This is a genomic window from Ruegeria sp. AB7 (assembly GCF_056542625.1).
Map to the genome: position 1 here is coordinate 227,613 of NZ_JBQGAC010000003.1, position 56,731 is coordinate 284,343.

The window sequence follows — 56,731 nt, forward strand, 5'->3', positions numbered from 1 at the left end:
GATCGCGCATAGCGAGGGATAACTCAGAAAGTTAGCACCCGGCTTTCAGTAATCACCATATCGAGTGGTTGATCAGTCGGCTCCAGCGGCAGATGTTCGGCTTCCTGCGCATCAAAGGCAAATCCTATGGCCAGCGTCGGGCGCTTGGCGCGCAACCCTTCAAGCGTGCGATCATAGAAGCCGCCGCCATACCCCAAGCGGCCACCCTTCGCATCAAACGCAACCAGTGGCACGATCAGGATCTCCGGGTCGAAATAGTCATCGATCTCGGGCACTTTCGCGCCGAAGGGTCCATCTTTCAGCATGCCCTCAGGCGTCCATCGAGAGAAGCGCAAGGCCTGCCCTGCGGCCTGAATGACAGGCACGCCCACTGGGCCATATGCAGAAGCCTCGGCCATTGCAGGCAGCGGGTCGATTTCGGTGCGGATCGGCATGTAGCCGGACATGGGAACACCGCGATGACCCGCCAAAACCTCGGACAAGCGCCCGGCCGCGCCCGGGATGCGCATATCAAACGCTACCTTGCGTCGCGCGAATGCCGCCTTGCGCGCTGCGGCCTTGATTTCGGTCAGATCGGTTGTCTCGGTCAAAGTAGCACCACGCTGGCAAGCCCCAGAAAGATGAAGAACCCCATGACATCCGTTGTCGTGGTCACAAAGGTTCCTGACGCCAGCGCCGGGTCAACACCCAGACGGTCCAGCACGACCGGTACTACCGTACCAGCAAAGCCCGCGATGATCATGTTCACGACCAGCGCAGATCCGATCACGACACCCAGCAGCGGGGAGTCGAACCACATCATCCCGACGGTTCCCAACACGATAGCGAAACACAGCCCGTTGAGCATTCCCACCAGCAGTTCTCGCCGGATCACGCGCCCTACGTTCGAGCCGGTCAAGTCGCGTGTTGCCAACGCCCGCACTGCAACGGTAAGTGATTGGGTCCCGGCATTGCCCCCCATCGAGGCGACGATCGGCATCAGGATCGCGAGCGCCACCAGTTGATCAATCGCGGCCTCAAACTGAGAAATCACCAGCGATCCGCAAATCGCCGTAACCAGATTGACACCAAGCCAAGGCAAGCGGCGCCTACTGGTTGCCGCTACACTATCGGACAGAGAGCTTTCGTCCGAGACGCCCGCAAGACGCAGCATATCCTCTTCGTATTCTTCGTCCAGGACCACCATCGCATCGTCGATGGTGATGACACCGACCAAACGACCGTCGCCATCCACGACGGGAGCCGAAATCAGGTGATACTGATTGAACGCATAGGCCACGTCCTCTTCATCCTGTTCGACGGGGATGGTGTGGAATTCATCTTCGGCAATGTCCTGCAGCGGCACCTCGCGCCGGGTTGCCATCAACTTGCCCAGCGTGACCTGAGCAACCGGTTTCAATCGCGGGTCAACAAGTATGACGTGATAGAACTGTTCCGGCAAATCGTCGTTGGCACGCATGAAATCGATGGCCTGCCCCACGGTCCAGTGATCGGGCGCCATGACCACCTCGCGCTGCATAAGGCGGCCAGCAGAGTTTTCTGGATAAGATAGGGCTTGCTCTGCCGCGACGCGTTCGGAGTCTTCAAGCGCGCCCAGGATGGTTTCTTGCTGCGGCTCTTCAAGGTCTTCCAGAAGGTCAACAACGTCATCACTTTCCATATCCCGAACGGCTTCGGCCAGAACGTCCGGTTTCAGGACATTGATTACTTCTTCCCGAACTGACTCGTCGAGCTCCGACAGGATATCGCCGTCGAACTCTTTGTCATACAGCCGGATCAGGCGCGCACGGTCGTAAGGATTGATCTGTTCCAGAAGGTCAGCGATATCGGCCGCGTGTAGCGGCTCCATCAGCTCAACCAGCTTGGCACGATCTTCGACATCAACCGCATAAAGGATGGCCGCAACGGTTCGCGGGTCCAGCGCATAGGCGTCTTCGTCACGGGGCTGATCGGGTCTGGCTTCGTCGTTGCCTGTCGTCATGCGCTGCCCCTCTTTCTTGTCGATTGCCCCTAGATAGAAGAAGCAGCTACCGGAAAACAATGACAATGGTCCAATTTACCCGCATCTTTCGCGCCCCTATGCTGGTTGGCGGTCCAAAACAGGCGGAGAACAGAACAAATGGCGCAAAAGACGCTTCTGAAGGGACGTGTGCTTAGCTTCAACGGATCACCGTTCGAAGGTGAGCCCACCGATGCGACCAAAATTCACCAAGCCGTCCTGATCGAAGATGGCCGCATCGCGGCACTGGGCCAGGCGTCCGACCTGTCTGACGCGCATCCCGAAGCCAACATTAAGGATTATGGCGATCAGCTGATCATGGCGGGATTTGTGGATTCTCATGTCCACTATCCGCAGACGGCAATGATCGCGAGTTGGGGAAAGCGGCTGATCGATTGGCTGAACAGCTACACGTTCCCTGAAGAGATGAAGTTTGACGACCCCGCCTATGCCGCTGAAATTGCAAACAGATATCTAGACCTAACCGCAGCCCATGGCACCACAACCATGTGCAGCTTTTGCACCATTCATCCAGAGAGTGTTGATGCCTTCTTTACCGCCGCGCAGGCGCGTGGGCAGCGGGTTGTCGCGGGTAAAACCTGCATGGATCGCAATGCGCCTGAGGGGCTGCGAGATACTGCACAAACCGGGTACGACCAGTCCAAAGCTCTGCTTGAAAAGTGGCATGGGGTTGATCGCATATCTTACGCCATCACTCCACGATTTTCGCCGACATCGACGCCAGAACAGCTGGAGGCGATGGGCGCGCTTTGGGCCGAGCATCCCGACTGCCTGATGCAAACCCATCTGAGCGAACAGACCGATGAGATCGAATGGGTCGGATCCCTGTTCCCCGACACGCGCGACTATCTGGATACGTACGAGCAGTTTGGTTTGCTGAGCGGAAATGGCCTTTATGGGCACGCGATCCATCTGGAAAACCGAGAGCGGGATCGTCTGCGCGAGGTAGATGCAGCTCTGATCCACTGCCCCACATCAAACACGTTTATCGGCTCTGGCCTGTTTGACATGAATGGTCTGATCCACTCAGGGCACCGCGTGGGCTTGGCCACCGACACCGGAGGCGGCTCAAGTTTTTCAATGCTGCGCACAATGGCTGCGGCCTATGAGATTGGTCAATTGCGGGGCCATCCCTTGCACCCGTCGCAATTGCTTTGGCTTGGAACGGTGGGATCGGCTCGTACCCTGCGGATGGATGACCGTATTGGAAACATCGCCGTGGGCATGGAGGCCGATCTGGCGGTGCTGAACCTCGCATCGACGCCCGCTATCGCCCAGCGCGAAGCTCATGCTGATGATCTTTGGGAAGCGGTGTTCCCGACCATCATGATGGGTGATGACCGTGCCGTAACCGATACCTGGATCGCCGGACGAGCCGTTTCTGGTTGATAGGAATGGGCCTACGGCCCATGCCTCCGGCGGAGGTATTTTTAGCCAGATGAAGAGCGGATCCGCTATTCTGCCAGCGCGCGTGCCAGACGATTCTGGGTTTCTATGACCCTTGGCAGGTCGATCGTGGCGATCTGACTGTTACGAACAATCTGGCGTCCCTCGACAAAGAGGTGTTTGACACGCGTTGGTCCGGCCAGAAGGAGCGCAGCGGGGTCCCAACTGCCTGCACTTTCAATTCCTTGCACGTCCCAAATGGCAATATCAGCTCGTTTACCGGGCATAAGCCGGCCGCAATCGGGCCGATTCAACACATCCGCCCCGCCTCGGGTGGCGATCTCAAGCGCCTCACGGGCCGACATGGCGTCAGCGCCGTTTGCGACTCGTTGCAGCAGCATGGACTGGCGCGCCTCGGCCATCAGATTGCCGCTGTCGTTGCTGGCTGATCCATCCACGCCCAACCCGACTGGCACGCCTTGATCACGCATTTTTCGGACTGGCGCGATACCTGAACCAAGACGACAATTGGAACATGGACAGTGCGCAACGCCGGTTCGGCTACGTGCAAACAGGTCAATCTCGGCGCCATCCAGCTTGACACAATGAGCGTGCCAGACATCCGAACCGGTCCAGCCTAATTCTTCGGCGTATTGGCCGGGTCTACATCCGAACTGATCTTGAGAATAGGCAATATCCTCATCGTTCTCCGCCAGATGGGTGTGCAGCATCACACCTTTGTCGCGCGCCAACAGCGCGGCATCACGCATCAAGTCTCGGCTAACCGAGAACGGCGAACATGGCGCCAAACCAACGCGACACATCGAACCCTCAGATGGGTCGTGATAGGCGTCTACGACACGGATCATATCCTCCAGAATAGCCTGCTCGGATTCGACCAAAGCATCAGGAGGCAGTCCACCATCACTTTCGCCAATGCTCATAGCCCCACGCGTGGGATGAAAACGCAGCCCCAGCTCTGACGCTGCATGGATCGTGTGTTCAAGCCGCGCGCCATTGGGATATAGGTAAAGGTGGTCAGAGCTAAGCGAGCAGCCGGACAGTGCCATCTCGGCCAATCCGATCTGGGCAGATGTAAACATCTCGTCAGGACCAAAGCGGGACCAGATGGGATAGAGCGTTCGCAACCAACCAAACAGCAAAGCGTCCTGCCCGCCGGGAACCGCGCGGGTGAGCGTTTGGTAGAGATGGTGATGGGTGTTCACCAGACCGGGGGTCACAACACACCCAGTGGCATCATGTATTTCGCCATCGCTCGCAAGGCGCTGGCCAATCTGGGCAATCTTACCATCCCGAACCAGCAGATCAGCGCCTGCAAGCTCTTGCCGATCATCATCCATAGTCAGGATCATATCGGCGTTTCGGATCAGAAATTCTGTCATTTTCGCACTCCCGCATACTGCCCGTCTCATGCATGGAGTGATGGGCTGGTGGAAAACGGGCGTAAGAACCAGCCGTGATCAGTTTAAAGTCGCAAAGAAGGGTCGGCAACCCGTTTAGTATTGCTTCAGAATTTCTAGCGCTGCCGCATGAATCTCAGTATTGGCTGCAGCGAGCGCACGCCCACCATTATGAGCGGGATTGCCCTGCCAATCCGTCACAATTCCACCCGCGGCCTCGATCACCGCGATTGGTGCCTGGATATCGTAGGAATTCAATCCAGCCTCGACCACTAGATCGGTTTGACCTGCAGCGAGCAACGCGTAGGCATAACAATCCATCCCATAGCGTGTCAGCTTCGTTTTCTGAGAAACCGCCTTGAAGGCGGCGGCCTCGACCGCGCTGCCAACCTCCGGGAAGGTGGTGAAGATGATCGCCTGGTCCAGAGATCGAGTGTCACGCGTCCCAAGTTCGGTGCGTCCCAAAGGGCCTTTGACAAAGGCGTGCTCTTTATCTCCGATAAAACGTTCGCCGATATAGGGCTGATCGATCACACCAAGCTTCGGTCCAGTCTCATCGCTTAGGGCGATCAGAACACCCCATGTGGGCGTACCACTTATGAAACCGCGCGTGCCATCAATTGGGTCCAGCACCCAAACTCGTCCGCTTGTTCCCTCGGAATGACCGAACTCTTCCCCCAGGATACCGTCCTCAGGCCGGTGATCAGCCAGCACCCTACGCATTGCTTTTTCTGCTTCGCGATCAGCGGCTGTCACCGGATCAAAACCGGCATCGAGTTTGTTGTCTGTCTTCAGGTTAGATTGGCGGAAAAACGGAAGAATGGCCGCCCGCGCAGCGTCGGCCATTTCTTCGGCAATCTCTAGATCGCTTCGTAGGGTGTTTTGCATTGCTTACCCGTGCGCCCCACACCCCGCGAAGTCAAGCGCTTGTATCAGGCGACGTCGCTCAGCACGCGTGCCAGTTCAAACAGGCGGCGACGCTGGTTTTCCGGGATCGCATAATACGAGCGAACAAGATCAAGCGCTTCTTTGTCACCCATCAAATCCGCAGGAACCGATTTCTTGTCTGCATCCGACTTCTGAGCCTCTTCAAGACCCTCGAAGAAAAAGCTGACGGGAACATCCAACGCTTCGGCAATGTCCCACAAACGCGATGCGCTTATCCGGTTGGCCCCTGTTTCGTATTTTTGGATTTGTTGAAACTTGATACCAACTTGCTGCGCCAACTGCTGCTGAGTCATGCCAATCAGCCAGCGGCGATGCCGGACGCGTTTGCCCACATGGACATCGACGTGATGGGTCATTGGTAGTCTCCTTTACACAAACACCTGTCCGGGAAACCGCGACAGCAGCCATCGCCGCTTAGTTAGCGGGTCGCTGCTTAAGAACTCCCTAATTCGGATCGTGCCCCCCGAACAGCACCATAGTTCAATATTGCCGCAATCCGTTATTTTTTCAAGCTGGTTGAATCAGAGAATTCGAACAGTGGTTTGTGGTTGTACGGCCAACATAGAGATTGATAGTTTCTAAATGGGAAACAGTTGATCCACCCTATTCAGTTTAACGCTGTGAAGATTGCGAATGGAATTGACAAACGGTCAAGCCAAACGGCCTATGGCGACAAAAGAGCGGAGACCAATGATGCAGGCATTTCGTATCGAGACCAAAGGGGCACCCGCTCAGCTATGCGAAACACGCGAAGCACCGCTGCAAGAGAACCAAGTTCGTATCGCAATCCGCGCCTGCGGCCTGAACTTTGCAGACCTTCTGATGCAGAAAGGAACGTATCAAGACACCCCCGAAGCACCGTTTACGCTGGGCATGGAGATTGCAGGGATTGTCACCGAAATTGGAAACAATGCTACGCATTTGAAGTTGGGCGATCGTGTTGCAGTCTATTCAGGTCAAGGCGGCCTGGCCGAATCAGGCGTTTTTGATGCGGACCGGGCAATTCCCCTTCCAGATTCCATGAGTTTCGAAGACGCGGCCGCGATCCAAATTGCCTATGGCACCAGCCATATTGCTCTTGCGCACCGGGCGCGACTGCAATCGGGCGAGACCCTACTGGTCACCGGTGCTGCCGGTGGCGTGGGATTGACCGCAGTTGAAATCGGAAAACTGATGGGGGCGACAGTCATCGCCCAAGCCCGCGGGCATGACAAATTGGCCGTGGCACAAAAAGCTGGTGCAGACCATTTGCTTGACGCAAGCGAAGACCTGCGCGACCGCGTTCTCGCTCTGGGTGGTGCTGACGTGGTCTACGATGCGATTGGTGGAGATGTCTTCAAGGCCGCCTTCCGCGCGACCAACCCGGAAGGCCGCTTGTTACCGATCGGATTTGCGGGAGGTGAGGTGCCCCAGATCCCGGCCAACCATCTATTGGTCAAGAACCTGACCGTGATCGGCGTATATATCGGCGGCTATCTGAATTTCAGACCCGAGATCGTGCGCGACAGCTTCAGCACCTTGTTCCGCTGGCATTCTGAGGGCCGGATAAAGCCTCATATCAGCCACGTCCTGCCCTTGCAGGATGCAGCAAAAGGTTTGGAACTGCTGCGCGATCGCAAATCCACTGGCAAGGTGGTGATCCGCATCAACTCGCCACTTTAAGCGGCTGCGCCGTTGGATGATTGAAATTTTGGCGCAGTAGGTTCGCAAGCTCTGATACGTATTCCTCACGTACCCGCTCGGCACCATAGAGGTTGATGAACTGCACAGGCAAATCCGGCAGAACCCCGGCATGGTCAATCAGTTCCTGATGGCTGGGCTGGGTGCCTTCCAGCAAAACTCCCACAGCCAGATCAGCGCTGACGGTGGCTTCAACGGTGCGGTCGGAATCGCTGTCGATGCTCATATCCCATTCGATTCCCGCATCATCCAGCGCCGCTGTCGCGACTGGGCGAAAAATGCAATTCCGGCAAAACCCCAGCCGCAAAGGCTTTTGGCGCCAGGCAGATCCGTTCAACGCGCCAACCCAACGCAAAGGCATATGGTGCAGGGTTTCGGCACCTTCGCCCGCACCCGATTCCGTAGTCACAATCAGATCGAAGCTTCCGCGTGCGAACTCTTCTTTCAAGTGCCGCGTGTTGGACGTTACCAAGTTCACGCTGACCCGGGGAAAGCTGGCATTGAAACGCTTCAACACCCGCGGGATGAACGGATGAACGACGTCATGCGGTACGCCTAGCACGACCTCGCCCTCAAACGCCTGATCCGTCAGCCGCCCGATTACCTCATCATTCAACGCAATCATCCGCCGCGCATAAGCCAGCAACTGCTCTCCGGACGCCGTTAGCGCGATGGTTCGGCCGGATCGATCCAGTAATTCCAGGCCCAAAAGCTCTTCCAGCCGCTTGAGCTGCATAGAGACCGCAGATTGCGTGAGGTGAAGAAATCCAGCGGCACGCGTCACGCCACCATGATCAGCAACAGCTACGAAAGACCGCAATGTAGTGATGTCCAAATTTCGCATGTTCAAGATTCCTTATGAGACTCGTCATAAACATTCATTTCCAAAATATGTCAGACTGCTCCATATAGATCAAGGAAATTGATTGAATCGCTAAGTTTCATCAAACAATCAGGAAAGGGCAATGATCATGACCCATATAGCCATCTCAACCCCTCGTCGCATCAAGCGTAAGGCGATTGGTGCTCGGATACTTGACCTGTTTAACCTCGCTCGTCAGCGTCGCGAACTCGCCCAGCTTGATGATGATGCACTGAATGACATCGGCGTTTCACGCAAAGACGCGCGTAACGAAGCAGAGCGCCCGTTCTGGGACGCGCCCGACTGCTGGCACAAACATCTGTATTAATTCGAAAATACCGGCGGCTTGAGGGATTTGGCGACCAAGCCGCCGGTTTTTTGGCGACAGTTGCAAAAATTGCCGACAGTTTTGCTGAGTTTCAGGCTTAAAACCCTTGAAACGAGGGCCACACTCTCCGATATTTACCGGGAAACCGGCTCGCATCCGTGGGCTGCGAACAGAATATTGAAGGGAGACCCCTATATGGCACAATTCGACACGATCCGGACGGCGTCCGGCGCGCGCGCTGCCGAGATAGACGAGGGCCTGCGCGCCCATATGAACAAAGTCTACGGCACGATGTCCGTAGGCATGCTGATCACATTTGCCGTGGCATGGGCCGTGGGCTCGAGCCCGCAACTGCTGTCGATCTTCCGTGATCCGGTCACGCTGAGCCCCAATATCCTGGGCTGGATCGTGATGTTTGCACCTTTGGCGATGGTGTTTGGCTTTGGCGCCGCCATCAACCGCCTCTCGGCGTCCGGCGCACAGCTGTTCTTTTATGCATTTGCAGCCGTGATGGGCCTGTCGCTGAGCTGGATTTTCGTAGCATTCACCGGCATCTCGATCGCGCAGGTATTCCTGGTGACTTCGATCGCGTTTGCAGGTCTTTCGCTGTACGGTTATGTGACCAAGAAAGACCTGTCCGGCATGGGTACTTTCCTGATGATGGGCGTTATCGGCCTGATCGTCGCGATGGTTATCAACATCTTCCTGCAGTCGCCTGCGATCATGTTCGCAGTGTCGATCCTGGGTGTGCTGATCTTTGCCGGCCTGACCGCCTATGACACGCAGAAGATCAAAACCACCTATCTGCAGATGGCTCATGCTGGCGATCAGGAATGGCTTGGCAAAGCGGCAATCATGGGTGCATTGAACCTGTATCTGGACTTCATCAACATGTTCATGTTCCTGCTGCAACTACTGGGCAACAGAGAATAAAACTGCTTCCAACAGAATACAGAAAGCCCCGCTTAGCACTCCGCTAAGCGGGGCTTTTTTTATGTTGCTCTTCAAAAGCCCATACCAAGCCTTGGTGAATTCGCATGATGTTCTGACTAGTTTATTTTGCCTCCACAAATTTTACACGCCCTCATAGCCGGATAGTCGCCCGTATTTACGCATAGTCCTCATGCTCAATTCACCGATTCCCATCAAAGCTCCGCGAACAATGATCAGCCTGCAGTTACTGTAGCAGTCGGCAGTCAACCATGTTGGCGCAACCCTAATTTTGCACCACTCTGAAAGCCGCGTTTGCAAGTTTGCATATGCGTTCATCAGCGCCTTTCGCCATTGGAACGTTCGTGTACTTGGTCGATCCAATCAAAGAATTTCATAATTTTGATTGCCGAAACCGGTTTCGGAGAAAACAAATAGAAGAATGATGACGAATCCAAGTCTCCAGCAACCGCAGTCTCGCCCCCGGAGTCATTCTGGCCCCGGCAGGGTAAAACTGGATCAATTGGCCGATCATCTTGGGCTTTCTAAGAGCACGGTGTCCCGCGCCCTGAATGGATATACCGACATCTCGGAATCCACGAGAAAGCGCGTTGAAACCACGGCGCGAAAGATGGGCTATCGCCCACTCAGCCATGCGCAGGCGATACGAACCGGGCGGGTGCGCGCCATCGCCATGGTCATCAACAGCGAAGAACCAGACCGGCATAATCCATTTCTTCAGGACTTTCTGGCCGGAGCATGCGAAGCGGCGAGCGCATCCGACTGGACGATGACGATTTCTACGGCGAAGTCCGAAAAAGATATGCTTGATGTATTGGGGCGGCTTGTCGAAGAGCGCAAAGCCGATGGATTCATTCTGCCCCGGACCGAGGTCGACGATGCGAGGGTGAAATACCTGCAAGAGTTGAAGGTTCCCTTCATCATGTATGGCCGCACGGGGTATGGGCAGGCGGACTGGCAGGATGAGACATCCTGGTTCGACATTTCGGGTGAATCTGCAACCCGTGATGCGGTCGGTCGACTCGTCGATTTTGGCCATACGCGTATCGGCTATGTCGGTAGCGATCCGAAATTCAACTACAGCCATCTGCGCCGTGACGGTTATCTCGAAGGTCTCAAGATCGCGAGCTTGCCTGCCGATCCCGAGTTGTTCCGGGAAGGTGCTCGTACGCGCGAGGAGGGTGCGGTTGAGGCACGCGCGCTTTTGACGCTGAATCACCCACCTACTGCAATAGTGTTTGCAACAGATCTTGCTGCGTTGGGGTGTTACTCGGTCTGTGCAGAACTGGGCCTCGAGGTCGGGCAAGATGTATCAATTTTGGGATATGACGGCATCCCTGAATGCCAATATGTCAGCCCTGGTCTAACCACGTTCAGCGTCGATTCTAAGCGGGCCGGAGAACGCCTTGCGACGATGCTGATCAGTCAGACTCGCGGTGAAGCACCGACAGATCTGCGTGAGATTAGTGAGGCCGTTCTGATCGAACGCAATTCCGACGGGCCACCAAGCGTTACAGCCGAGGAACTGGCCCGAAAAATTCAACTTTCAAAAGATCATAACCGGGGAGGAAACCGACTATGAAACTTGCACCTTTAGCATCGCGAATGATGCTTGGAACATCGCTTGCGCTAGTATTGGCGGCGATGTCCGCTCAGGCGGATACGATCCGCTTCTGGACCACCGAAGAACAGCCCGAGCGGCTGGCCAAGCAACAGGAAATGGCTGACCAGTTCAAGGCTGAAACCGGCACCACGGTCGAGGTTATCCCGGTCACCGAAAGTGATCTGGGTACACGCGCCACAGCAGCATTTGCCGCCGGAGACCTGCCAGATGTGGTCTATCATCCGCTGCAATATGCCCTGCCATGGGCTGAAGCGGGCATTTTGGACACCGAAGCCGCCACCGAAGTGATCGAAGAACTGGGCGCCGACACCTTCGCCCCCGGCGCGCTTGGTATGGCGGCGTTCAACGACGAAACCGCGTCGGTACCGGTCGATGGATGGACTCAAATGGTTGTCTACCGCAAAGACCTGTTTGATGAAGCTGGCCTTGAGGCCCCGAACTCATTCGCCAACGTCGTCGCTGCGCTGGAGCAGTTGCACAACCCGCCCGAGATGTACGGTTTCGTTGCTGCAACCAAAGTTGATGAAAACTTCATGAGTCAGGTTTTGGAGCATGTGTTCCTCGCCAATGGCGTGACCCCTGTTGGCGCGGACGGCTTCCAACCGCTGGATGAAGCCAAGACCATAGAGGTATTGGATTTCTACAAGGCGATCTCGAAAGCCTCGCCCCCGGGTGAGCTATTCTGGAAACAATCGCGCGAGCTGTATTTTGATGGCAAAGCAGCGATGATCATCTGGTCGCCCTTCATCCTTGACGAACTGGCCGGTCTGCGCGACAGCGCCCCGCCGACGATCAACGATGATCCGACCTCGCGCGATCTGGCCTCGAAGACCGGTATCGTCACTAACTTCTCGGGCCCATCGAACCCGGATGGCGCGGCTTGGGGTGACGTTCGTTACTTTGGCATCACCAACGACGCCGACACCGACGCGGCGATGGAGTTCGTGAAATTCGCCATGGACGACGGCTATACTCAAACACTGGCCATCGCACCCGAGGGCAAGTTCCCGGTCCGTCGCGGTAATGCTGACAACCCGACCGCGTTCTCGGAAGCATGGGCAGAGCTGCCTGTAGGCGTGGACCGCAAAGCCCCGTTGGGCGAGCTGTATGATCAGGCGATGATCGATGAGATCGTCGGCGGTCTGGACGTGGCGCAGCGCTGGGGCGTTGCTGAAGGCCAGCTGGCTTTGGCGTCCAAAATGATCAACAGCCAGGCAATTAACCGGGTCGTGCGCCAATATATCGACGATGAAATCGATGCCGCCGCTGCAGTGGCCGCAATGAACGACGAGCTCGCGAAGGTTCAGTAACCTTGTGACACATGCAGCGGCGATTACGCCGCTGCACCCAACCCTTCGAGGTATCCCATGTCTTCGGCCACCCCACCGACCGGAACCGGGGCGCTAGCCAAACGCGAGGCGCGTCTGGCCTGGACGCTGCTGGCTCCGACAGTGATCAGTGTATCGCTTGTGGTGATCCTGCCCTTGCTGGCGATCTTCTGGATCAGCTTCAAGCCCTTCACCCTGTCTGACCTTCGTCCGCCTGCACCTGTGGTGCGTGAAAGCCTGCGCGGATCAGGAGACGATCTGCGGATTGAATACCGCGTCCGCAACTCAAGTCAGGACATCGCCGTTGTCGGCGTCACCCTGACAGATGTTCTACCGGACGGCGTGACGGCGCGCGAAGTTGCAAGTCCCTGTGTTCTGGACGGGCAAAACCTGTTCTGCGATTTCGGCACACTGGAAGGCGGTCAACGCGAACGCATCCGTATTCCGGTCACTTTGAACGGAGATCCGGACGCTTTCGAAGAGCTGCTCGAAGGATCAGAGCCCGGCGTGACCGGGAGCGGACCCAGCGTCCTGACCAACCTTGAATTCAGTCTGGAAAACTACGCCCGTGTCTTTGATGGAGACGAGTTTTGGGGCGTGCTGTGGGTTACGTTGTTCTACACCGTGGTCGGCACCATTGGGGCTTTGGTGATGGGCCTGTTTGCAGCCTTGTTACTGAATAAAAGCTTCAAGGGACAAGGGTTCATACGCGGCCTCTATCTGTTCCCCTATGTGGCGCCGGTCATCGCTGTGGCCTTCACATGGGTCACCTTGTTCGACCCGTTCTCGGGTTCTGCCAACGCATTGTTGGTGCAGATGGGACTAAGCAGTGAACCGATCAACTTCTTCGGGGAACGCCCTTTGGCGCTTATCATGGTGACAGTGTTCGAAATCTGGCGCTATTTCCCGCTGTCGTTCCTGTTCATTCTGGCGCGGATGCAATCAATCGACTCCAGCATGTATGAAGCAGCAGATATGGATGGAGCCTCACCATTCCAGAAATTCTGGCTACTGAGCATCCCGCAACTGCTGGGCATCCTGTCGGTACTATTCCTGCTGCGCTTCATTTGGACGTTCAACAAGTTCGACGACATCTTCCTGCTGACCGGCGGCAATGCCGGCACCCGTACTCTGACCGTAAATGTCTACGAACAGGCCTTTGCGGTTTCGAACATCGGCGCAGGCGCAGCGGTGGCCGTTGTGATCCTGATGTGCCTGATCGCCTTCAGCTTCGTCTTCTTCCGCTTCATCAGCCGTGAGGAGGGTTTGTGATGCGCAAAGGGTATATAACCGCCCCGATTCTAGGCGCGCTCTGGCTGGTGGTGATCGCCACAACAGTCGCCATCACCATGTCATTCTCGACCGGGGCTGCGTTCCGGCCACAGGTCTTGCTCTGCTTGATATGGGGGGCTGTTGCCGGTCTGGTGTATGTCCGCTTCCCGGCGCAACGCGCACCGGCCCGACTGGGTGTTTCCGCCTTGTTAGGCCTGTCTTGCCAGACCGGAGTCGGGCCTGTCCTGATCGGCTCTGACACATCCCTGCAGGCAATACTGGTCACCGTGGTAGCGATGGCAGTCGTGATGCACCTATCCGTTGCCGCAATCCTGAAAGAGACACCGTTCGGCGAGCTCACCCGCCACGAGTACGAAGAGGCCGTGATCCGGTTCTGCACGGGCTTTGGCTATATCTTCTTCACGGCGATCGTGATCATCCCGTTCTATGTGATGGTGATGACCAGCCTGAAGTCGCAACAGGCCCTGTTGCAGAACCCGCTGGATTTCTCGGTAGATCTATCACAAGGCACCGCGCTGTTTCGCAGCTATACCGAACTGTTTCGCGATTTCAACTTCGGCACCTATCTTTGGACCTCGCTCTACGTCTCGGTCCTGACGGTCTTTATCACCCTGCTGTTCAGCGTCCCCGGAGCCTATGCGGTGGCGCGGTTCCGTTTCTCGGGGCAAAAGGCGTTCTCACGCTCGATCCTGCTGATCTACATGGTGCCGATGATCGTCCTGGCGCTGCCGATCTATATCGCGTTCTCGCTGACCGGCTTGCGCAACTCGATCCTTGGCATCGTCATGATCTACCCGGTCACGACGATCCCAGTCGCGCTGTACATGCTGCAAGGATATTTCCGTGGCTTGCCGACTGAGGTGGAAGAGGCCGGTCTCATGGATGGGCTGTCGCGGCTGGCAGTGATTTGGAAGATTACGCTGCCGCTTAGCCTGCCTGCGCTGGCGTCGGTCTCGCTCTACGTCTTTATGATCGCTTGGAACGAGTTCCTGCTGGCCTTCATGCTGCTGGACGACCCTTCGAAATTTACCCTGACCCGAGGCGTCACGATGCTTAACTCCTCGGAGATTCCCCGACAACACCTGATGGCGGGTGCGGTGATCGCCACCGTTCCGATCATGGCGCTGTTCCTGGGACTTGAACGTTTCATGACTAAGGGCCTGACTGCGGGGTCCGTCAAAGGATGACTGAGATGAACCAACATACAAACCCCGACCGCGAGGCGCGCAACATTCTGGTTGCCAATGATCGCGGCGGCTACACCATCCCGACCGAAGGGCTTTACCCCTATCAATGGAATTGGGACAGCGCGATTGCGGCGCTTGGCTTTGCCGAGTTCGACATTGATCGAGCCTGGGTGGAACTTGAAACACTGTTCTCGGGCCAGTGGGACGATGGAATGGTGCCGCATATCCTGTTCCACAAACAGGATGACGGATATTACCCCGGCCCGGATGTCTGGGGTGGCCACGGGCCGATCCCGTCCTCTGGCATCATTCAGCCCCCGGTGGCTGCAACTGTGGCGCGGAAGATCTGGGAAAAAGATGGCGATGCAGGCGCGGACCGCGTTCGCGCGCTTTTCCCATCTCTGCTGGCGTGGCATCGCTGGATCATGAGATGGCGACTCGACGAACACGGCGCGGTCTGCACCACGCATCCGTGGGAAGCTGGTCGCGACAATGCACCGGACTGGGACAAAGCAATGGAGGGCGTAGATCCCACAGGTGTCGGAGACTACCAGCGTCGTGACACAAGCCACGTCAACAGTGCAGACCGACCGACCAAATACGACTATGACCGCTATATCAAATTGGTTCAGATCGGCTGCCAGGCCGACTGGGATCAACAGAAGTTGCTGAGCCTGAATCCCTTCCGAGTCGCAGATCCGACGATGACATTTATCGCGCTGCGCGCCGCACGCGATCTGCAGGAGATCAGCGAAAGGCTTGGAATTGCTGCGGATGGACTAAGTAGCGACATTCAAAGGCTCGAAGCGGGCGCGCGATCTTTGTGGAACGAAACGCTGAGCTCGTTCGACTCGCGTGATGCGCTGACTGGTGATTGGGCCGGAAGCATCTCTAACGCGTCGTATCTTTGCTGGTTTGGGGGACTTGACTCACAGCACATGCTGGAGCGCCTGCGGGCGACGCTTGCAAAAGTACCCTTTCCAGTTCCCAGCTATGACCCCGCGATGCCCAACTTCGACCAACGCAGGTACTGGAGGGGTCCCACTTGGGGGTTCATGAATATGCTGATCGGGTTTGGATTGGCGGATATGGGGCACCTCGAAGAAGCCGAGGCACTGCGCCAGAAAACGTCGCAGCTGATCGCAACAAACGGCTTCGCTGAATACTACGATCCTCTGACCGGCAGCCCTGCCGGAGGGAATTCATTCACCTGGACGGCCGCGGTTTGGCTGCATTGGGCAGGGAGGAACTAATGGGCAGCATCGAACTAAAATCCGTCGAAAAGTGGTTTGGCTCGGCCCAGGTCATCAAAGGCGTTGACCTAATGATTGATGAAGGTGAATTCATCGTCTTCGTCGGTCCATCGGGCTGTGGAAAATCCACCCTGCTTCGCATGATCGGTGGGCTTGAAGATATCTCGCGCGGATCGCTATTAATAAACGACAATGATGTTACGGATCACCCGCCCTCCAAGCGGGGTCTGACGATGGTGTTCCAGTCCTATGCGCTTTATCCCCACCTGACGGTCGCCGAAAACATGGGGTTCTCACTTAAGGTCGCGGGTGTTCCGAAGGCCGAGATAGCAGAGCAGGTCAATAAAGCCGCCGAGGTTCTCAAGCTGGGACCTTTTCTGGAACGTCGCCCCAAGGACCTGTCCGGTGGACAGCGGCAGCGCGTTGCGATTGGTCGTTCTATCGTGCGCGACCCGACGGCGTTTCTGTTCGATGAACCGCTCTCGAATCTTGATGCAGCGCTTCGTGTCGAAATGCGTTACGAAATCGCGAAACTTCATCAGAACCTAAAGCGCACAATGATCTACGTGACGCACGATCAGGTTGAAGCGATGACATTGGCCGACCGCATCGTCGTGCTTGAGTACGGCAAGATCGCGCAAGTCGGCACACCCCGCGAGCTTTACGAACGCCCTGCCAACCTGTTTGTCGCACAGTTCATTGGCAGCCCCAAAATGAACATATTGCCGTGCACGACTCAGAACGATGGCTACACTTTGGAACATGGCAGAGGCGGCGACTTCGCGCGCTCGGGGGTAGCAAGCAAACTCGGCATTCGCCCCGAACACATCGATGTTGTATCATCGGGCGATGGGCAATGTGATGGCATCATCGAGGTGATTGAGTATCTGGGGGCAGATACCTTCCTGATCGTGGATTGCGGCGCCGAAGAGAAGGTTACCGTGCGCCTAAATGGGGACACCGCTCTAAAGCCTGGGGCAAAGATCGGCCTGCATTTTCCCACCGACAAACTTCATTTCTTTGACGAGAATGGGCAGGCATTGGTAGAGCAATGAACGTTGCTTCCTATCAGTTGAGGTTAAACAGTTCTGCTGATCTGGGCAGAGTTTCACCACTGATTATTCTTTGGCGGTGAGGCGGAATAGAGAACACGCATAGCGCTTGCTTGGATGCCAACGGATGGCGGGGGCCTCTGAACTCGCGTGATCATCGCCCGGTGTGTCACATGGATTGAATGACCGGTGCTGGGTTCGGGCCCTTGTTCAGTGCCTCGTAAGACTTGCAGAAACACTGAAACTAGAAAGCCCCCGCCAATGGCGGGGGCTTTTACTTAGATTGTGTAAGCTAAATTAACGGCAGTTCAGTGGCACTGCAAAACCCGAACTGCGCTCGGACGAACCTTTGCGGTATACATCACCCGCGGGCAAACATCCGGTAAAGCGTTCCGTTTGAGCGCCAAAGGCCGAGCCCACCGATGTATCAACTTTGGTGGAGTTGTTTTCCGTACGCAGGACGCCGAACAACTGACCGTTTACACTGACATTGCTCAGGTACAGATTGGTATCACTGCCAGTGAGCTGAACTGAATTCGCATCTGAGCGACCGCCATTATCGATTGCGACACCCGCGATCTTTTCAAGCTCGGCTTTGTCCGATGTAACCTGGACCGTTGGCAGCTTGGCCAGTTCCGCCGGGATGTTGGTTTCTGGCGGCAAAAAGGCTACGGCGCCTTTTACATCCGACACTGTGCGCGGTTCACCATCAATCCCGGTGAAACCAACACCTTCGCGGTTAAAGGGGTCTTCGCAGGCTGACAATGTCAGAACAGCAAGAGCGGGCAACAAGATTTTTTTCATGGCGGTCAACATTTTGGAAAGGGTTGCTGAAGCGTAGCGGCAGGGGATTAGAAAAAGCAAGCCGCTGAGATTCAGAACACCCAAACCTCTGATGCGCCCCTGCAACGCCCCTGCTTGGTTTAGGCCGACCAAGAGATACCCCAAAACAATACAAAAAAGGACCCTGCATGGCAGAGTCCTTCTTCAAAAAGTATGTCAGAGGGCAGATTACTTGATCTTGCCTTCTTTGTACTCGACATGTTTCCGAGCGACCGGATCGTATTTACGAATGGTCATTTTCTCGGTCATGGTGCGCGCGTTCTTCTTGGTCACGTAGAAGTGGCCCGTGCCCGCGGTCGAGTTCAGACGGATCTTGATTGTCGTCGGCTTCGCCATGGTTATCTCCTGCGTCCGAAAAGGCAGGGGCCTTTCGGTTGAATCCTTATGAGCGTGCGCTTTTAACCGCTCATGCGCCCAAGTCAACCGGATTCGCCGCGTTAGGGGAACAATTCCTGACACGGCTTCAAGAGCAGTCGATTTGGAGCGCTCACGATTCTGTGATAGTGTCGCCGGAACCTTCGAAGCCCGTTTTGCGGACTTAGGTAATACCGGGCCGGATGTAAATTCCGGCGGACAACACCGCTCACAACTATAGCAACGCCCGGCTGTCTATTTGGCCGGGTCTTTTCCGGTTTGCGCGCAATCCTGCACGCGACACGGCCAAGGAGTCGGCCGCTTTTAGCGCTCCGAATAAACTGCAACCAAGGGAGAGAAATATGCCTGTTTTCATTACCTATGCGTCTTATTCGCAAGATGGGGTCAAAGGAATGTTGGCAAAACCGGAAGATCGCACCGGTCCCGTCAAGGCCTTGCTTGAGAAAGCAGGCGGCAGACTGATCTCATTTTATATAACCACCGGAGGCAATGATGTCGTCGTTATCAGCGAACTGCCTGAAGGCAGTGATGCTGTGGCAATTGGCATGGCCGTCGCGGGCACGGGTGCGGTTTCGAGGATCGAGACCGTTCGCGCATGGTCGGCGCAGGAATTTGTTGCCGTCGCCGAAAAAGCTGCAGCACTTGGCGGCACCTACACACCTCCGGGCGGTTAACAGGAGATGCGCGGAGGGCCTGTAAGCCGGATCCTGTTCCAGGGTTGCCCCCTTCGATGACCATTCCTCTAGGCCGTGCATTGCTGCGCGGCTCGAGCTGCCAACCCGGTCCCTCTCGGCCAAGGCGTGCCTAGCGGCGGTATCGGTTTGCACCGACCGGCCCGCGCGGGGACCCTATTCGGCATTGCTCCCGGTGGGGCTTGCCGTGCCGCCACTGTTGCCAGCGGCGCGGTGGGCTCTTACCCCACCGTTTCACCCTTGCCACACATGTGTGGCGGTCTGATTTCTGTGGCGCTTTCCGTCGGGTTTCCCCGCCCGGGCGTTACCCGGCACCGTTGCCTTGTGGAGTCCGGACTTTCCTCTCGGGCCTAACGACCCCAGCGGCCATCCGGCCCTCCGCGCGTGGGTTGGGTAGGCTCTGTGCGTGATGGCGTCAAGAGGGGTTGGGGTGGTGAAGGGGCCAGCCCCTTCTTGGCCTACGGCCAATTCATCCCCGAGATATTTTTGGCCAGATGAAGGGCGGATCAGGTCGATTTTGGGAGCGGACAGAGGGCTATGAGATCATCGGGGTGCAAGGGGCCTGAGGCCCAGGGGCGATAGCGCAGGCGTGTGGATTTTAGGAGCGTCTTCTCGTCGCTTGTCGCTGTGTAGCCCCGGTTCTGCGCCAGCTCGCGGAAGTTGACGTTCGGTTCGAGGGCAGTACCACGCCGAGCGGCAAGGCGCTGGTGTTCCAGCCTTTGCCAGTCGAACCGGGGGCCGGGGTCGGACTTGCGGCCCGGTGCCATGTCGGAATGCCCGATCACACCCTCTGGCGCGATGGTCCAACGCTGCATGAGTTCGGGCAAAAGCTGTTCCAATACACGCATTTGGGGTTCGGCAAACGGGTGATCTCCGCCATTGTCCAGCTCGATCCCGATCGAGCGGGAGTTTATGTCGGCTTGCCCTTGCCACTCCCCTGCCCCGGCGTGCCAAGCGCGATCTTCCTCTCGGACAAGCTGCCAGAGCGCACCGTCACGACCTATCAGGTAGTGGGCGGAGACCTCGGGACCCGGATCGCTGAGACGTTCAAGCGCGGCAGCAGCGCTCTCCATTGCGGTGTAGTGCAGCACAATCAGCTTGGGCGACAGCCCATCCCGACGGGGGCCGAAATTGGGCGATGGGTGCCAGATGGGGGAGAGCTTAGTTTTTGACGGCACTGCGGAACGGGCTGGGGTCCCAGCCGCAGGCGTAACCGTCGCCATCCGGATCCAGCCCTTTGCGGTCACGCTGGGGGCCTCCATTCGACAGAAACTCAATCTGCGCCTGATCAGGAGAGGCGAACTGAGCGCAGTTGCGCTGTGCCTTGGCCTGCAGGTTAAATCCGGCTCGGCTGTACAACTGGGTACCGATGGGGTTCGAAGTGCTTAGGGCGTATTGCACGATATTGGGTTGCCCGTCAGAGCCACGCTCGGGCACGGCAGTAGGGGCGACGACCTCGTAAGACTGCCGATTCTGTTCGATACGAGCGGCGTCGGCATCGATACTGCGACGGTTTGAGACAGCCTCAAAATCCTGTTCATCAGAGATACTTGGGTTGTTTGTTGCAGTCAGAGGCGCGACGCGCGTCTCTTGACCCGACGTATTCGCCAAGGCAATGGCCGTCTGGTTGGCGATGTCAGAGGCGTCGCCTGTTGGTACGGCACCAACAGCCCCCTGCGCCGAGAGCGGCTGCTCTGAAACCGCCTCGGGTGGCGCAAGCGGATTACCGGCCAGACCCTGGCCGGCCAGTTCGGCCTCGCGCTGCGCCTGATATTCCGGCGTATTGAAACCGGTACCCGAAACAGGGGTAACGGTATCACATGCCGCGATCAACCCAAGGGCCGGGATCAGAAGCAATTTGCGCATTTGGCTGCTCCGGTTCTTTATTGCCGTGTCAGGATTGAGGATTACCACCATTTTCCGGGCTTGGCCACAAACCCAGCCGCGCTCTCTAGCGCGTAGGCGGTGTTGAGCAGATCGCCTTCCTCCCACGGACGGCCGATCAGCTGCAGACCCAACGGAAGGCCCTGTTTGTCCAGACCAGCAGGAACCGAAATACCGGGCAGGCCAGCGAGGTTCACTGTCACGGTGAACACATCGTTCAGGTACATCTGAACAGGATCAGCCTCGGTCATCTCGCCCAGACCGAACGAGGCCGACGGCGTTGCCGGGGTCAGGATCGCATCAACGCCTGCGGCAAAGACATCTTCGAAGTCCTTCTTGATCAGGGTGCGGACCTTGCGGGCGCGGTTGTAGTAGGCGTCATAGAAGCCTGCAGACAGCACGTAGGTGCCGATCATCACCCGGCGCTGGACCTCATGACCGAAGCCTTCGGCGCGGGTCTTTTCGTACATCTCGGTGATGCCATCGCCCTGAGCCAGCTGTGCACGGCGGCCATAACGGACACCGTCATAGCGGGCGAGGTTCGACGACGCCTCGGCAGGAGCAATCACGTAATAGGCAGGCAGCGCGTATTTAGTATGCGGCAGCGAGATATCGACGATTTCGGCGCCTGCGTCTTTCAGCATAGCGGTGCCATCGGCCCAAAGCTTTTCAATCTCGGCAGGCATGCCGTCCATGCGGTATTCCTTGGGGATACCGATTTTCTTGCCTTTGATATCGCCGGTCAGCATCGCCTCGAAATTTGGCACGGCCAGTTCGGCGCTGGTGGAATCCTTGGGGTCATGACCGCACATGGTTTCCAGCATGATCGCTGCGTCACGGACGTTCTTGGTCATCGGTCCAGCCTGATCCAACGAAGACGCAAAGGCCACGATACCCCAACGCGAGCAACGACCATAGGTTGGCTTGATGCCGGTGATGCCGACAAAAGCAGCAGGCTGGCGGATCGAACCGCCGGTATCGGTACCGGTCGCGGCCAGACACAGGTCAGCCGAGACAGCCGAGGCTGAGCCACCGGAGGAGCCGCCGGGTGTCAGCTGTGCATCGTCATTGCCGCGCCGCCACGGGCTGACGGCGTTGCCGTAGACAGAGGTTTCATTGGACGAACCCATGGCGAATTCGTCCATGTTCAGCTTGCCCAGCATCACGGCACCGGCATCAGCCAATTGTTGCGACACGGTGGATTCGTATTCGGGCTTGAACCCCTCGAGAATTTTCGAGGCCGCTTGCGAGGGCACGCCCTTAGTGCAAAACAGGTCCTTGATGCCGATCGGCAGACCGCACATCGAAGGCGCGTCACCGCCTTTGATCCGCTCATCCGCCGCCTTGGCGCGCTCCAGCGCGATCTCGGGCGTTTTGTGGACAAAGGCGTTGAGCGCGTCGGCGTCGTCAATCGCCTTGAGGCAAGCCTCGGTCAGTTCAACGGATGTGACATCTTTGGCACGCAGCGCGTCGCGGGCCTCGGCCAGGCCCAATTTGTTCAGTTCGCTCATGACTTACTCCACAACTTTTGGAACAGCGAAGAACCCTTCGCGCGCATCGGGGGCGTTGGATAGGACTTTGTCCTGCTGGTTTCCATCGGTGACCACGTCCTGACGACGCTTCAGGCGCATCGGCTCAACCGAGACCATCGGCTCGACGCCTTCGACATCCACTTCGTTCAGTTGCTCGATAAACCCGAGGATATTGTTGAACTCGGACGCCAGCGCAGGCAGCGCATCATCCTCGACCTTGATCCGGGCCAGTTTGGCCACCTTGGCGGCGGTGCTTTGGTCAATCGACATCGGAAACCCTCATCTACGTTAGGGGGCGTTTACCTGCCTGCCGCAACACTCGCAAGAGCGACAGGCGGCAGACGCGGATTCAAACCCAATATCGCCAGCTGCCATGCATATTTGAATGGCTGATATGCAAATAAGTAAACCGATTAGTTCAGTTTTGCCATTGAAAAAATGAACCGAACAGTTCACCTCAATATCGTGACGCAACGAGAAATCGGAGACACCTCATGAAAACCCTTCTTCCCGCCTTCATCTTGTCCGCTCTGGTTCTGACCTCGCCAGCCTTGGCTTTGGGTATCGATATGAACAATCTGACCCGAAACCTTAGCTTCCCCGCGCCTGTTTCGGAGCCCGTGACGAGGGACCACACCCAGGCAGGCAAATAACCCTGACCTGCGCGCCGGATCGGTACGCCCCCTCCCGATCCGGCGCTTTTTACAATTGACTGCTGCACCCACTCCAACAACTCGTTAGCATGGTCTTGGACCAAACGCCGAACCACCCGTCAGGTGCCGTTCAGGCGAGCTAACGGAGCAGAGAATGAGCACACGCAAGCAAACCGTTCTGGACGCAATTGACGCAGCAAATGTGCAAGACCCTAATATAGAGGACGGTCAGCCGGTCGAACTGCTTTATGGCCAACGCATGAGCGCAGAGCTGGATCGGCTATTTCCCGATGCGTCGGATGCTTTACATATCGCAGCACGTGGTCAGCATGTCGAACGCTGGAAGCTAAAGCGCACTGAATACCCCGAAGGACGTGCAGGGTATCTGGCCTGGAGGAAGGCGCAAGGCGTATATCACGCTGACGTTGTGCAAGGATTCATGGAACAGGCTGAATATGGTGCGGACGATATAGAAGCCGTCGGGCAAATGCTGCGCAAACAGGGGATCAAGCGCAATGCCGAAGTACAGGCGCTTGAGGACGTGATCTGTTTCGTTTTTCTGAAATGGTACTTTGAACCTTTTGCCGCCAAGCACTCCGCCGAAAAAATCCAGCGCATTGTTGAAAAAACGGCTTTCAAGATGTCAGCCGAAGGCCGCGCGCGCGTATTGGCTGAATTTGATCTGCCCGAGGCTTTGGCTGCTGCGTTCAGGGATTAACCAATCAGGATGATGCTTCGGTGGTTCTGATCAATGTCCTGATCCTGCAGCCACCGCAGCTCCGGCAGGTGGATTTCGGATCGCCCGCAGATAAACCTCAATCATCCAGCCCAGCATAACTGCATTCAGAATGTGCCACATAAAATGCGTCCCCGTTGGCAGATACCCGCAAATTGGAGTGTCCAGTGATCGAAAGGTGATCGAGGTGATCAGGACAGTTGCTCCTATTGTCAGCCCACGCGCAGTGTCCGGGGCTTTCCGGCGCAACAGGACCGCATAAATCAGAATCAATAGAGGAACTGGGGCGTATGCCGCCGAGCCACCAAGCCCAGGCACCAACTGGAATAGCGGGATCGTCAGCGCCACGTACGGAAAGAACATCGCGGTCAAACCCAGCGCGTATCTGTTGCTCAGCCGCCAGACATCGCGATTCACCGCGTAGATGTAGACGAGGATGTACAGCAGAATTGGCGTCACATCCAAGATCGCCGCCCAAACCTGCGCATGGGTATGGAACAGATAGCTGCCAATTCCGATCATCGCCAATATGACAACCAAAGCCATCGCCAACGGTACGCCCTGCCCGCGCGCCCTTTGCCACATCACAAATGCAGCAATAAGAAAGGCCGCGTTGGTAATCGCGTTTATCGGCTCGGCCCAATACGCGGGTGAGAGCCGCTCACAATATCCATCAACATACTGCGTCCAATCCATAGATTTTTACATAGCCGATGCTAGGCTAACTCCAAGCGGAAAATGGGAGGATTCTCTATGGATATCATTTGGCTGGGACATGGCAGCTTTCGAATCGAAACAGCAGGACAAGTTCTGTTGATCGATCCCTGGCTGACGGGCAACCCGTCTTTGCCCGAAGATCAGCACGACGCAGCCGTTGCGGGCGCGACGCATATCCTGCTGACTCATACTCATTTCGATCATGTCGTCGATGTGCTGCCGCTGGCCAAACATCTAAACGTGCCCGTCGTCGGGCAATACGACCTGATGGGCTACTGGGCCGAGGCTGAAGGTATTGAAACGGTCGGATTCAACAAAGGTGGCACTGTTGACCTAAACGGTGTCAAATTAACGATGGTGCCTGCCTCGCACAGCTCGACCTTCTCGACGCCTGATGGTCTGCGTACGGGTGGAACCGAGGTCGGCTATATGATCGCGTCAGAGGACCGTATGCTCTATTTCTCTGGCGATACCGACATTATGGCCGACATGGAGTGGATGGGTGATTATTACAAACCCGATATCGGCATCCTTTCGGCAGGCGGCCACTTTACCATGGACATGAAGGGCACTGCCTATGCTGCCAAGCGGTATTTCAATTTCAAGACAGTGATCCCGTGCCATTACAAGACCTTTCCGATTCTCGCGCAATCGGCTCAGGAATTGGCTGACGGGTTACCCGGTGTCGATGTAATCGAGCCCGAGGTCATGCAGGCGATTTCTCTCTGATGCCCGCGTCGGATTTCAGCGCGCAGGAATACGCTGACCGCATTCACAAGACCCGTTCTGCGATGGATCAACAGGGTATCGAGACCTTGTTGATCACGGACCCATCGAACATGGCGTGGCTCACCGGTTATGACGGTTGGAGCTTTTACGTACCGCAGATGGTCATCCTGCCCGCCAGCGGATCGCCCCTTTGGTGGGGCAGAACGCAGGACAAAGCGGGGGCCGCGCAGACCACCTGGCTGGACCCGAGGGACCTGCTGGACTGGCCCGAAGAGCATGTGCAACACCCGGACCACCATCCGGTCGACGCGCTCGTCCTTGCGTTGCGGGATCGCGGCTGGACCGCTGGTATCGGCGTAGAGATGGATAACTATTACTACTCAGCCGCCAGCCACCGTATCCTCGAACATGCCTTCGGCACATTGATTGACGCCACAGGGCTTGTGAATTGGAAGCGCGCCGTAAAAAGCGATGCCGAGATCGCAATGATGCGCAAGGCGGGTCAGCTGACCGCACATATGCACGGTGTTCTGCGTGACGCATATCAGGAAGGAATGCCCAAAAACCAACTTGTCGCCGAAGTGCAGGCGGCAGGCATCGCCGGACTGCCCGGCCTAGCCGGAGATTACCCTGCTATCGTGCCGATTGCACCCTCCGGTCGTGAGGCTTCTGCCTCGCACATTACTTGGAACGACCGACCTCTGGCGCGGGATGAGGCGACCTATTTCGAAATCTCCGGCTGCTATCGACGCTATCACTGCCCCGCCAGTCGCAGCCTGTTTCTGGGTGATCCCCCGGATGATATCCGCCGGGCCGAAGCCGCCGTTCTAACCGCTATCGACGACACAATGACCGCCGCACGCCCTGGCATCACCTGCGAAGAGGTCGCGGCTTGTGTCTATGACAGTTTCGCCCGCGCGGGGTATGTCAAAGCCAACCGCACCGGCTATCCCATCGGGCTCAGCTATCCGCCCGACTGGGGCGAGCGCACCATGAGCCTGCGACCCGGTGACACGACGGAATTGCAAGAGAATATGACCTTTCACCTAATGCCCGGCCTCTGGACCCCAGACTGGGGACTGGCGATTACCGAAAGCTTTGTGGTGACGTCAGATGGGGGCAAGCCCCTGGCTGATATCCCACGTGAAATGGTCGTAAAAACTTAACCGCGCTGCGCCGCGAAGAAGCGTTTCAGCAGCGCGGCAGCCTCTTCGGCGGCAATGCCGTCATAGACCTCGGGTCGATGGTGGGCCTGTGGGTGTGAAAACACGCGCGCGCCATGCGCGACACCGCCAGATTTCGGATCGGAAGCGCCGTAGTAGATGCGCCGGATGCGGGCTGCGGCCAGCGCTGCGGCGCACATGGCACAAGGCTCAAGGGTTACGTAAAGGTCATGATCGGGTAAACGCTCGGACCCGGCCGCGGCACATGCGGCGCGCAGAGCCAGAATCTCAGCATGGGCAGTGGGGTCATTCAACTCGCGGGTGCGGTTCCCATCTGCGGCCACCACCTGCCCGTCGGGCGCGACGATCACCGCGCCGACCGGCACTTCACCTCGGTCTGCTGCCGCCTGTGCCTGTTCCAGCGCCTGTTTCATGTGGGATCTGAACTTCATGCCTCTGACTGCCTCAGAAACCCGTCTTTCGCAAGCCGCCGGGATGGGTTATGGCCGGAGGATGACCAATACCCCTCCTCCCGGCGACCGGATCGCCAAAGTGCTGGCCCGCGCCGGTGTCGCCTCGCGCCGCGAAGCTGAACGCATGATCGAAGCCGGACGTGTGACCGTGAATGGCAAGGCGATCAACAGCCCTGCGCTGAACGTAACTGCCAAGGACAGGATTACCGTCGATGGTAAACCAGTATCCGAGCCCGAGCCATCACGCCTGTGGCTCTATCACAAGCCACCGGGACTGGTGACGACGGCGCGTGACGAAAAAGGCCGCAAGACGATTTTTGACGACCTGCCCGAGGATATGCCCCGGGTCATGAGCGTCGGGCGACTCGATCTGAACTCGGAAGGATTGCTGCTGCTGACTAATGATGGCGGCATCAAGCGCAAGCTGGAACTGCCCTCAACTGGATGGCTACGCAAATACCGGGTGCGGGTAAATGGACGCCCCAAAGACGAGGATTTCGAACCGCTGCGCAAAGGCCTGGTAATCGATGGTGAGCGGTTTCAACCCATGACCGTGACACTGGACCGTCAACAGGGCGCGAACGCTTGGCTGACCATCGGCCTGCGCGAAGGCAAGAATCGCGAAATCCGCCGCGCTATCGAAGATATCGGTTATGTGGTGAACAGGCTTTTGCGGGTTTCTTACGGCCCATTCCAACTGGGCAACCTGAAACCCGGCGAGGTTGAAGAAATCCGCCGCCGTGTCATGCGCGACCAACTGGGGCTGGATGCTGAGGATAGCGGAATACCCCCGGCCAAACGCCCTGCTCGACCGCAGCGCAAAAGACCAGCAATCGGCAAGAAACCTCGCAAGTGACGCGGGTTATTCAACCTTCCCCCTAGCGCCAAGCCCTCGTATCGCCTAAATTTTCCCTGATGGTCACAGTTGGGGGGCGCTATGTCCGGGACCGGAGTACAAAAATTGGCCTATGCGGCCCTGTTGGTGCTGTTGTTCGGCGTCTGCACCGGTCTGTTGGGGGGCCTGTAGCGAAATGGCCAAACGGTACGGCGGCAAATTCAGCCCAGAAGGCGATGTTTCCTCGCAGGATCAGCCATCGCGTGGCCAATTCGATGGTGCCCGTGTCGAACCGGCAGGTGCACGCGCGAACATCCTGTTTGTCCCGGCGATACCACTGGTGTTTCTGTCTCTGAACGATGGCGCGATCGGAATGACCATCGGCCTGGTTGCGGCAGGGCTACTGACCGCTGCCGCGTTTCTGCTGCGCGAAGGTTTAAGGGCCGAATCCGCTTACAACGCCCGCCGCACCGCACGCAGACCTGCGTTTCCCCGCAAGATGTTTTCCAGCGTTCTGACCGGTTTGGGGGCGGCGCTAGCCTCATACCGGACCGAATTTCTGGACGCCGAAACAGCATCACAGGTAAGCCTGCTGGCCCCCATCCTGTTTGGCGCCGCTGCAACGGTTCTACATTCGGTTTCCTTCGGCCTCGACCCAATGAAGGACAAAGGAATGGAGGGTGTCGACACCTTCCAGCAGGACCGTGTCGCACGCGTGGTCGAGGACGCCGAAACCCATCTGACCCAAATGACAGATGCAATAAAACGCGCAGGTGACCGCCGGATCGAAGCGCGGGTCGAACGCTTTCAGGATACAGCCCGCGATCTGTTTCGCACGGTCGAGGAAGACCCGCGCGATCTGGCTGGTGCCCGAAAATACCTGACGGTTTATTTGCAGGGCGCGCGCGATGCGACGGTGAAGTTTTCGGACGTCTATGCACGGACGCGTGATGCGCAGGCGTTGGCGGACTATTCGGCTTTGCTGGACGATCTTGAACAGAATTTCGCGGCGCGGACGCGAAAGATGCTATTGGATGACCGCAGTGATCTGACGGTTGAAATTGATGTGCTGCGCGACCGGCTGCAGCGCGAAGGCGTCCGGTTGGACTGACCGGCTTTTATGTAAGCGAGGATTACCCCATGTCCGATGAGATTAAAAACAAGGCAGTCGAGGCTGAAACGCTGGTGCAGGAAGTCACCGCCGTAGCCCTCCCCGAGCCGCAGGCCGAGATTGTCCCGTTGGAAGAGGCCGACGAACCGGTTGGTGCCGAGATCCGCAAGCGGATGGGCGAGATCGACATGGGCGACACAAACTCGATCGTGTCCTTTGGGTCTTCAGCACAGGCAGAATTGCAAGAGATCAGTCAGGCGATGCTGGCCGATGTCCGCAACAAGGATGTGGGCCCGGCGGGTGACAGCCTTCGCAACATCGTAACAACGATCCGCGGATTTTCAGTCAGCGAACTGGATGTGCGTCGCGAGCGTAGCTGGTGGGAAAAACTACTGGGCCGCGCCGCGCCCTTTGCCAAGTTCACAGCGCAGTATGAAGACGTTCAAAGCCAGATCGACCGGATCACTGATGATCTTCTGGGGCATGAGCATACACTGCTGAAAGATATCAAGTCTTTGGATCTGCTGTACGAAAAAACGCTGGAGTTCTACGACGAACTCGCACTGTACATCGCAGCGGGAGAGGAGAAGCTGACCGAGCTGGACAGCCACGACATTCCTGAAAAAGAGGCCGAGGTTCAGGCCGCGCCCGAAGACCAACAGGTGATGAAAGCGCAGGAATTGCGCGACTTGCGTGCCGCGCGCGATGATCTGGAACGCCGGGTCCACGACCTGAAGCTTACCCGTCAGGTGACGATGCAATCGCTGCCCTCCATCCGTCTGGTGCAGGAAAATGACAAGTCGCTGGTGACCAAGATCAACTCGACCCTCGTCAACACAGTACCGCTCTGGGAAACCCAGCTGGCACAAGCTGTCACCATACAGCGCAGTGCCGAGGCCGCCGCTGCCGTACGTGATGCCAACGATCTGACCAATGAATTACTGACCTCGAACGCCGCCAACTTGCGCGAATCCAACAAAATGATCCGCGAAGAGATGGAGCGTGGCGTCTTCGATATCGAAGCCGTCAAACAAGCCAATGCAGACCTGATCGGCACCATCAACGAAAGCCTCGCCATTGCAGACGAAGGCAAGGCCAAACGCGCCGCAGCCGAGGAAGAACTGAAGAAGATGGAGGCCGAATTGCGCGACACGCTCGCCTCGGCCAAGGCGCGACAGGACGGGATCGGCGACAATGCCGGAACGGCTGTTCCCGGATAATGGAAACAGCGGGCGTGCGGCCATTTCATCGCGCTAAGATTGCAGTATTGGGCTTGTCGCTGCTGGCATTTGCTGGCTGCGATGAGGCATTGACGACGACGATCGCTCCTGAACCTCAACCTGCCCAGCCGCAAGGCTTGAGCAATGCATATCAAGCGCCCTCACCAGCGAGCCTTGATCTCGCGCGATACTATGAAAGCGTACAAAATAACCTGCTGACGCGCGGGTTGCTGAGAACCGATGGCGGTGGCCCTGATACGCCCTATGATGCCGATGATCTGGCTCGGAACTTTGAGACCATAGCGTTTTATAATGAATATCCGGGGCAAGCCGTTGCCAGCGGCAGCAGTCGCACCAGCCGACAGCTTAGTCGCTGGTCGTCGCCGGTTCGCATAAAGCCCGAGTTTGGTCCATCGGTTGCACCTGAAGTCCGCCAGCAAGAGGCCACCCGAATTGACGCCTACGCCAACCGCTTGTCGCGGCTCACTGGACACCCGGTCTCAACCACCACCCGGAATGCAAATTTCCACGTCTTCGTGGCGGGTGAAGATGATACCGCTTATGTGCAAGCCCGGCTGCGACAACTGATCCCGGGCATAGGGCAGGCACAACTTGACCTCTTCGACAAACTGCCACGCTCTTTCTATTGCTTTGTATTCGCTTCGGCGTCGAACAGCGCGCCACAGACATATACCCGGGCTGTTGCCCTGATCCGGGCGGAACATCCCGATCTGGTGCGCCTGAGTTGCGTCCACGAAGAGATCGCTCAGGGATTGGGGCTGCCGAATGACAGCCCGTCTGCCCGGCCATCAATCTTCAACGATGACGACGAGTTCGCCCTGCTCACAAGCCATGATGAAAAACTACTAACCATTCTATACGACCCGCGCCTCAAGCCAGGCATGACAGCTGACGAAGCGCGGCCAGTGGTCCGTATCATTGCACGCGAATTGATGGGGCAGTCGCTCTGACCCCGAAGACAGGAGAAATCCAATGGGAATTTTTGATTTTCTGACCGGTGAATTCATAGATGTCATCCACTGGGTCGACGATACGCGCGACACCATGGTCTGGCGGTTCGAGCGTGAAGGACACGAGATCAAATACGGCGCCAAGCTGACCGTGCGCGAAGGTCAAGCGGCGGTCTTTGTGCATGAGGGGCAGTTGGCAGATGTTTTCACCCCAGGTCTCTACATGCTTGAGACAAACAACATGCCGATCATGACGACGCTGCAGCATTGGGATCACGGCTTTCAGTCTCCGTTCAAGTCCGAGATCTATTTCGTCAACACGACCCGTTTCAATGACCTGAAATGGGGCACGAAAAACCCGATCATGCTGCGCGATCCCGAGTTTGGACCAACACGCATCCGGGCCTTCGGCACCTATACAGTGCGGGTCAAGGACCCGGCGAAATTCCTAGTAGAGATCGTAGGCACCGATGGTGAATTCACCATGGACGAGATCAGCTTTCAGATCAGAAACATCATCGTGCAGGAATTCAGCCGCGTCATCGCAGGCTCGGGGATCCCGGTTCTCGATATGGCGGCGAACACCGCCGATCTGGGCAAGTTGATCGCAGCCGAGGTATCGCCGGTGCTGGACGGATATGGTTTGAGCATGCCCGAGTTCTACATCGAGAACATCTCGCTGCCACCAGCGGTCGAGGCCGCGCTGGACAAACGCACATCGATGGGGTTGGCGGGCGATCTGGGCAAGTTCACGCAGTATTCCGCAGCCGAAGCGATGACTGCGGCAGCCAACAACCCTGGCCAGGGTGGCGGCATGGGAGCGGGTCTTGGCATGGGAATGGGCATGGCGATGGCGCAGCAGATGTCGAACATGGCAGCGGGTCAGCCGAGCGGCCCTTGGGGCGGTTCCGCCCCCGCTGCCCCGCAAGCCTCAGCGCCTTCGGCACCGCCACCCCCGCCACCCGTCGAGCACGTGTGGCATATCGCGGTGGATGGCCAGACCAGCGGGCCGTTCTCCAAGGCCAAGATGGGTCGTATGGCAACCGATGGTGAAATCACGCGTGATACCCACGTCTGGACTGCCGGTCAGGACGGTTGGAAGAAGGCAGGCGACGTGCAGGAACTGGCACAGCTGTTCACGATCCTGCCTCCGCCGCCTCCTGGCGCGTGATCTGACATCTGGTAACCTGATTTCGAGGTTCTGTCATGGCGAAAGACGAACACCGTTTCCCCTGCGACCAATGCGGGGCGGATTATCGGTTCAATCCCGGTGACGGAACGCTGACCTGCGATCATTGTGGCAACACCAGAACGATCGGTGCTGGCCCATGGGGTGGTGCGAGTCTGCGAGAACTGGATTTCGACGCCGCCATCGCGGATCGCTTGCCTAACAGCGAGATTGAAGAAACCCGTGTTCTGACCTGTCCGAACTGCGCGGCTCAGGTTGAGTTTGATCCGAACACCCATGCTGCGGAGTGCCCGTTCTGTGCCACTCCGGTAGTGACCGATACAGGCGTTAGCCGCCATATCAAACCCCGCGGAGTGTTGCCCTTTGCACTGGATGAACGCTCGGCCCACAAGGCAATGGGGGATTGGCTGGGCCGACTGTGGTTTGCACCTAACGGGTTGAAGGAATACGCCCGAAAGGGACGCAAGATGCAGGGCATTTATGTCCCGTATTGGACCTTCGACGCTGATACCAAGTCGAGTTATCGTGGGGAACGCGGTGTAGTGTATTACGAAACTCGCACTGTGATGCGCGATGGAAAGCGCGTGCAGCAACAGGTTCCCAAAGTGCGCTGGACGCCAAAATCCGGACGGGTTGCACGGTTCTTTGACGATGTTCTGGTGTTGGCATCACAATCGCTGCCCAAATCCTATACCGATGCGCTGGAGCCATGGGACCTGCCTGCGCTTGAGCCATACCAGCCGGAATATCTGGCCGGTTTCCGCGCCGAGGCTTACACGGTCGAACTGCGAGAAGGTTATCAAGAGGCCCGCGCACATATGGCACGGGTGATCGAGCGTGACGTGCGGTTTGATATCGGAGGCGATCGTCAGCGCATTCACGCTGTCGACACCGAAGTGCGAGATGTCACATTCAAACACATCCTTTTGCCGGTTTGGATGGCGGCCTACAAATACCGCGGCCAGACCTATCGTTTTGTGGTCAATGGCCGGACCGGCCGCGTTCAGGGTGAGCGTCCCTGGTCCGCAATCAAGATTACGATCGCCGTGGTTCTGGGCCTTCTCGTTGCGGCCGGCGTCGGGTATCTGGTGGCAACTGGACAGCAATAAAGCTGATAAGCAGAGCACGCTCTTGGAACCTACTCCTCGGCATGCCTGAAAGGAGATGTTGAATTGCACCTTGACGCTCTGAACGCGCTCTTGGCCGATCGTTTTTCTTGCCGTGCCTTTCGCACGGACCTGGTGCCGCGCGAACAGATTGAACAGATCGTCGCCAGTGCTGCGCGTGTTCCAAGCTGGTGCAACGCGCAACCCTGGCAGATCGTGATCACCAGCGGGGCCGAGACAGACCAGTTTCGGGACGCGTTGCAACACGAAGCTTCGCACGTTGCGCCTGCTCCGGACTTACCCTTTCCAACCGGCTATTCCGGTGTTTATCAAGAGCGCCGTCGCGCCTGTGGCTGGGCCCTCTACAAAGCGGTTGGTATCGAAAAAGGTGATCGCAGGGCTTCGGCGCAACAGATGATGGAAAACTATGCTCTGTTCGGCGCCGCACATTGCGCCATACTGTCCAGCCCTGCTGAACTGGGCCCTTACGGCGCGATGGATTGTGGTGGCTTCGTGACCGCATTTTCACTGGCGGCGCAGGCCCTGGGTGTGGCTTGTATCCCGCAGGCAGCGGTAGCGGCCCATGGCACATTTCTTCACCGTTATTTCGGGATATCAGAAGATCGCTTGATTCTGTGCGCGATTTCGTTCGGATATGCGGATATGGATCACCCGGCGAACGCGTTCAGAACGGAACGTGCCGCGCTGGATGAAGTGATCGATTGGCACGAATAGCAATAAACTACAGGACCTGCAGATGCGCGCCTTACTTCAAAGAATTTCCAGTGCCTCGGTCAAAGTCGATGGAGCAGTCATCGGGCGATCGGGCCCCGGATTGATGATTCTGGTTTGTGCGATGCAGGGGGATGGAGAGACACAAGCTGATCAATTGGCTGAAAAGATCGCAAAGCTCCGTATCTTCAAGGACGACGCGGGAAAGATGAACCGGTCGATATTGGACATTGAGGGCTCGGCCCTGGTGGTCAGCCAGTTCACCTTGGCAGCTGACACATCGCGTGGAAACAGGCCTGGGTTTTCCGGGGCCGCCCCGGCGGCTGAGGGCGAACACCTCTACGAGGCGTTTGTACACAACCTTTCATCGCGGGGCATTCCGGTTGAGACAGGTGCGTTCGGAGCTGACATGGCGGTAGAGTTGGTCAATGACGGACCAGTCACAATTTGGATGGAAAGCTGATGCAGAGTTCGCAACAGGCACAGGACATTTGGCGCGCAGGTGTGGCGGCGGTTGATGGATATCGCGCAACGCTGGAGGCCACTCAGGCGATCGAAGCCCCAGATCAGATATTGGCCGTTGGAAAAGCCGCAGGCGCCATGGCCCGTGCCGCCGTCGAACGGTTTGGCCCAGTGCCCACTCTGGTGGTTACCAAGGATGGCCATGGCCACGACCTGCCTAGGCATATTGTGGTGATTGAAGCTGCACACCCGGTTCCCGATGCCCGCAGTCTGAAGGGTGGGCAGGCATTGCGCGAAACGGTTGAAGCGATGAAACCCAACAGCAAGCTGCTTCTGCTAGTTTCGGGAGGGGCTTCTTCGCTTGCCGAGGACCTCTTGGCCGGTGCGACATTGGATGATCTTGAGGCCCTCAACCAAAGACTGCTGAGTGAAGGCCTCGACATCGGCGCAATGAACACGGAACGGCGCAAGCTGTCCCGGATCAAGGGCGGCGGTTTGTTGTCGGCATTCTCGGGGAAAAGCGTGACCGTTCTGGCGATCTCGGACGTCCCGGGCGATGATCTGGGTGTTATTGGCTCCGGTATCGGGTCATTGCCCGACGAACCGGAGTTTTCTGCCCACACCGCTATAATCGCATCAAATGCACACGCGCGCGACGCCGCAGCATTTGCGGCTGAGAACTCAGGCATCAAGGTCCTCGACAACGAAGAAGCGATGCACGATGACTATCTCTCGGTTGCAGCTAAATTAGGAGATCGGCTGCGAAATATGCCCAAGGGCGCCATGGTATTTGGCGGCGAACCAACCGTGGTCCTACCTGATGCGCCAGGGCGCGGTGGGCGTAATCAGGCCCTTGCTCTGGCACTTGCGCGCGAAATCGCAGGGCAATCTGATTTGACCGTCATCGTCGGAGGAACAGATGGCACCGACGGGCCAACAGATGCAGCAGGCGCCATCGTTACCGGTGACACTTGGTCTGATAAGGCGCAAGCGTATCTGGACAATGCAGATAGCGGCAGTTTCCTCGACAAGGCGGGGGCGCTGTTGGTCACGGGACCCACAGGCACAAACGTAATGGATCTGATTGTTGCAATAAAAAACTGATCCGGGACCCTGACTCCGCCCATCCGAAAAAACCACCAGATAGAATCACTTAAAGGCCGGAATGGCGTTTGATCTGTGGAACGAAAGTTCATGCTAAACTGACCAGGCAACTATCGGATAATTTGTTCAGGTCAGAGTAAGTAGTTAGTAATAAGGGGTTTTGGATTTCCAAAGGCTCATAACAAGATCATCTGGCGCGATCAAAGGCGGAACCTCCCCATTATTTCAAGAGATTTGCACTTGCCCGCTGCCCTGAATTGCACCTAAGTTGACTCATGCGTCAATAAAAAGCCCGCCAACGGGCTGAACATCCTATCAACTGGGAGAAATCTGGATGAACGAACAACTCACTCACATGTCAAAGCAGGTCACAGCTGGAAAGCTGACCCGCCGTGAATTCATGGGCAAAGCAGCGGCACTGGGTGTCTCGGCCGCAATGGCAAGCACTATGTTTGCCGATGCGGCACGTGCCGCTGGTCCGAAAAAGGGCGGCGATCTGAAATTCGGTTTGCAGGGTGGTGAATCAACCAACTCACTTGATCCGGCAACCTACGCAAGCTCAGTCCCGTTCCAGAACGGCAAGCAGTTCGGAGACCAACTGGTCGAAGTGGCGCCCGACGGAACCATCGAACCGCGCCTGGCTGAAAGCGTCGAAGGAAGTGCAGACGCGAAAGTATGGACGTTCAAGCTGCGTCAAGGGGTCGAGTTCCACAACGGCAAGACCATGACCAGCGAAGACGTGCTGAAAACTATGCAGCGCCACTCGAACGAAGATTCCAAATCAGGTGCCTTGGGCATCATGAAAGGCATCGAGTCGATGAAGGCCGATGGAGACAATTTCCAGGTCACACTGACCGAGCCGAACGCTGACCTGCCGTATCTGATGGCCGACTATCACCTCATCATTCAGCCCGATGGCGGCATGGATAATCCTGCGGCAGGTATCGGCACCGGCCCGTACAAACTAGAAGTGGACGAACCCGGCGTCCGCCACTTGTTCACCAAGAACGAAAACCACTGGAACAGCGATTTCGGCAATTTTGACAGCGTAGAAGTTGTTGTGATCAACGATGCGACGGCACGGACCGCTGCACTGCAGTCCGGACAGGTCCACGCCGTCAACCGCGTTGAACCCAAAGTTGCCGACCTGTTGGGCCGTGCGCCTAACCTGACGGTGCATTCAACCGCTGGTCGCGGTCACTATGTCTTCATCATGCATTGCGACACGGCTCCGTTTGATAACAATGAACTGCGCACCGCACTGAAGTACGCCATCAACCGAGCGGAATTGGTTGACAAAGTTCTGCGCGGCTATGGCTCGATCGGGAATGATATGCCGATCAATTCAGCCTATCCATTGTTTGATGAAACCATCGAACAGCGCGAATTCAGTGTTGAAAAGGCTGCAGAGCACTATAAGAAATCTGGACATGATGGCTCTCCGATTATTTTGCGCGTTGCCGATGGTGCGTTCCCAGGTGCTGTAGATGCTGCTGCTCTGTTCCAGCAGACTGCTGCACAGGCTGGAATTCCGCTTGAAATCAAGCGTGAGCCCAATGATGGCTACTGGTCCGAGGTTTGGAACGTTCAACCCTTCTGTGCGTCTTACTGGGGCGGCCGTCCGGTTCAGGACCAGATGTACTCGACTGCGTATCTGTCGACCGCAGACTGGAATGACACGAGGTTTAAGGTTCAGGCGTTTGACGACTTATTGTTTGCAGCAAAGGCGGAACTCGACCCTGAGAAACGCAAAGCCATCTATAGCCAGATGGGTCAAATGGTCCGCAACGAAGGCGGCCTGATCTGCCCGATGTTCAACGACTTTGTCGAAGGCGTCAGCAACCAGTTGGATGGCTGGGAATCTGACCCAACGCAAGAGATGATGAACGGCAACATATCCCGCAAAATGTGGTTCGTCTAAAACGGGCTACGGATAATGCATCCCATCATCAAATTGGTTTCCCAGCGCCTGGCGCTGGGACTCCTTTTGCTGCTCGGCGCTTCGGCCCTGATTTTCGGCCTAACCGAAGCCCTACCCGGAGACGCCGCGCAAGCCGTCCTGGGGCAGTCCGCAACTCCAGAGGCCTTGGCAAACCTACGCGAAGAAATGGGCCTGAACCGGCCTGCCCTTACACGCTATTTCGAGTGGTTGGGCGGCATACTTCAGGGTGACCTGGGTCAATCCCTGACCAACAAACTTGATATCTCCGAGAGTATTGGAAAACGCCTTGGGAACACTCTGTTCCTGGCTTGCGTGGCAGCAATAGTTTCCGTACCGCTTGCAATCTTTCTGGGGCTGCTTGCCGTGCGGTTCCGCAATCGCTGGCCCGACAAACTGATTTCAGCCATCACCCTGACGACGGTTTCGATCCCCGAGTTTCTGATCGGTTATGTGGTGATCTACTATATCTCAGTGAAATTGGGGTGGTTCTCGTCGCTTGCGATGATCAATGATTCTATGTCGTTTGGACAAAAGTTGAATGCAATCGCGCTACCTGCCTTTGTTCTGACGCTGGTCGTGCTGGCACAGATGATGCGCATGACGCGCGCGGCCATTCTGAACCTCATGCAATCGGCCTATATCGAAACCGCTGAATTGAAAGGCCTCAGCACATTTCAGGTTATTGCCCGCCATGCCTTTCCTAACGCGATTTCACCGATCGTGAACGTCGTCATGCTGAACCTGGCCTATTTGGTCGTGGGTGTTGTCGTGGTCGAGGTTGTGTTCGTCTATCCCGGTATGGGGCAATACCTTGTGGATGCCGTGACCAAACGTGATGTGCCGGTTGTTCTGGCCTGCGGCGTGGTGTTTGCGGCCGTTTATATCGGTCTGAACATGGTTGCAGATATCGTGTCGATCCTTGCCAACCCAAGACTGAGGCATCCGAAATGATAAAGAACATTCCTCTTTCGGCTCTGATTGGCCTTATCTTCACCTTCGCTTATTTCTTCGTGGCGATCGCCGCCCCGTTGATTGCACCCTATGGAATGGCAGAAGTCGTCGGCGACGTCTGGGAGCCGAGCAGCCCCGAACATCTGCTAGGCACTGACAATATCGGTCGCGATCTGCTGACCCGCATGATCTATGGCGGGCGCACGACAATCTTCATCGCGGCAGCGGCGACGCTGCTCAGCTTTCTGACCGGTACGTCGCTGGGCTTGCTGGCTGCTGTACTGGGCGGATGGGCTGATCAGGCGCTCAGCCGTACGGTGGATCTGATCATGTCAATCCCGACTCTGATCCTGGCACTGGTCATTCTGGCCATCGTTCCGGTGACCGTCCCGATCCTAATCCTTGTTATGGGCTTACTGGATGCCACCCGCCCGTATCGCCTATCGCGATCTGTAGCGGTGGACATCAACGTGATGGACTATGTTGAAGCCGCCAAGCTGCGCGGCGAAGGGCGCGCCTGGATCATCTTCCGGGAAATCCTGCCCAATGCGCTGTCGCCGCTTGTGGCCGAATTCGGGCTACGGTTCATCTTCATGGTTCTGTTCATCTCGACCCTGTCGTTCCTGGGACTGGGCGTCCAGCCACCGCTGGCTGACTGGGGCGGTATCGTGAAGGAAAACAAGGATGGCATCGTCTATGGCATCGGCGCAGCGCTTTATCCCGCTGTGGCCATTGCGACGCTGGCCATCTCGGTCAACCTGGTGGCTGACTGGGTCCTGAATCGTACCACATCGTTGAAAGGAGGCCGGGGATGAGTGATGTCCTTCTCAAGGTCCGCGACCTCAAAATCGGCGCGACCGTCTATCCGCCGGGTGAAAAGCCCCATGACATCGAGATCGTGCACGGGGTCAGCTTTGACCTCGCTCCAGGCAAAGTGCTGGGTCTGATCGGCGAATCCGGGGCTGGCAAATCTACCATCGGTCTGGCCTCAATGGCATATGGCCGTGGCGGTGTAAAAATCACCGGGGGCGAGGTTTGGGTAAACGGGCGTGATATCCTCAAGACATCTCATGGGGACATCCGCAAACTGCGCGGTGGTGAGGTAACATATGTTTCCCAATCCGCCGCCGCATCGTTCAACCCCGCAAAGAAGATCATGGATCAAGTGGTCGAGGCCGCAGTTGAGCAGAAGAAGTTTTCGCGCAAAGAGGCTGAATCCCGCGCGCGTGAGCTTTTTGCCAAGCTGGGTCTGCCCGACCCTGACAATATCGGTGATCGTTACCCGCACCAGGTTTCGGGCGGACAGCTGCAGCGCTGTATGACGGCGCTGGCGCTTTGCCCTGAGCCTGATCTGGTGGTTTTTGACGAACCTACCACGGCACTGGACGTGACTACCCAAATCGATGTGCTGATGGCCATCAAAGACGCCATTCGCGACTCGGGCGTTGCCGCCTTGTATATCACCCATGATCTGGCAGTTGTGGCCCAGGTCAGTGATGACATCATGGTGCTGCGGATGGGCGATACGGTCGAATACGGAAATACCGACCAGATCATCAACCGCCCGCAAGAAGAGTACACACAGGCGCTGGTTTCGGTCCGCTCAATCGAGCACGAAGAGAAAAAACCAACTCCTGAACCCGTGCTGAGCGTCGATGGTATCACCGCGCGCTACAAAGGCTTGAATTTCGACGTGCTGCATAATGTCAACGTCGAGCTTCATCCGGGGCAGACACTGGCGGTTGTGGGTGAATCCGGGTCGGGTAAGTCTACGCTGGCGCGGGTCATCACCGGGCTTCTTCCGCCCCGCGATGGTGAGATTACCTTTGCGGGCCGCAAGCTCAGCTCTGATCTGAAAGGCCGTACGCGTGAAGACCTGCGTGAGCTGCAAATGATCTACCAGATGGCCGACGTGGCAATGAACCCGCGTCAGACCGTCGGTACGATTATCGGCCGCCCACTCGAGTTCTACTTCAACATGCGCGGCGCCGAGAAACGCAAGCGGATCGTTGAGCTGCTGGATGAGATCGAACTGGGCGAGAAGTTCATCGATCGTTATCCGGCGGAACTGTCGGGTGGTCAGAAACAGCGTGTCTGTATCGCGCGATCACTGGCGGCCAAGCCAAAGATGATCATCTGTGATGAGGTCACCTCGGCGCTCGACCCGCTGGTCGCGGACGGTATCCTCAAGCTGCTGCTGGATCTGCAAAAGATCGAGGATGTGGCATACCTGTTCATCACCCACGATCTGGCGACAGTCCGTGCGATCAGCGATAGTATCGCGGTGATGTATCAGGGTCGGGTGGTTCGCTACGGTCCCAAGAGTCAGGTGCTAAGCCCTCCGTTCGACGACTATACAGACTTGCTGCTTAGCTCGGTGCCTGAGATGCATCTTGGTTGGCTGGAAGAGGTTGTCGCTCACCGCAAAATGGAGAGCGCGGGGAACTGATCCGCGCCCTTCTCATAGAAACACCGAAGACCATTCAAATTCCCGGCGCTGTGAACACAAGCAGACGTCGGGATTTTGCTATTTGGGGCGCAAATGCGCAGCCGTAGCCGGACGAATCTCATAGGTTCGCCGGAACGAATACTCAGAAACAAGGGCCGGAACATGGACCGCAAACTGCTATTGATCATCCTCGACGGCGTCCCCTGGCGCAACTTTCGTCGACTGTTTGGCAATCTTGAAGGGTGGGTCGACAGCGGTGCTGCCCGGGTTTGGAAACTCCGCTCTGTACTGCCTTCGACCTCTGCCAGTTGCTATGCGTCAATCCACACCGGGGTCACACCGCAAGAGCATGGCTGTACAGGCAACGGCAACGTCTTCCGACTAAGCCATAAGGATGTGTTCAGTCAGGTGCGTGAGGCAGGCGGTGTAACCGGCGCGGTCACCCACAGCTATTGGTCTCAATTCTTCAATCGCCACCCGTTCGACTACGTCCGCGATGTTGAATATGACGAGCCCGACAACCTGACAATCAACCATGGTCGCTTTCATTCAATGACGGGATATGGCAACGCCAACCAGATGACGCCAAGCGATGTCGATCTGTTTGCCTCGCTCACCAACATGTGTCTGCGCTTCGGGCTGGATTATGGCATCCTGCACACTTGCACACTGGACAGCATGGGGCATCGTTTCTTCCACGATTGCACAGAGATGGATCATGCCTGTTTTGTCATGGACGAAATGCTGGCCCCGTTCATCCCGCGCTGGCAGCAGTTGGGCTATGACGTCATCGTGACGGCTGATCATGGCCAAGACGAACGCGGCCATCACGGTGGTCGCAGCCCGTTGCAGCAGGAAACGGCGCTTTACTATTTTGGCGAGGCCAAAGGCCCTGAACCGGATACCGTGATCGACCAGCTACAGCTTGCACCAACCATACTTCAGCGCATGGGCGCACCGGTGGCGGATACGATGAAAGCCAAGCCGTTCCTGACCTGACGCGGTTCAGTCGTAAGACCAAATCCCCTGCCCCAATGCCTCAATGGCTACGGAAATGCGTTCAAAGCTGTCCGCTGCGCGCCTTACAGATGTTCTGGCGCGTAGGTACCCATGGACCAAACCGGCCTCGTTGATGCAATGTGCTTGCCCACCTGCGGCTGTGATCCGGTCACAGTAAGCTTGCCCGTCATCGCGCAGCGGATCGCAATCGGCGGTCACCACCACCGTCGGCGGTAGCCCCGAGAAATCGACGTCATGCAACGGTGCATAGGTAGGATCGTTCTGGGGCGTGGTACCTTGATACCGAACAGTCTCATAAAACCGGATATCGTCCAATGTCAGCAGCGGGGCATTGGCATGTTCGATATACGACCCCTGCGACATATCTCCGCCTAAGCCGGGATATATGAGGACCTGCCCCAGCACATTTTCCAACCGCCCCCGACCATGGTGCGAAACGGCTGCTGCCAGATTGCCACCCGCGCTGTCACCGGCCAGCACGATCGGCTCTCCGTATTCCTGAACCACCCAGTTCGTGGCGGTCCAGCTATCCTGAAACTGCGCCGGGTGCACATGCTCAGGGCACAACCGATAGTCGACCGAAACGATCCGATAGCCCGTCTGGGCGCAGAGTTCCGCACAAACATCATCGTGGCTATCCAAGCCCCCGACGACGAACCCACCACCATGTATGTAGACGACGGTCCGGGTGGGGTCACCGGCGCTATAAATGCGAACAGCTACGCCATCGGCGGACCTGTCGCGCACCTCGATGCCAGGTGGGCGCGGCTGGCGGAAGTCCTGACACATCGCGTCATAGACCCGGCGTTGGTCAGCAATGGACATCTCTACTGTATCATCCGGATAGCTCTCGGCTGTGCGCCGGATGAAACCCCAGGTCTCCTCGTCGATCAGACGTTCATAGTCCATTGTTCCTCCGAATTATTCAGACCACTCCCATGGCCGGGTAAACGAACCCAGCACTTTTGAGACATCGTCTTCGGAAGACCCATTCGCGTCAAGCTGCGCGACAAGACCTCGCTTCTTGTCATCGATTACCGAAACAACCCGCGCTTCAATGCCTGCGGCGTCCAAAGCACCGTTGTAGATGCGAGTGATGGCCTGCTTGCGCAGTTCGGGTTTGAAAACCTTGCCAACGGCGGTTTTCGGCAATTCATCCAGAATGGTCATATGCTTGGGCTGTGCCGCACGTTCATGGACGTGGACCTTGCAATAGTCCATCAGCTCCTGTTCAGTGACCGAGGCCCCCTCGACCAGTTCAACAAAGGCGCAAGGCACCTCACCCGAATGCGCATCAGGCTGACCGATGGCCCCTGCAAAGGCGACGGCATCATGGCCCAGCAAGGCCTCTTCGATTTCTGCAGGATCGATATTGTGTCCGCCGCGAATGATCAGGTCCTTCGCGCGACCGGTGATCCACAGATAGCCGTCCTCATCAAACCGTCCCAGATCGCCCGTGCGCAGGTATTTATCGAAATGATAGAGGTTCGTATTCTTGTCGGTCTCGGTATAAGTATTTCCCGCGTATACGCCGGGGTTCGAGATGCAAATTTCACCGATCTGATCTACGCCGCACTCGGTTGGTCCATCCGGCCCGTCCTGCAGGATTTTGACGTCCGTATAGGGGAACGGGATGCCGATCGAGCCGATCTTCTTTTCCCCATCCACGGGGTTGCATGACACCAGACAAGTGGCCTCGGTCAGGCCGTAGCCCTCGACGATAGTAACGCCGGTCGCTTCTTCAAACCGACGGAACAGTTCGACCGGCAACGGAGCTGATCCCGAAAATGCTGTTTTAACGCTGGATATATCCGCATCCACAGGTCGCTGCATTTTGGCTGAAATCGCTGTCGGCACTGTGATGATGAACGACACCTTCCAGCGTTCGATCAGTTTCCAGAAATTGTCGAATACGCCATCACCGCGATACCCGGCAGGCGTCGGGAATACCACATGTGCACCAGACGACACCGCCGCCATCACGATGACATGCACCGCAAAGACATGGAACATCGGCAGTGGGCACATGATGACGTCGTTCTCGTCAAAGAGCAGCGTGTTGCCCAACCAGCCATTGTAGATAAGGCCCGAGTATTTGTGCTGCGCCACTTTCGGCATGCCCGTGGTGCCGCCCGTGTGGAAGTAGCACGCCACCCGATCTTCCTGGCTATCCTCAAAGTTCAGCGTTTTAGGCTGCTTGTTCAGCTCATCAAGGAAGTTCTTGTAGTCCGCATGGGCCAGCTTTTCTTTATCACCCATCTTTGGGCGCAAGAACGGTACAAGCCAGGATTTGGGCGGCGTCAGATAGCGATTCAGGTCGATCTCAAGGATCGTGTTGACACCCGGAGCGTGACGCACAGCCTCTTCAACCTTTTGGGCCACATCGGTTTTGGGAAAGGATTTCAGGGTGACGACAACCTTGGCCTTGGTCTCACGCAGGATCGCCGCGATCTGCTCTGGCTCCAGCAACGGGTTGATCGGGTTCACGATCCCGGCCACCGCACCGCCCATCATGGTGACCAGCGTCTCGTTGCAGTTGGGCAGCACATAGGCCACCACATCGTTTTCTCCGATGCCAAGGGAACGGAATAGGTTGGCGGCCTGATTGACTTTGCCCAGCAGTTCGGACCATGTCAGCGTCTCGGCCTTGTCGCTCGGGCCGGACAACAACTGAAAGCTGATCGCTTTATGGTTCGGGAACTTGCCCGCCGTCCGCGACAACAGTTGATGGAAGGTGACGGGTACGTCCCGATCTTCCCACGCCATCTCCTGCTCGATGCGCGCCTTGTCTTCCAATCCCACAAAGGCCATGTGGCTCCTCCCCTGATCTGTCTCCCGTGTCGCGCACAGGCTTGTTTGTCACCTCCAAGATGGAAGCAAAACACACCATGCGCAAGCAAGGGCTTAGCGATCAGGTCCGGGAATATGTAGAATGACGCTACGGCGAAACGAGATGTGCCGGAGCGTCACTTTATTCTGCAGCCACCCCGTCGGTGAACTGCAAGCGTGCGAGGCGGGCATACAAACCGTCCTGCGCCACCAGATCGTTATGGGTACCCTGCGCCACAATGCGCCCGGCTTCCAGCACGACAATCCGGTCTGCCTTCTTAACGGTCGCCAGACGGTGCGCCACGATCAGAGTGGTGCGCCCTGCCCTCATGTTATCAACCGCACCCTGCACCGCACGTTCGCTTTCTGCGTCCAAAGCCGAGGTCGCCTCGTCCAGCAGCAGCACCGGTGCGTCGCGCAGGATGGCACGTGCGATGGCGATACGTTGCTTCTGACCACCCGACAGCATTACGCCCCGTTCGCCCACAAAGCTGTCATACCCTTCGGGCAAAGCCGAGATGAACTCATGCGCGGCGGCGGCTCGGGCGGCGGACTCGACTTCGGCATCTGAGGCGTCCAGACGGCCAAAGCGGATATTCTCGCGCGCCGAAGCGGCAAAGATCACGGGGTCTTGCGGGACCAGCGCGATGTGCTGACGGAAGTCGTCACGGTTCAACTCGCGCAGGTCGAGCCCATCAAGACTGACCTGTCCCGCATCGGGATCATAGAACCGCTGAATCATCTGGATGACTGTTGTCTTGCCCGCACCAGACGGGCCGACAAAGGCCACTGTCTCCCCAGGTTTAATCTGCAGTGACAAATGATCCAGCGCGACAACGTCCGGGCGCGCGGGATAGTGGAATGTCACATCGTCGAAACGTATCTCTCCGCGTACGGGCACAGGCAATGCCTTGGCCTGCGACGGATCGTTGACTGTATCTTCAGCGTTCAGAAGCTCGACCAAACGCTCGGTCGCACCTGCAGCGCGCTGCAACTCGCTCCAGATTTCGGACAACGCCGCAACTGAACCCGCCATGATGATCGAATAGATCACAAACTGGATCAGCACGCCCTCGGTCATGATCCCGTTGCGCACGTCATTCGCACCCATCCACAGCACACCAACGATGCCAGAGAAGACGAGAAAGATCACAATGACGGTCAGAATCGCACGGGTCTGAATCCGACGCAGAGAAACTTCGTACGAAGTTTCTGTCATCTCTCCAAACTGCGTCCTGCTGGCGTCCTCATGAGTAAAAGCCTGCACGGTTTGCACCGCACCCAACGCCTCGCCGGCATTTCCAGAGGACGCCGCAATCCAGTCCTGATTTTCCCGGCTGATCACCCGTAACCTGCGGCCCAGTACCAATATTGGCACAACCACCAGCGGGATAAGCAACAATACCATTCCGGTCAGCTTGGCCGACGTCAGCAGCATCAGCACCAGTCCACCGACGAACATCAGAAGGTTGCGGAGCGCGATGGACACAGACGACCCCAGCACCGATTGGATCAGCGTTGTGTCGGTGGTGATCCGGCTCAGAACTTCGCCGGTCATGATGCGCTCGTAAAACTCGGGGCTCATCCCGATCACGCGGTCAAAAACCGCCTTTCGGATATCGGCCACCACACGTTCACCCAACCGGGTCACCAAAGCATAGCGAATACCCGTACCCACGGCGAGAATCCCGGCTATACCGAGGGCGGCCAGAAAGTACCATTCAAGCAAATCACCATCTTCGATGCGGAAATTGTCGACCACACGCCGCACAGCCAAGGGCAATGTCAGCGTCATGCTGGCCGTCAGGATCAACGCCAGTGTCGCGCCGATCATCAGCAGTCGATAGGGCTTCATAAACGGCCACAATGACCGCAGCACGCCAATTTTTTTAGACCTAGCCCGTTCATCGTAGGCGCCGGGCGCTTGTGCATTTGCTGGATTGGCGGAGCGTGTTCTTGCCATATCTGGCCCTTGTATTCTGGTCGCAGCCTTTATCAGGCGTCAATCAACGTTTCATGGCGGCGTGGGACAATGGGGTCAAGCTTTGGGCGCAATTCGGGGCACGATCCGGGCCTTTTGACGCATTCGACCGGAATGTTAGAGATGGAGGGGCTGAGTTGGAGCGGGTAGACGGAATCGAACCGACATAGCCTGCTTGGAAGGCAGGGGCTTTACCATTAAGCTATACCCGCTCAGTGCTTGCGCTGATTATTTTATGTACCAACCATCGTCAAGCGCGAAGTTGTGTTTTCAGCCTCAGATACGGCGCACGACATCAATGACACGATCTTCAAGAAATTTTCAGATGGGCGGCAAAAAGGGAAGTCGTGGCAATTCAATGGTCGTTAATTAGCGATGGAAAACAGATCTGGGTCACCACCAAACGCAAGGGAAGTAACTTGATTCCGGCATCTAACTCACACTGGAGAGAAACACTATGTGTGCTTATCCCAGCCTTAGTGTTCACTTGCCTGATCGTGTTGACACTCTCGCAGCAGTCGCCCGTATGGATGCCTTTGGATGATGCCTATATAACAATCGGAAACGTGGATCTGTTTCTTTCGGGGCGCTCAGATCTTTACGGCAATGATGGTCCGACCGGCGCAAGTAGCTTGGTTCATTTTCTCGTGCTGGCCTTTTTATCGCAATTCACCACTACACCAGAGGCCAGCTTGGCCTTGAGCGTTCTAAGCGCCGGCGCATATATGATTGGGTTATGGTTGTTACTGTGTTCCGTGTCAGGCTCTCGGATTGTTGCAGCATCTGGGTCGATTGCGGGTCTCTTATTAGGATTCGCGTGGCTCCACCTTATGAATGGCCTAGAGACTGGTATGGCAATGGCAGCCATCACTTGGGCCTTTTTTCTACGCCAAACCAATCGCCACGTCGCGCTATCGATATTGATTGGCATAATGCCTTTTATCAGACCGGAGTTTTACGTTCTTTCTGCTCTCTTGTTCATTTCTATCATCGTCGTGAAGCCGATCAACTACGCGTACTGCGTCAAGATTTTTTTCATTTCCGCATCCGCCTACATAATCTTGGCACTTGTGAGCGTTCTGATTCTAGGCAGTGTTTGGCCTGATACCGCCGGCGCGAAAGAGGCTTTTTTTGCAGAGAAAGGTGAAGTTTTCTCTAGTCGACTGATGGTCGCTCTGCGCGCCGTGGTCGAGACCAATCTGCTTGTGGTTTTCTCGGGCTTGGTCTTCGCACCATTCCTTAGGGGAGGCTGGGTTGCCTTAGCTTTTTTCGGAATTTTTGTGCTCTCATCAGCTCTGAAACTACCGGGTGCTCTGTATCACAACGATTTCCGCTACCTGTATCCGTTGCTACCAATTGCAATTGCATCTTGGACAGCGGTCCTGACGGCGCGTCAAGTTTCTTCGGCCCCGGTCTTTGTGATCGGTGCCCTCCTGTCGGTATACGCTTTTGCGACAAGCAGTTGGCCAGTCTACACCATACAATGGAAATCGGGTAGCGAAGAGCGTCTTATTACAGCGGAATGGATGACTGAGAATTTACCGTCGAATTCTGTAGTAGGTGTTCACGACGCAGGCTTTATACCCTGGAAGATCGCCTCAACAGTCTCGAATCAAAACATTCGGTTCGTTGATCTTGTCGGCTTGAAGTCGCCTTCCGCGATCAAATTTCACGAGGAATTCACTGCCCCCTCGAATGGTAAAGAACGATGGCGAGCATTTGATGTGTTGGGGCGGGAACGTAAGATTGATTACATCATTGTTCTGGATCGACCGTTTTGGCGTCGTATCGAAGACAGTTTCAAGACTGCGGGCTGGGATATCAACCTTATTTTCGCCAACGAGGGCGGATATCAAGTGTTCTCAGCCAACCCAAATTGAGCGGAGCAATTGAAAACTGCCTGTTTTGAACTGATGTTTTCGAAATGGAGAATAACTCAACCTGTGGTTTGAAAACAAACTGTCATGTTACGTGAATATACGCTGTTCACCAAAACCCTATTCAGACAGCCAGGAGCTATCCATGACAGACGTCGATCTTACCACCCTTTCCGCCGACGATTGGGATGAGTTGCACTTCCCCCGCCCGGATGAACACGACTTCGACCGCGTGGTTGAAAGCGCTATCTCGCGACGGGGTTTCCTGTCAGGAGTTGTAGCTCTTGGGTCGGGCGCTGCGGTGATGGGCGCTGGTTTGTTGGGCTCAACTTCAGCACAGGCGGTCGATGCGCAACGCTTTGCCTTCACGCCGATTCCCGCCCAGACCGATGGGACAGTCCACGTGCCGGAAGGTTATGAGTGGAAGATGCTAATGCGCTGGGGCGATCCGCTGTTTTCCGAGGCCGATGGATACGATTTGACCGATGGCGGTAAGGTTGAAAACTCCGACAAGGTTTTTGGCGAGAATACGGATGGGATGGAGACATTCTCGTTCCGGGGTCACGAGCTGATTGCGATCAACCACGAGTACCCGAACCGCAAGATCAACCTGCCTGCCGCGCAGGAAGGTGTTCCAACCAGTGCCGATGACGTTCTAAAGTTGCAAAACATCCAGGGCGTGACCGTAATGGAGATCAAGGAAGGCCCTGCGGGCTGGGCGGTCGTTAAGGACAGCCCCTTCAACCGCCGGATCCACCACAACACTCCAATGAAGATCGTCGGCCCCGCCGCTGGTCATGACCTACTGAAGACCGAGGCCGATCCGACAGGAACCGCGTCGCTGGGCACCATGAACAACTGTGGTTCCGGCAAGACACCGTGGGGCACCTACCTGACCTGCGAAGAAAATTTCAACGGCTACTTTGGTTCCTCTGACGAGAATGCCAGCTACGATCAGAAGGTCGCGGACGGCATGAAACGCTATGGCATCAAGGCCGAAAGCTGGAACGGTTACGAGCTGTTCGATCCGCGTTTTGACACCTCGAAAAACCCCAACGAGCCGCACCGCGCAGGCTGGATCGTGGAAATCGACCCGACGAATCCCGACAGCACTCCGGTCAAACACACAGGCCTGGGCCGTTTCAAGCATGAAAATGCCGAGGTCACGCTGGCTGCAGACGGTCGCGTGGTGGTCTATATGGGCGACGATGAACGTGGCGAGTATCTGTACAGGTTTGTCTCGAACGCGGCCTATGCGCCCGGTGTCGATACTCAGAGCCTGCTGAATGATGGCACGTTATATGTCGCCAAGTTCAATGACGACATGAGCGGTGAATGGTTGCCGCTGACGCCAGAAACGACCGGTATGGACGCGGCCGAAATTCTGATCTTCACCCGTATGGCGGCATCGGCTGCGGGTGGCACCACCATGGACCGTCCGGAATGGGTGGCCTCAAGCCCTGTCGCGATTGAGGCCTATTGCTGCCTGACCAACAACAAGAACCGGGGTGTTAAGCCAAATGCTGGGGGTGATGACACTGCAGTCAACGGCCCTAACCCGCGCGAGGCCAACAAATACGGCCAGATCGTGCGCTGGCGTCCAGCGGATGAAGATCACGCGGCCACTGGCTTTGATTGGGATCTCTATGTCATGGCCGGAAACCCAACTGTTCATTCGGATAACCGTGGCGGATCGGCAAATGTGAACGAAGGCAACCTGTTCAACTCACCCGACGGCATGGCCATCGATTCGACTGGTCTGGTCTGGATTCAGACAGACGGGAATGATGACAACGAGGAAGAATTCGCAGGAAACGGCAATAACCAGATGCTAGTTGGCGATCCCGTGACCGGGGAGATTGTGCGCTTCATGACCGGCCCGAATGGCTGTGAAGTCACCGGTCTGGCCTGGTCGACCGACCTGCGCACCATGTTTGTTGGCATCCAGCATCCGGGCAGCAATTGGCCCGATGGCGGTACGCCGCGTTCGTCGGTGATTGCGATCAAACGCACCGACAACGGGCTGGTCGGCTAATCAAGCCCTTGCATCAAAAGCGCTCCTGAACTTCGGTTCCGGGGCGCTTTTTCGTCTCAATTCAAATATCCTCACCCGGTGGATCAAGCAGCCCGCCCGGCGCAAGCAAGGCACGCTCTGAAAGCCACGGGTTCAGTTCGAGTGCATGGTTCAGCGCCGTTCGCGCTTCGTCCAGCCGCTTGAGACCCAATAGCGATAATGCCCGCCCGCTAAGCGCCGCTACATGGTTCGGGGACAGCTCAATGGCCCGATCCAGATCGATCAGGGCCGCACCGTAATCCTGCTGCAAATAGTTGACGAATGCCCGTTGATTGTACCCCTCGGCATAATCCGGGCAATAAGCGACCAGAGCGTCAAACTCGGCCAGCGCACCGGTCAAATCCCAAGACTCGCGCAGAGACATCCCGCGATCCAACAGGGTTTGAGATCGGGCGTCCGGCGCATCGGTCCAGAGTTGCCACATCCGTCCCGAAATGCCCCGCGCCTCGCGCTCAGACGACGCGGTTTGGGCTTGCGTAATCAGGGCGTCGACGCCAGAGATATGATCCGGCGCAACCGGGCAATCTGCAGAAGCCTGAGCGGCAGAACCAGCGAGTATGGCAACGATAAGTACGTTTTTCATCCTCTCTAACCTGATCCATCAGTCGTTTAGGTCAACTGCTTTATAGCGGAGCCAGCAACCCGGTTTCTTTCACCGCCTCCATCGCAACGAAGGTGGAGGTGTTGGCAACATGCGGCAGGGATGAGATTTTCTCGGCTAGCACCGTGCGGTATTCCGTCATCGATCGGGTGCGGATTTTAAGCAGATAATCAAAGTTGGACGCGATCATATGAGCCTGTTCAATCTCAGCAACTCTGCGCACCGCTGCATTGAACTCGGCCAGTGCCTTTTCACGAGTATCTGTGAGACGCACCTCGACAAAGGCCACATGGTCAAGGCCCAGACGGATCGGGTCCAACATGGCGCGATAGCCTGTGATGATCCCGTCAGCCTCAAGCCGCTTGAGCCGCGCCTGTGTCGGCGATTTTGACAAGCCGATCCTGCGTGCAAGGTCCGTCACTGAGATGCGGCCATCTTCAGCTAATGCCGTAAGGATCGCACGGTCAAAGCGATCAAGGTTGGACAAGTCGTTTTGCATGATCAGGCTCCTATATTTCAGTCAATTCGACCAGAATTTGAGAAAATTCGGTCCATTCTCCTGACTATAGGCGGTTATATTAGGCAAAAGCCCCGGAGTACACATGTCACACAGCCTACGCACCAAAATCGACACCCAAACTTATGCCGACCAGTCCACTGTACTGGACGCGCTGATCTCTCAGGCCAAGCTGTCAGAGGCCGACCGAACGGCCATTTGCGAGGCTGCAGCCCAGCTGGTGCGCGACATCCGCTCAAGCACGTCGCCTGGCATGATGGAAGTGTTTCTGGCTGAATACGGCCTGTCCACAGATGAAGGCGTTGCACTTATGTGTTTGGCCGAGGCGCTGTTGCGTGTGCCAGATGCGGATACCATTGACGCGCTGATCGAAGACAAGATCGCTCCGTCAGACTGGGGAAAGCATCTGGGACAATCATCCTCGTCACTGGTGAACGCGTCGACATGGGCGTTGATGCTGACAGGCCGGGTCCTCGACGAAGACAAATCCTCGCCCGTCGGCGCGCTGCGCGGGGCCATCAAGCGGCTGGGTGAACCGGTGATCCGCACCGCCGTTGGTCGTGCAATGAAAGAAATGGGACGTCAGTTCGTTTTAGGCGAAACCATTCAATCCGCCATGAAGCGCGCCAAAGGTATGGAAGATAAGGGCTATACCTACTCGTACGACATGCTGGGCGAGGCGGCACGGACCGAGGCCGATGCTGCCCGCTATCACCTGTCTTACTCGCGCGCGATCGCCGCTATTGCCGAGGCCTGCACCCATAAAGACATTCGCGAAAATCCGGGCATCTCGGTCAAGCTGTCGGCCCTGCACCCCCGTTATGAGCTGGCACAGGAACAACGGGTGATGGACGAACTGGTGCCCCGGCTGCGCGCGCTGGCTTTGCTGGCCAAGGCGGCGGGCATGGGGCTGAACGTTGACGCGGAAGAGGCCGATCGCCTGTCGCTCTCGCTACAGGTGATCGAAGAAGTTATGGCAGAGCCTGCACTGGCCGGTTGGGACGGGTTTGGCATCGTCGTGCAAGCCTACGGCCCACGCGCCGGGTTGGTGCTGGATACGCTCTACGAGATGGCCCAGCGGCACGACCGCAAGCTGATGGTGCGGCTGGTCAAGGGCGCTTATTGGGATACCGAGATCAAGCGCGCGCAAGTCGAGGGCGTCGATGGTTTTCCGGTCTTCACCGATAAGGCGGCGACGGATGTGTCCTATATCGCCAACGCCCGCAAACTGCTGGGAATGACCGACCGTATCTATCCGCAATTTGCCACGCATAACGCCCATACGGTCAGCGCCATCCTACATATGGCGGACGGCCAGCCATTCGAATTCCAGCGCCTGCACGGGATGGGTGAGACCCTGCATCAGATCGTGCGCAACAAGCGGACCTCGCGCTGCCGTATCTATGCTCCGGTCGGCGCGCATCGGGATCTGTTGGCCTATCTGGTACGTCGCCTTCTGGAAAACGGGGCAAATTCCTCGTTCGTCAATCAGATCGTTGATGAGGAAGTCGCCCCAGAAACCGTTGCCGCAGATCCGTTCGTAGCCGTTCAAACGCCTGGCAAACCGCTGCCAACCGGGCCTGAGTTGTTCGCACCGGAACGTCCAAACTCGAAAGGTTTTGATCTGCACCATACGCCAACGCTGGACCAGATCGACATCGCACGCGACGCCTTCCGCGCCCATCATTGGTACGCCCGACCTTTGCTGTCGGATGATGCACAGCCTTTGGCAGACACTCCCGTGATCAATCCCGCGCAACCACTGGATCGTCCCGGTTCGGTTGCTGCGGCCAGCCCCGAAGACGTGGAACTGGCGTTGGCCAGCGCTTGCCCATGGCAGGCTTCAGCAGAGAAGCGCGCTGAAATTCTAAATAGAGCAGCCGATCTCTACGAAGCGCATTTTGGAGAGCTGTTTGCCCTGCTCGCCCGCGAAGCCGGAAAATCCGTGCCCGATGCGGTAGCCGAGCTGCGCGAAGCGGTTGATTTCCTGCGCTACTACGCCGCCAATATTCCTGCCGCCAAACCCGCCGGTATATTCACCTGCATTAGCCCGTGGAACTTCCCTCTGGCGATCTTCACCGGGCAGATATCGGCTGCGTTGGCCACCGGCAACGCTGTGCTGGCAGCCCCTGCCCCGCAAACGCCATTGATCGCCCATCGTGCCATTCAACTGATGCATGAAGCAGGCGTTCCGCGCGATGCGCTGCAACTTCTTCCGGGCGGGCCGAAGGTGGGTGCGGCGCTAACGTCGGACGAACGCGTGTCTGGTGTGGCCTTTACCGGTTCCACCGCGACCGCGCTGAAAATCCGATCAGCAATGGCGCAGCACATGCGGCCGGGTACGTCATTGATCGCCGAGACCGGCGGCCTGAACGCGATGATCGTAGACAGCACCGCGTTGCCGGAACAAGCCGTGCAGTCGATTATCGAAAGCGCGTTCCAATCGGCAGGCCAGCGATGCTCGGCCCTGCGCTGCCTCTATCTGCAAGAGGATATTGCCGATGACGTTCTGACCATGTTGCAAGGGGCGATGGACGCTTTGCATGTGGGCGATCCTTGGCTGATTTCAACTGATTGCGGCCCGGTCATTGACGCGCAAGCCCGGCAAATCATCGCGGACCACGTGGCCCAGGCCCGCTCAGAAGGACGGGTACTGAAGGAGATGACAACGCCTCCTGAAGGTACATTTATCGCACCGACCCTGATCGAGATACCTGGCATCTCGGCGCTGGAGCGCGAGGTGTTCGGTCCGGTTCTGCACGTCGTCCGGTTCAAGGCGCAAGATATCGACAAGGTCATCGCGGATATCAATGCCACGGGCTACGGCCTGACCTTCGGCCTGCACACTCGGATCGACGACCGGGTGCAGCATGTGACCGAGGCGATCCATGCCGGTAATATCTACGTCAACCGCAACCAGATCGGCGCAATCGTCGGCTCGCAACCCTTCGGTGGCGAAGGACTGTCCGGCACCGGCCCCAAGGCGGGCGGTCCGAACTATATGGCACGGTTCTGCGCACCTGATCGGCAGAATGCTTCGGGACGCTGGGACAGTTCGGCTGAACCAGGTGCGCCCGAAGGGCAACCTGCAACGCCCGGCACCCAATCGCTGCCTGGCCCCACCGGTGAATCGAACCGCCTGACCGAATATGCCCGCCCCCCGCTTTTGTGCATGGGTCCGGGGACTGAGGCAGCCGAAGCACAGGCGGATGCGGTCAAAGCGTTGGGCGGCACAGCGATACGTATGACGGGCATGCTGGATTTGCACCGGCTTGAAAACCTGACCGGTTTCTCGGGCGTTCTGTGGTGGGGCGACGATGACACTGCCCGCCAGATCGAACAGCACCTGGCCCGGCGCGATGGCCCGATCATCCCGCTGATCCCCGGGCAGCCCGACCGTGCGCGGGTGCTGGGGGAACGCCATGTCTGTGTCGACACCACCGCCGCCGGAGGCAACGCCGCCCTTCTGGGAGGTGCGGCATAACCGGACCTTGACGCTGGGCGGCGAAAAGCCCAGCGTCGCGCCATGTTTCCGATCCGAGACCATAACCCTTCGGGGCGTACTCCGTTTGTTGTTTATGCCCTTATGGCTGCGAACATACTGATCTTCCTCAGCTATGTGGGTGTCATGGAGAATGCGCGGCTGATCAATCAGCTTTATATTGACTACGCGGTCATTCCTGCCCGGATAACTGACGGCTATGGGTTCGAGACACTCGTGACGTCAATGTTCCTGCATGGGGGCTGGATGCATCTGGCGGGAAACATGCTGTTTCTGTGGATATTCGGCGATAACCTCGAAGACGAAATGGGGCATGTGCTGTTTCTCGTGTTCTATCTGCTGGCGGGAATCGGAGCGGGGCTGATTCACGTCATTTCGGCACCGGATTCGGTGGTGCCAACAATTGGCGCGTCTGGAGCGATTGCTGGTGTCATGGGCGGCTATCTTCTGCTTTTCCCAAAAGCGCGCGTAGATATCCTGCTGATTCTGATCGTCTATATCCGGATCTTCACTATCCCGGCCTTTATCATGCTGGGTGTCTGGCTGGGCCTGCAATTCCTTGGCAGCCTCTCCAGCAATCCCGATGAAGGTGGCGTTGCCTATTGGGCGCATACCGGAGGGTTCTTTGTTGGTTTGATCCTGTGCATCCCCCTATGGCTCAGGCGCGGAGGGACTGGGTTCTGGAACCGCACCCACGGCCATCCACCGCATCCGGAACACAAGTACAAACTCTCGCAATCGCGCATCCCCAAAGTGCCGCGCAAATAATCAAGCGTCAGCTCTTGGGTAGCCTACCGCCGCTCAGGTGGGTGATCTCTTGCGCCGCGCGCATGACCAGATCGCCCAACTCGGGCGCGCGTTCGCGGCTGAACCTTACGGTCGGTCCGGATACCGAGATACCGGCGCAAGGCTCAGCCCTGTCATTGAAGATGGCCGCACCAATGCAAGACATACCTTCATACCTTTCTTCGTGATCGTAAGACCAACCTCGGGTACGAGTTTCAGCCAGATCTGCATACAGGCCCGAAGCGGGCAACTGCGTATTTTCAGTGAATGCAACCGGATCAATCCGGCCCAGAACTTTGCCTAAACTCTCTTCGCTCAACGCAGCGAGAATAGCCTTTCCTG

The 56,731-nt window shown here is 57.1% G+C and carries 53 protein-coding genes, 1 tRNA gene and 1 other RNA gene (1 of these 55 running past the window's edge); 33 read left to right on the forward strand and 22 right to left on the reverse strand.

Annotation, left to right across the window (positions count from 1 at the left end; all coding sequences use genetic code 11):
- Positions 1–23 precede the first annotated feature (23 nt).
- Positions 24–590 (reverse strand): 5-formyltetrahydrofolate cyclo-ligase, encoded by a 567-nt coding sequence (locus ACR0EN_RS10985; RefSeq protein ID WP_480586721.1) that lies wholly within the window; start codon positions 588–590, stop codon positions 24–26.
- Positions 587–1,981, reverse strand: a complete 1,395-nt coding sequence (gene mgtE / locus ACR0EN_RS10990; RefSeq protein WP_480586725.1) for a magnesium transporter — start codon at positions 1,979–1,981, stop codon at positions 587–589. Before mgtE ends, ACR0EN_RS10985 begins: the two co-directional genes overlap by 4 nt.
- A 138-nt stretch (positions 1,982–2,119) precedes the next feature.
- Here mgtE and guaD point away from each other — a divergent pair, with 138 nt between their 5' ends.
- Positions 2,120–3,409, forward strand: coding sequence for a guanine deaminase (gene guaD, locus ACR0EN_RS10995; protein WP_480586728.1), 1,290 nt, complete (start codon positions 2,120–2,122; stop codon positions 3,407–3,409).
- 65 nt (positions 3,410–3,474) lie between these two features.
- On the opposite strand, the gene ACR0EN_RS11000 is transcribed toward guaD, so the two are convergent.
- The 3 genes from ACR0EN_RS11000 to ACR0EN_RS11010 form a co-directional block, all read right to left on the reverse strand.
- Positions 3,475–4,809, reverse strand: coding sequence for an 8-oxoguanine deaminase (locus tag ACR0EN_RS11000; RefSeq protein WP_480586731.1), 1,335 nt, complete (start codon positions 4,807–4,809; stop codon positions 3,475–3,477).
- 114 nt (positions 4,810–4,923) lie between these two features.
- Complete coding sequence (gene hisN, locus ACR0EN_RS11005; RefSeq protein WP_170401576.1) at positions 4,924–5,715, reverse strand: histidinol-phosphatase; 792 nt, start codon at positions 5,713–5,715, stop codon at positions 4,924–4,926.
- Positions 5,716–5,759: 44 nt separating this feature from the next.
- Entirely contained in the window at positions 5,760–6,131 is a 372-nt protein-coding gene (locus ACR0EN_RS11010; protein WP_170343628.1) for a helix-turn-helix domain-containing protein, read from the reverse strand.
- Positions 6,132–6,468: 337 nt separating this feature from the next.
- Here ACR0EN_RS11010 and ACR0EN_RS11015 point away from each other — a divergent pair, with 337 nt between their 5' ends.
- Positions 6,469–7,437, forward strand: coding sequence for an NADPH:quinone oxidoreductase family protein (locus ACR0EN_RS11015; RefSeq protein WP_480586734.1), 969 nt, complete (start codon positions 6,469–6,471; stop codon positions 7,435–7,437).
- Here the strand turns inward: ACR0EN_RS11015 and ACR0EN_RS11020 are convergent.
- Entirely contained in the window at positions 7,421–8,299 is an 879-nt protein-coding gene (locus ACR0EN_RS11020; RefSeq protein WP_170392200.1) for a LysR family transcriptional regulator, read from the reverse strand. The two genes, ACR0EN_RS11015 and ACR0EN_RS11020, sit on opposite strands and share 17 nt — an antisense overlap.
- Positions 8,300–8,426: 127 nt before the next feature.
- Between ACR0EN_RS11020 and ACR0EN_RS11025 the strand changes: the two genes are divergently transcribed.
- The 8 genes from ACR0EN_RS11025 to ACR0EN_RS11060 all read left to right on the forward strand — a co-directional run bounded on the left by ACR0EN_RS11025 (position 8,427) and on the right by ACR0EN_RS11060 (position 17,336).
- Positions 8,427–8,645, forward strand: coding sequence for a DUF1127 domain-containing protein (locus ACR0EN_RS11025; protein WP_480586737.1), 219 nt, complete (start codon positions 8,427–8,429; stop codon positions 8,643–8,645).
- A 195-nt stretch (positions 8,646–8,840) separates the two neighbouring features.
- Entirely contained in the window at positions 8,841–9,578 is a 738-nt protein-coding gene (locus tag ACR0EN_RS11030; protein ID WP_010441904.1) for a Bax inhibitor-1/YccA family protein, read from the forward strand.
- A gap of 442 nt (positions 9,579–10,020) precedes the next feature.
- Positions 10,021–11,178 (forward strand): LacI family DNA-binding transcriptional regulator, encoded by a 1,158-nt coding sequence (locus tag ACR0EN_RS11035; protein WP_480586740.1) that lies wholly within the window; start codon positions 10,021–10,023, stop codon positions 11,176–11,178.
- Positions 11,175–12,530, forward strand: coding sequence for an extracellular solute-binding protein (locus ACR0EN_RS11040; RefSeq protein WP_170420724.1), 1,356 nt, complete (start codon positions 11,175–11,177; stop codon positions 12,528–12,530). The genes ACR0EN_RS11035 and ACR0EN_RS11040 overlap by 4 nt, the downstream gene beginning before the upstream one ends.
- 57 nt (positions 12,531–12,587) lie before the next feature.
- Complete coding sequence (locus tag ACR0EN_RS11045; protein WP_170401591.1) at positions 12,588–13,820, forward strand: carbohydrate ABC transporter permease; 1,233 nt, start codon at positions 12,588–12,590, stop codon at positions 13,818–13,820.
- On the forward strand, positions 13,820–15,028 hold the full coding sequence (locus ACR0EN_RS11050; RefSeq protein WP_170732961.1) for a carbohydrate ABC transporter permease: 1,209 nt from the start codon (positions 13,820–13,822) through the stop codon (positions 15,026–15,028). Before ACR0EN_RS11045 ends, ACR0EN_RS11050 begins: the two co-directional genes overlap by 1 nt.
- Positions 15,029–15,033: 5 nt before the next feature.
- Complete coding sequence (locus tag ACR0EN_RS11055; RefSeq protein WP_480586743.1) at positions 15,034–16,281, forward strand: MGH1-like glycoside hydrolase domain-containing protein; 1,248 nt, start codon at positions 15,034–15,036, stop codon at positions 16,279–16,281.
- A complete protein-coding gene (locus tag ACR0EN_RS11060; RefSeq protein ID WP_170818791.1) occupies positions 16,281–17,336 on the forward strand; it encodes a sn-glycerol-3-phosphate ABC transporter ATP-binding protein UgpC in 1,056 nt (351 codons plus the stop codon). The genes ACR0EN_RS11055 and ACR0EN_RS11060 overlap by 1 nt, the downstream gene beginning before the upstream one ends.
- A gap of 294 nt (positions 17,337–17,630) precedes the next feature.
- Here the strand turns inward: ACR0EN_RS11060 and ACR0EN_RS11065 are convergent, their stop codons facing one another.
- Together ACR0EN_RS11065 and rpmG are read right to left on the reverse strand one after the other, a co-directional pair.
- A complete protein-coding gene (locus ACR0EN_RS11065) occupies positions 17,631–18,137 on the reverse strand; it encodes a membrane lipoprotein lipid attachment site-containing protein (protein WP_170392214.1) in 507 nt (168 codons plus the stop codon).
- 207 nt (positions 18,138–18,344) lie between these two features.
- On the reverse strand, positions 18,345–18,512 hold the full coding sequence (gene rpmG, locus ACR0EN_RS11070) for a 50S ribosomal protein L33 (protein WP_010441901.1): 168 nt from the start codon (positions 18,510–18,512) through the stop codon (positions 18,345–18,347).
- A 380-nt stretch (positions 18,513–18,892) separates the two neighbouring features.
- Between rpmG and ACR0EN_RS11075 the strand changes: the two genes are divergently transcribed.
- Positions 18,893–19,225 carry a GYD domain-containing protein gene (locus tag ACR0EN_RS11075; protein WP_170392216.1) on the forward strand — a complete coding sequence of 111 codons (333 nt, stop codon included), beginning with the start codon at positions 18,893–18,895 and terminating at the stop codon, positions 19,223–19,225.
- A gap of 6 nt (positions 19,226–19,231) precedes the next feature.
- On the opposite strand, the gene rnpB is transcribed toward ACR0EN_RS11075, so the two are convergent.
- The 5 genes from rnpB to gatC form a co-directional block, all read right to left on the reverse strand.
- An RNA gene (rnpB, locus tag ACR0EN_RS11080) (RNase P RNA component class A) lies at positions 19,232–19,625 on the reverse strand.
- Positions 19,626–19,749: 124 nt separating this feature from the next.
- Entirely contained in the window at positions 19,750–20,421 is a 672-nt protein-coding gene (locus tag ACR0EN_RS11085) for an N-acetylmuramoyl-L-alanine amidase (RefSeq protein ID WP_480562401.1), read from the reverse strand.
- Positions 20,405–21,109 carry a hypothetical protein gene (locus ACR0EN_RS11090; protein ID WP_480562402.1) on the reverse strand — a complete coding sequence of 235 codons (705 nt, stop codon included), beginning with the start codon at positions 21,107–21,109 and terminating at the stop codon, positions 20,405–20,407. The genes ACR0EN_RS11085 and ACR0EN_RS11090 overlap by 17 nt, the downstream gene beginning before the upstream one ends.
- Positions 21,110–21,150: 41 nt before the next feature.
- Positions 21,151–22,638 carry an Asp-tRNA(Asn)/Glu-tRNA(Gln) amidotransferase subunit GatA gene (gene gatA, locus ACR0EN_RS11095; RefSeq protein WP_170420710.1) on the reverse strand — a complete coding sequence of 496 codons (1,488 nt, stop codon included), beginning with the start codon at positions 22,636–22,638 and terminating at the stop codon, positions 21,151–21,153.
- 3 nt (positions 22,639–22,641) lie between these two features.
- The gene (gene gatC / locus ACR0EN_RS11100; RefSeq protein WP_170392224.1) at positions 22,642–22,929 is read right to left on the reverse strand and encodes an Asp-tRNA(Asn)/Glu-tRNA(Gln) amidotransferase subunit GatC; all 288 of its coding nucleotides are present in this window, start codon (positions 22,927–22,929) and stop codon (positions 22,642–22,644) included.
- Positions 22,930–23,153: 224 nt separating this feature from the next.
- Between gatC and ACR0EN_RS11105 the strand changes: the two genes are divergently transcribed.
- Both ACR0EN_RS11105 and ACR0EN_RS11110 read left to right on the forward strand, forming a co-directional pair.
- Positions 23,154–23,312 carry a hypothetical protein gene (locus ACR0EN_RS11105; RefSeq protein WP_170401611.1) on the forward strand — a complete coding sequence of 53 codons (159 nt, stop codon included), beginning with the start codon at positions 23,154–23,156 and terminating at the stop codon, positions 23,310–23,312.
- 154 nt (positions 23,313–23,466) lie between these two features.
- Positions 23,467–24,030, forward strand: a complete 564-nt coding sequence (locus ACR0EN_RS11110; RefSeq protein ID WP_480586746.1) for a DUF4202 domain-containing protein — start codon at positions 23,467–23,469, stop codon at positions 24,028–24,030.
- 30 nt (positions 24,031–24,060) lie between these two features.
- Here the strand turns inward: ACR0EN_RS11110 and ACR0EN_RS11115 are convergent, their stop codons facing one another.
- Positions 24,061–24,744 (reverse strand): ceramidase domain-containing protein, encoded by a 684-nt coding sequence (locus ACR0EN_RS11115; RefSeq protein WP_170801939.1) that lies wholly within the window; start codon positions 24,742–24,744, stop codon positions 24,061–24,063.
- Between the two features lie 57 nt (positions 24,745–24,801).
- Between ACR0EN_RS11115 and ACR0EN_RS11120 the strand changes: the two genes are divergently transcribed.
- Positions 24,802–25,494 carry a metal-dependent hydrolase gene (locus ACR0EN_RS11120; RefSeq protein ID WP_170392232.1) on the forward strand — a complete coding sequence of 231 codons (693 nt, stop codon included), beginning with the start codon at positions 24,802–24,804 and terminating at the stop codon, positions 25,492–25,494.
- Positions 25,494–26,660, forward strand: a complete 1,167-nt coding sequence (locus ACR0EN_RS11125) for a M24 family metallopeptidase (protein WP_170818795.1) — start codon at positions 25,494–25,496, stop codon at positions 26,658–26,660. The genes ACR0EN_RS11120 and ACR0EN_RS11125 overlap by 1 nt, the downstream gene beginning before the upstream one ends.
- On the opposite strand, the gene ACR0EN_RS11130 is transcribed toward ACR0EN_RS11125, so the two are convergent.
- Entirely contained in the window at positions 26,657–27,109 is a 453-nt protein-coding gene (locus ACR0EN_RS11130) for a nucleoside deaminase (RefSeq protein ID WP_170420696.1), read from the reverse strand. The genes ACR0EN_RS11125 and ACR0EN_RS11130 overlap by 4 nt on opposite strands.
- Here ACR0EN_RS11130 and ACR0EN_RS11135 point away from each other — a divergent pair.
- From ACR0EN_RS11135 to ACR0EN_RS11200, 14 genes are all read left to right on the forward strand, one after another.
- Positions 27,108–27,986: a pseudouridine synthase gene (locus ACR0EN_RS11135; protein WP_170401625.1), complete on the forward strand. Its 879-nt coding sequence runs from the start codon at positions 27,108–27,110 to the stop codon at positions 27,984–27,986. The two genes, ACR0EN_RS11130 and ACR0EN_RS11135, sit on opposite strands and share 2 nt — an antisense overlap.
- Before the next feature lie 175 nt (positions 27,987–28,161).
- Positions 28,162–29,076: a 5-bromo-4-chloroindolyl phosphate hydrolysis family protein gene (locus tag ACR0EN_RS11140; RefSeq protein ID WP_170392241.1), complete on the forward strand. Its 915-nt coding sequence runs from the start codon at positions 28,162–28,164 to the stop codon at positions 29,074–29,076.
- Between the two features lie 29 nt (positions 29,077–29,105).
- Positions 29,106–30,296: a toxic anion resistance protein gene (locus ACR0EN_RS11145; protein WP_170392243.1), complete on the forward strand. Its 1,191-nt coding sequence runs from the start codon at positions 29,106–29,108 to the stop codon at positions 30,294–30,296.
- A complete protein-coding gene (locus ACR0EN_RS11150; protein ID WP_480586750.1) occupies positions 30,296–31,267 on the forward strand; it encodes a DUF2927 domain-containing protein in 972 nt (323 codons plus the stop codon). The genes ACR0EN_RS11145 and ACR0EN_RS11150 overlap by 1 nt, the downstream gene beginning before the upstream one ends.
- Before the next feature lie 22 nt (positions 31,268–31,289).
- The gene (locus ACR0EN_RS11155; RefSeq protein ID WP_480586753.1) at positions 31,290–32,438 is read left to right on the forward strand and encodes an SPFH domain-containing protein; all 1,149 of its coding nucleotides are present in this window, start codon (positions 31,290–31,292) and stop codon (positions 32,436–32,438) included.
- A 35-nt stretch (positions 32,439–32,473) separates the two neighbouring features.
- A complete protein-coding gene (locus ACR0EN_RS11160; protein ID WP_480586756.1) occupies positions 32,474–33,565 on the forward strand; it encodes a TFIIB-type zinc finger domain-containing protein in 1,092 nt (363 codons plus the stop codon).
- A 63-nt stretch (positions 33,566–33,628) separates the two neighbouring features.
- A complete protein-coding gene (locus ACR0EN_RS11165; RefSeq protein WP_480586759.1) occupies positions 33,629–34,297 on the forward strand; it encodes a nitroreductase in 669 nt (222 codons plus the stop codon).
- Between the two features lie 22 nt (positions 34,298–34,319).
- Positions 34,320–34,757, forward strand: a complete 438-nt coding sequence (gene dtd / locus ACR0EN_RS11170) for a D-aminoacyl-tRNA deacylase (RefSeq protein WP_170801945.1) — start codon at positions 34,320–34,322, stop codon at positions 34,755–34,757.
- Positions 34,757–35,860, forward strand: coding sequence for a glycerate kinase type-2 family protein (locus ACR0EN_RS11175; RefSeq protein WP_480586762.1), 1,104 nt, complete (start codon positions 34,757–34,759; stop codon positions 35,858–35,860). Before dtd ends, ACR0EN_RS11175 begins: the two co-directional genes overlap by 1 nt.
- A 334-nt stretch (positions 35,861–36,194) precedes the next feature.
- Entirely contained in the window at positions 36,195–37,781 is a 1,587-nt protein-coding gene (locus tag ACR0EN_RS11180; protein ID WP_170392257.1) for an ABC transporter substrate-binding protein, read from the forward strand.
- Positions 37,782–37,796: 15 nt separating this feature from the next.
- Positions 37,797–38,753 carry an ABC transporter permease gene (locus tag ACR0EN_RS11185; RefSeq protein ID WP_170392259.1) on the forward strand — a complete coding sequence of 319 codons (957 nt, stop codon included), beginning with the start codon at positions 37,797–37,799 and terminating at the stop codon, positions 38,751–38,753.
- Positions 38,753–39,568: an ABC transporter permease gene (locus ACR0EN_RS11190; protein WP_170402849.1), complete on the forward strand. Its 816-nt coding sequence runs from the start codon at positions 38,753–38,755 to the stop codon at positions 39,566–39,568. Before ACR0EN_RS11185 ends, ACR0EN_RS11190 begins: the two co-directional genes overlap by 1 nt.
- Positions 39,565–41,202, forward strand: a complete 1,638-nt coding sequence (locus tag ACR0EN_RS11195; RefSeq protein ID WP_480586765.1) for an ABC transporter ATP-binding protein — start codon at positions 39,565–39,567, stop codon at positions 41,200–41,202. The genes ACR0EN_RS11190 and ACR0EN_RS11195 overlap by 4 nt, the downstream gene beginning before the upstream one ends.
- A 162-nt stretch (positions 41,203–41,364) precedes the next feature.
- On the forward strand, positions 41,365–42,201 hold the full coding sequence (locus tag ACR0EN_RS11200; protein WP_170818799.1) for an alkaline phosphatase family protein: 837 nt from the start codon (positions 41,365–41,367) through the stop codon (positions 42,199–42,201).
- 6 nt (positions 42,202–42,207) lie between these two features.
- Here the strand turns inward: ACR0EN_RS11200 and ACR0EN_RS11205 are convergent, their stop codons facing one another.
- From ACR0EN_RS11205 to ACR0EN_RS11220, 4 genes are all read right to left on the reverse strand, one after another.
- On the reverse strand, positions 42,208–43,131 hold the full coding sequence (locus ACR0EN_RS11205; protein WP_170818800.1) for an alpha/beta hydrolase: 924 nt from the start codon (positions 43,129–43,131) through the stop codon (positions 42,208–42,210).
- Positions 43,132–43,143: 12 nt separating this feature from the next.
- Positions 43,144–45,033: an acyl-CoA synthetase gene (locus tag ACR0EN_RS11210; protein ID WP_480562409.1), complete on the reverse strand. Its 1,890-nt coding sequence runs from the start codon at positions 45,031–45,033 to the stop codon at positions 43,144–43,146.
- 160 nt (positions 45,034–45,193) lie between these two features.
- A complete protein-coding gene (locus tag ACR0EN_RS11215; RefSeq protein ID WP_480586770.1) occupies positions 45,194–47,014 on the reverse strand; it encodes an ABC transporter transmembrane domain-containing protein in 1,821 nt (606 codons plus the stop codon).
- Between the two features lie 156 nt (positions 47,015–47,170).
- Positions 47,171–47,244: transfer RNA gene (locus tag ACR0EN_RS11220), tRNA-Gly, on the reverse strand.
- Positions 47,245–47,379: 135 nt separating this feature from the next.
- Between ACR0EN_RS11220 and ACR0EN_RS11225 the strand changes: the two genes are divergently transcribed.
- Together ACR0EN_RS11225 and ACR0EN_RS11230 are read left to right on the forward strand one after the other, a co-directional pair.
- Positions 47,380–48,912 (forward strand): hypothetical protein, encoded by a 1,533-nt coding sequence (locus ACR0EN_RS11225; RefSeq protein WP_480586773.1) that lies wholly within the window; start codon positions 47,380–47,382, stop codon positions 48,910–48,912.
- Between the two features lie 142 nt (positions 48,913–49,054).
- Positions 49,055–50,944: a PhoX family protein gene (locus ACR0EN_RS11230; protein ID WP_480586776.1), complete on the forward strand. Its 1,890-nt coding sequence runs from the start codon at positions 49,055–49,057 to the stop codon at positions 50,942–50,944.
- A 61-nt stretch (positions 50,945–51,005) separates the two neighbouring features.
- Here ACR0EN_RS11230 and ACR0EN_RS11235 read toward each other — a convergent pair whose 3' ends face one another.
- Entirely contained in the window at positions 51,006–51,566 is a 561-nt protein-coding gene (locus ACR0EN_RS11235; protein ID WP_170392277.1) for a tetratricopeptide repeat protein, read from the reverse strand.
- Positions 51,567–51,606: 40 nt separating this feature from the next.
- Positions 51,607–52,083, reverse strand: coding sequence for an Lrp/AsnC family transcriptional regulator (locus ACR0EN_RS11240; protein ID WP_480586779.1), 477 nt, complete (start codon positions 52,081–52,083; stop codon positions 51,607–51,609).
- 103 nt (positions 52,084–52,186) lie between these two features.
- Between ACR0EN_RS11240 and putA the strand changes: the two genes are divergently transcribed.
- Positions 52,187–55,585 carry a bifunctional proline dehydrogenase/L-glutamate gamma-semialdehyde dehydrogenase PutA gene (gene putA / locus ACR0EN_RS11245; protein WP_480586782.1) on the forward strand — a complete coding sequence of 1,133 codons (3,399 nt, stop codon included), beginning with the start codon at positions 52,187–52,189 and terminating at the stop codon, positions 55,583–55,585.
- A 42-nt stretch (positions 55,586–55,627) separates the two neighbouring features.
- On the forward strand, positions 55,628–56,371 hold the full coding sequence (locus tag ACR0EN_RS11250; RefSeq protein ID WP_170594625.1) for a rhomboid family intramembrane serine protease: 744 nt from the start codon (positions 55,628–55,630) through the stop codon (positions 56,369–56,371).
- A gap of 7 nt (positions 56,372–56,378) precedes the next feature.
- Here the strand turns inward: ACR0EN_RS11250 and ACR0EN_RS11255 are convergent, their stop codons facing one another.
- Positions 56,379–56,731 carry the 3' end of an IclR family transcriptional regulator gene (locus ACR0EN_RS11255; protein ID WP_170401678.1) on the reverse strand. The gene runs 469 nt beyond the window's last position, so only the last 353 of its 822 coding nucleotides appear in the window; its start codon lies off the right edge, out of view; it ends in the stop codon at positions 56,379–56,381.

What these genes read in the sequence shown, in the direction of transcription:
- ACR0EN_RS11110 (WP_480586746.1), top strand. Translation starts at nt 23,467, where the DNA reads ATGAGCACACGCAAGCAAACCGTTCTGGACGCAATTGACGCAGCAAAT.
- ACR0EN_RS11215 (WP_480586770.1), bottom strand. Translation starts at nt 47,014, where the DNA reads ATGGCAAGAACACGCTCCGCCAATCCAGCAAATGCACAAGCGCCCGGC.
- ACR0EN_RS11205 (WP_170818800.1), bottom strand. Translation starts at nt 43,131, where the DNA reads ATGGACTATGAACGTCTGATCGACGAGGAGACCTGGGGTTTCATCCGG.
- dtd (WP_170801945.1), top strand. Translation starts at nt 34,320, where the DNA reads ATGCGCGCCTTACTTCAAAGAATTTCCAGTGCCTCGGTCAAAGTCGAT.
- ACR0EN_RS11155 (WP_480586753.1), top strand. Translation starts at nt 31,290, where the DNA reads ATGGGAATTTTTGATTTTCTGACCGGTGAATTCATAGATGTCATCCAC.
- ACR0EN_RS11180 (WP_170392257.1), top strand. Translation starts at nt 36,195, where the DNA reads ATGAACGAACAACTCACTCACATGTCAAAGCAGGTCACAGCTGGAAAG.
- ACR0EN_RS11050 (WP_170732961.1), top strand. Translation starts at nt 13,820, where the DNA reads ATGCGCAAAGGGTATATAACCGCCCCGATTCTAGGCGCGCTCTGGCTG.
- putA (WP_480586782.1), top strand. Translation starts at nt 52,187, where the DNA reads ATGTCACACAGCCTACGCACCAAAATCGACACCCAAACTTATGCCGAC.
- ACR0EN_RS11060 (WP_170818791.1), top strand. Translation starts at nt 16,281, where the DNA reads ATGGGCAGCATCGAACTAAAATCCGTCGAAAAGTGGTTTGGCTCGGCC.
- ACR0EN_RS11125 (WP_170818795.1), top strand. Translation starts at nt 25,494, where the DNA reads ATGCCCGCGTCGGATTTCAGCGCGCAGGAATACGCTGACCGCATTCAC.
- ACR0EN_RS11015 (WP_480586734.1), top strand. Translation starts at nt 6,469, where the DNA reads ATGCAGGCATTTCGTATCGAGACCAAAGGGGCACCCGCTCAGCTATGC.
- ACR0EN_RS11105 (WP_170401611.1), top strand. Translation starts at nt 23,154, where the DNA reads ATGAAAACCCTTCTTCCCGCCTTCATCTTGTCCGCTCTGGTTCTGACC.
- hisN (WP_170401576.1), bottom strand. Translation starts at nt 5,715, where the DNA reads ATGCAAAACACCCTACGAAGCGATCTAGAGATTGCCGAAGAAATGGCC.
- ACR0EN_RS11075 (WP_170392216.1), top strand. Translation starts at nt 18,893, where the DNA reads ATGCCTGTTTTCATTACCTATGCGTCTTATTCGCAAGATGGGGTCAAA.
- mgtE (WP_480586725.1), bottom strand. Translation starts at nt 1,981, where the DNA reads ATGACGACAGGCAACGACGAAGCCAGACCCGATCAGCCCCGTGACGAA.
- ACR0EN_RS11135 (WP_170401625.1), top strand. Translation starts at nt 27,108, where the DNA reads ATGCCTCTGACTGCCTCAGAAACCCGTCTTTCGCAAGCCGCCGGGATG.
- ACR0EN_RS11250 (WP_170594625.1), top strand. Translation starts at nt 55,628, where the DNA reads ATGTTTCCGATCCGAGACCATAACCCTTCGGGGCGTACTCCGTTTGTT.
- ACR0EN_RS11045 (WP_170401591.1), top strand. Translation starts at nt 12,588, where the DNA reads ATGTCTTCGGCCACCCCACCGACCGGAACCGGGGCGCTAGCCAAACGC.
- ACR0EN_RS11120 (WP_170392232.1), top strand. Translation starts at nt 24,802, where the DNA reads ATGGATATCATTTGGCTGGGACATGGCAGCTTTCGAATCGAAACAGCA.
- ACR0EN_RS11040 (WP_170420724.1), top strand. Translation starts at nt 11,175, where the DNA reads ATGAAACTTGCACCTTTAGCATCGCGAATGATGCTTGGAACATCGCTT.
- ACR0EN_RS11115 (WP_170801939.1), bottom strand. Translation starts at nt 24,744, where the DNA reads ATGGATTGGACGCAGTATGTTGATGGATATTGTGAGCGGCTCTCACCC.
- ACR0EN_RS11000 (WP_480586731.1), bottom strand. Translation starts at nt 4,809, where the DNA reads ATGACAGAATTTCTGATCCGAAACGCCGATATGATCCTGACTATGGAT.
- ACR0EN_RS11210 (WP_480562409.1), bottom strand. Translation starts at nt 45,033, where the DNA reads ATGGCCTTTGTGGGATTGGAAGACAAGGCGCGCATCGAGCAGGAGATG.
- gatC (WP_170392224.1), bottom strand. Translation starts at nt 22,929, where the DNA reads ATGTCGATTGACCAAAGCACCGCCGCCAAGGTGGCCAAACTGGCCCGG.
- ACR0EN_RS11195 (WP_480586765.1), top strand. Translation starts at nt 39,565, where the DNA reads ATGAGTGATGTCCTTCTCAAGGTCCGCGACCTCAAAATCGGCGCGACC.
- ACR0EN_RS11185 (WP_170392259.1), top strand. Translation starts at nt 37,797, where the DNA reads ATGCATCCCATCATCAAATTGGTTTCCCAGCGCCTGGCGCTGGGACTC.
- ACR0EN_RS11090 (WP_480562402.1), bottom strand. Translation starts at nt 21,109, where the DNA reads ATGCGCAAATTGCTTCTGATCCCGGCCCTTGGGTTGATCGCGGCATGT.
- ACR0EN_RS11010 (WP_170343628.1), bottom strand. Translation starts at nt 6,131, where the DNA reads ATGACCCATCACGTCGATGTCCATGTGGGCAAACGCGTCCGGCATCGC.
- ACR0EN_RS11055 (WP_480586743.1), top strand. Translation starts at nt 15,034, where the DNA reads ATGAACCAACATACAAACCCCGACCGCGAGGCGCGCAACATTCTGGTT.
- gatA (WP_170420710.1), bottom strand. Translation starts at nt 22,638, where the DNA reads ATGAGCGAACTGAACAAATTGGGCCTGGCCGAGGCCCGCGACGCGCTG.
- ACR0EN_RS11150 (WP_480586750.1), top strand. Translation starts at nt 30,296, where the DNA reads ATGGAAACAGCGGGCGTGCGGCCATTTCATCGCGCTAAGATTGCAGTA.
- ACR0EN_RS11230 (WP_480586776.1), top strand. Translation starts at nt 49,055, where the DNA reads ATGACAGACGTCGATCTTACCACCCTTTCCGCCGACGATTGGGATGAG.
- ACR0EN_RS11035 (WP_480586740.1), top strand. Translation starts at nt 10,021, where the DNA reads ATGACGAATCCAAGTCTCCAGCAACCGCAGTCTCGCCCCCGGAGTCAT.
- ACR0EN_RS11020 (WP_170392200.1), bottom strand. Translation starts at nt 8,299, where the DNA reads ATGCGAAATTTGGACATCACTACATTGCGGTCTTTCGTAGCTGTTGCT.
- guaD (WP_480586728.1), top strand. Translation starts at nt 2,120, where the DNA reads ATGGCGCAAAAGACGCTTCTGAAGGGACGTGTGCTTAGCTTCAACGGA.
- ACR0EN_RS11235 (WP_170392277.1), bottom strand. Translation starts at nt 51,566, where the DNA reads ATGAAAAACGTACTTATCGTTGCCATACTCGCTGGTTCTGCCGCTCAG.
- ACR0EN_RS11140 (WP_170392241.1), top strand. Translation starts at nt 28,162, where the DNA reads ATGGCCAAACGGTACGGCGGCAAATTCAGCCCAGAAGGCGATGTTTCC.
- ACR0EN_RS11160 (WP_480586756.1), top strand. Translation starts at nt 32,474, where the DNA reads ATGGCGAAAGACGAACACCGTTTCCCCTGCGACCAATGCGGGGCGGAT.
- rpmG (WP_010441901.1), bottom strand. Translation starts at nt 18,512, where the DNA reads ATGGCGAAGCCGACGACAATCAAGATCCGTCTGAACTCGACCGCGGGC.
- ACR0EN_RS11030 (WP_010441904.1), top strand. Translation starts at nt 8,841, where the DNA reads ATGGCACAATTCGACACGATCCGGACGGCGTCCGGCGCGCGCGCTGCC.
- ACR0EN_RS11025 (WP_480586737.1), top strand. Translation starts at nt 8,427, where the DNA reads ATGACCCATATAGCCATCTCAACCCCTCGTCGCATCAAGCGTAAGGCG.
- ACR0EN_RS11145 (WP_170392243.1), top strand. Translation starts at nt 29,106, where the DNA reads ATGTCCGATGAGATTAAAAACAAGGCAGTCGAGGCTGAAACGCTGGTG.
- ACR0EN_RS11175 (WP_480586762.1), top strand. Translation starts at nt 34,757, where the DNA reads ATGCAGAGTTCGCAACAGGCACAGGACATTTGGCGCGCAGGTGTGGCG.
- ACR0EN_RS11130 (WP_170420696.1), bottom strand. Translation starts at nt 27,109, where the DNA reads ATGAAGTTCAGATCCCACATGAAACAGGCGCTGGAACAGGCACAGGCG.
- ACR0EN_RS11240 (WP_480586779.1), bottom strand. Translation starts at nt 52,083, where the DNA reads ATGCAAAACGACTTGTCCAACCTTGATCGCTTTGACCGTGCGATCCTT.
- ACR0EN_RS11200 (WP_170818799.1), top strand. Translation starts at nt 41,365, where the DNA reads ATGGACCGCAAACTGCTATTGATCATCCTCGACGGCGTCCCCTGGCGC.
- ACR0EN_RS11065 (WP_170392214.1), bottom strand. Translation starts at nt 18,137, where the DNA reads ATGAAAAAAATCTTGTTGCCCGCTCTTGCTGTTCTGACATTGTCAGCC.